General features: G+C 53.4%; 57 protein-coding genes and 1 other RNA gene (2 of these 58 running past the window's edge). 24 read left to right on the forward strand and 34 right to left on the reverse strand.

Features of this window, described 5'->3' with window-relative positions:
- The 4 genes from KP001_RS09655 to KP001_RS09670 form a co-directional block, all read left to right on the forward strand.
- Positions 1 to 260, forward strand: partial view of a PEP-CTERM sorting domain-containing protein gene (locus KP001_RS09655; protein ID WP_217289302.1) — the 3' portion only. Its footprint begins 322 nt before the window's first position; 260 of the gene's 582 nt are visible here — the last part of the coding sequence; the start codon falls outside the window, past its left edge; it ends in the stop codon at positions 258 to 260.
- Positions 261 to 392: 132 nt separating this feature from the next.
- Complete coding sequence (locus KP001_RS09660) at positions 393 to 899, forward strand: peroxiredoxin family protein (RefSeq protein WP_217289303.1); 507 nt, start codon at positions 393 to 395, stop codon at positions 897 to 899.
- 69 nt (positions 900 to 968) lie between these two features.
- Positions 969 to 1,406, forward strand: coding sequence for a phosphate-starvation-inducible PsiE family protein (locus tag KP001_RS09665; protein ID WP_217289304.1), 438 nt, complete (start codon positions 969 to 971; stop codon positions 1,404 to 1,406).
- A 21-nt stretch (positions 1,407 to 1,427) separates the two neighbouring features.
- A complete protein-coding gene (locus KP001_RS09670) occupies positions 1,428 to 1,655 on the forward strand; it encodes a DUF6504 family protein (RefSeq protein ID WP_217289305.1) in 228 nt (75 codons plus the stop codon).
- A 97-nt stretch (positions 1,656 to 1,752) separates the two neighbouring features.
- Here KP001_RS09670 and KP001_RS09675 read toward each other — a convergent pair whose 3' ends face one another.
- From KP001_RS09675 to KP001_RS09685, 3 genes are all read right to left on the reverse strand, one after another.
- Positions 1,753 to 2,616, reverse strand: coding sequence for an SDR family NAD(P)-dependent oxidoreductase (locus tag KP001_RS09675; RefSeq protein WP_217289306.1), 864 nt, complete (start codon positions 2,614 to 2,616; stop codon positions 1,753 to 1,755).
- 30 nt (positions 2,617 to 2,646) lie between these two features.
- Positions 2,647 to 2,949 carry a hypothetical protein gene (locus tag KP001_RS09680; RefSeq protein WP_217289307.1) on the reverse strand — a complete coding sequence of 101 codons (303 nt, stop codon included), beginning with the start codon at positions 2,947 to 2,949 and terminating at the stop codon, positions 2,647 to 2,649.
- A gap of 96 nt (positions 2,950 to 3,045) precedes the next feature.
- The gene (locus KP001_RS09685; RefSeq protein ID WP_217289308.1) at positions 3,046 to 3,528 is read right to left on the reverse strand and encodes a VOC family protein; all 483 of its coding nucleotides are present in this window, start codon (positions 3,526 to 3,528) and stop codon (positions 3,046 to 3,048) included.
- 346 nt (positions 3,529 to 3,874) lie between these two features.
- Here KP001_RS09685 and KP001_RS09690 point away from each other — a divergent pair, with 346 nt between their 5' ends.
- From KP001_RS09690 to KP001_RS22000, 3 genes are all read left to right on the forward strand, one after another.
- Positions 3,875 to 6,448 (forward strand): response regulator, encoded by a 2,574-nt coding sequence (locus tag KP001_RS09690; RefSeq protein WP_367620604.1) that lies wholly within the window; start codon positions 3,875 to 3,877, stop codon positions 6,446 to 6,448.
- Between the two features lie 119 nt (positions 6,449 to 6,567).
- On the forward strand, positions 6,568 to 8,217 hold the full coding sequence (locus KP001_RS21995) for a CHASE domain-containing protein (protein WP_239027959.1): 1,650 nt from the start codon (positions 6,568 to 6,570) through the stop codon (positions 8,215 to 8,217).
- A gap of 38 nt (positions 8,218 to 8,255) precedes the next feature.
- Positions 8,256 to 9,188, forward strand: a complete 933-nt coding sequence (locus tag KP001_RS22000; RefSeq protein WP_239027960.1) for a hybrid sensor histidine kinase/response regulator — start codon at positions 8,256 to 8,258, stop codon at positions 9,186 to 9,188.
- A gap of 108 nt (positions 9,189 to 9,296) precedes the next feature.
- Here KP001_RS22000 and KP001_RS09700 read toward each other — a convergent pair whose 3' ends face one another.
- From KP001_RS09700 to KP001_RS09715, 4 genes are all read right to left on the reverse strand, one after another.
- Positions 9,297 to 10,019: a YkgJ family cysteine cluster protein gene (locus KP001_RS09700; protein WP_217289310.1), complete on the reverse strand. Its 723-nt coding sequence runs from the start codon at positions 10,017 to 10,019 to the stop codon at positions 9,297 to 9,299.
- A gap of 423 nt (positions 10,020 to 10,442) precedes the next feature.
- The gene (locus KP001_RS09705) at positions 10,443 to 10,991 is read right to left on the reverse strand and encodes a flavodoxin family protein (RefSeq protein WP_217289311.1); all 549 of its coding nucleotides are present in this window, start codon (positions 10,989 to 10,991) and stop codon (positions 10,443 to 10,445) included.
- A gap of 30 nt (positions 10,992 to 11,021) precedes the next feature.
- Positions 11,022 to 11,216 (reverse strand): 4-oxalocrotonate tautomerase DmpI, encoded by a 195-nt coding sequence (dmpI, locus tag KP001_RS09710; RefSeq protein WP_217289312.1) that lies wholly within the window; start codon positions 11,214 to 11,216, stop codon positions 11,022 to 11,024.
- 83 nt (positions 11,217 to 11,299) lie between these two features.
- Entirely contained in the window at positions 11,300 to 11,860 is a 561-nt protein-coding gene (locus KP001_RS09715) for a TetR/AcrR family transcriptional regulator (protein ID WP_217289313.1), read from the reverse strand.
- A 276-nt stretch (positions 11,861 to 12,136) separates the two neighbouring features.
- Between KP001_RS09715 and KP001_RS09720 the strand changes: the two genes are divergently transcribed.
- From KP001_RS09720 to KP001_RS09730, 3 genes are all read left to right on the forward strand, one after another.
- Complete coding sequence (locus KP001_RS09720) at positions 12,137 to 12,580, forward strand: MarR family winged helix-turn-helix transcriptional regulator (RefSeq protein ID WP_217289314.1); 444 nt, start codon at positions 12,137 to 12,139, stop codon at positions 12,578 to 12,580.
- Between the two features lie 132 nt (positions 12,581 to 12,712).
- Positions 12,713 to 13,111, forward strand: coding sequence for a cupin domain-containing protein (locus KP001_RS09725; RefSeq protein WP_217289315.1), 399 nt, complete (start codon positions 12,713 to 12,715; stop codon positions 13,109 to 13,111).
- A gap of 288 nt (positions 13,112 to 13,399) precedes the next feature.
- On the forward strand, positions 13,400 to 13,720 hold the full coding sequence (locus tag KP001_RS09730; protein WP_217289316.1) for a hypothetical protein: 321 nt from the start codon (positions 13,400 to 13,402) through the stop codon (positions 13,718 to 13,720).
- Between the two features lie 23 nt (positions 13,721 to 13,743).
- Here the strand turns inward: KP001_RS09730 and KP001_RS09735 are convergent, their stop codons facing one another.
- The 3 genes from KP001_RS09735 to KP001_RS09745 all read right to left on the reverse strand — a co-directional run bounded on the left by KP001_RS09735 (position 13,744) and on the right by KP001_RS09745 (position 20,800).
- Positions 13,744 to 16,911, reverse strand: coding sequence for a PocR ligand-binding domain-containing protein (locus KP001_RS09735; protein WP_217289317.1), 3,168 nt, complete (start codon positions 16,909 to 16,911; stop codon positions 13,744 to 13,746).
- 268 nt (positions 16,912 to 17,179) lie between these two features.
- Positions 17,180 to 19,849, reverse strand: coding sequence for a putative bifunctional diguanylate cyclase/phosphodiesterase (locus KP001_RS09740; RefSeq protein ID WP_217289318.1), 2,670 nt, complete (start codon positions 19,847 to 19,849; stop codon positions 17,180 to 17,182).
- A 456-nt stretch (positions 19,850 to 20,305) separates the two neighbouring features.
- Positions 20,306 to 20,800 (reverse strand): cytochrome P460 family protein, encoded by a 495-nt coding sequence (locus tag KP001_RS09745; protein WP_217289319.1) that lies wholly within the window; start codon positions 20,798 to 20,800, stop codon positions 20,306 to 20,308.
- 365 nt (positions 20,801 to 21,165) lie between these two features.
- Here KP001_RS09745 and KP001_RS09750 point away from each other — a divergent pair, with 365 nt between their 5' ends.
- On the forward strand, positions 21,166 to 22,083 hold the full coding sequence (locus KP001_RS09750) for a YceI family protein (protein ID WP_217289320.1): 918 nt from the start codon (positions 21,166 to 21,168) through the stop codon (positions 22,081 to 22,083).
- 165 nt (positions 22,084 to 22,248) lie between these two features.
- Here the strand turns inward: KP001_RS09750 and KP001_RS09755 are convergent, their stop codons facing one another.
- Positions 22,249 to 22,845 (reverse strand): hypothetical protein, encoded by a 597-nt coding sequence (locus tag KP001_RS09755; protein ID WP_217289321.1) that lies wholly within the window; start codon positions 22,843 to 22,845, stop codon positions 22,249 to 22,251.
- 26 nt (positions 22,846 to 22,871) lie between these two features.
- A complete protein-coding gene (locus KP001_RS09760; protein WP_239027961.1) occupies positions 22,872 to 23,420 on the reverse strand; it encodes a helix-turn-helix transcriptional regulator in 549 nt (182 codons plus the stop codon).
- Between the two features lie 242 nt (positions 23,421 to 23,662).
- Here KP001_RS09760 and KP001_RS09765 point away from each other — a divergent pair, with 242 nt between their 5' ends.
- Positions 23,663 to 24,034 carry a hypothetical protein gene (locus KP001_RS09765; RefSeq protein WP_217289322.1) on the forward strand — a complete coding sequence of 124 codons (372 nt, stop codon included), beginning with the start codon at positions 23,663 to 23,665 and terminating at the stop codon, positions 24,032 to 24,034.
- Between the two features lie 244 nt (positions 24,035 to 24,278).
- Here KP001_RS09765 and KP001_RS09770 read toward each other — a convergent pair whose 3' ends face one another.
- The 3 genes from KP001_RS09770 to KP001_RS09780 form a co-directional block, all read right to left on the reverse strand.
- Entirely contained in the window at positions 24,279 to 24,953 is a 675-nt protein-coding gene (locus tag KP001_RS09770; RefSeq protein ID WP_217289323.1) for a hypothetical protein, read from the reverse strand.
- Positions 24,954 to 25,199: 246 nt separating this feature from the next.
- Positions 25,200 to 25,463 (reverse strand): hypothetical protein, encoded by a 264-nt coding sequence (locus tag KP001_RS09775; RefSeq protein WP_217289324.1) that lies wholly within the window; start codon positions 25,461 to 25,463, stop codon positions 25,200 to 25,202.
- A gap of 217 nt (positions 25,464 to 25,680) precedes the next feature.
- Positions 25,681 to 26,277, reverse strand: a complete 597-nt coding sequence (locus KP001_RS09780; protein ID WP_217289588.1) for a LysE family translocator — start codon at positions 26,275 to 26,277, stop codon at positions 25,681 to 25,683.
- A 286-nt stretch (positions 26,278 to 26,563) separates the two neighbouring features.
- Here KP001_RS09780 and KP001_RS22395 point away from each other — a divergent pair, with 286 nt between their 5' ends.
- Positions 26,564 to 26,698: a YrrC family ATP-dependent DNA helicase gene (locus tag KP001_RS22395; RefSeq protein WP_496198574.1), complete on the forward strand. Its 135-nt coding sequence runs from the start codon at positions 26,564 to 26,566 to the stop codon at positions 26,696 to 26,698.
- A gap of 80 nt (positions 26,699 to 26,778) precedes the next feature.
- The gene (locus tag KP001_RS09785) at positions 26,779 to 27,294 is read left to right on the forward strand and encodes a hypothetical protein (protein ID WP_217289325.1); all 516 of its coding nucleotides are present in this window, start codon (positions 26,779 to 26,781) and stop codon (positions 27,292 to 27,294) included.
- A gap of 170 nt (positions 27,295 to 27,464) precedes the next feature.
- Here the strand turns inward: KP001_RS09785 and KP001_RS09790 are convergent, their stop codons facing one another.
- The 8 genes from KP001_RS09790 to KP001_RS09825 form a co-directional block, all read right to left on the reverse strand.
- Positions 27,465 to 28,415 (reverse strand): hypothetical protein, encoded by a 951-nt coding sequence (locus KP001_RS09790; protein ID WP_217289326.1) that lies wholly within the window; start codon positions 28,413 to 28,415, stop codon positions 27,465 to 27,467.
- Positions 28,416 to 28,427: 12 nt separating this feature from the next.
- Positions 28,428 to 29,666 (reverse strand): MBL fold metallo-hydrolase, encoded by a 1,239-nt coding sequence (locus KP001_RS09795; RefSeq protein WP_217289327.1) that lies wholly within the window; start codon positions 29,664 to 29,666, stop codon positions 28,428 to 28,430.
- A 27-nt stretch (positions 29,667 to 29,693) separates the two neighbouring features.
- A complete protein-coding gene (locus KP001_RS09800) occupies positions 29,694 to 30,338 on the reverse strand; it encodes a hypothetical protein (protein WP_217289328.1) in 645 nt (214 codons plus the stop codon).
- Entirely contained in the window at positions 30,335 to 30,802 is a 468-nt protein-coding gene (locus tag KP001_RS09805; RefSeq protein ID WP_217289329.1) for a hypothetical protein, read from the reverse strand. Before KP001_RS09805 ends, KP001_RS09800 begins: the two co-directional genes overlap by 4 nt.
- A gap of 787 nt (positions 30,803 to 31,589) precedes the next feature.
- Positions 31,590 to 32,270 carry a DUF2461 domain-containing protein gene (locus KP001_RS09810; protein WP_217289330.1) on the reverse strand — a complete coding sequence of 227 codons (681 nt, stop codon included), beginning with the start codon at positions 32,268 to 32,270 and terminating at the stop codon, positions 31,590 to 31,592.
- A gap of 347 nt (positions 32,271 to 32,617) precedes the next feature.
- Positions 32,618 to 32,989, reverse strand: coding sequence for a hypothetical protein (locus tag KP001_RS09815; RefSeq protein WP_217289331.1), 372 nt, complete (start codon positions 32,987 to 32,989; stop codon positions 32,618 to 32,620).
- Positions 32,990 to 33,261: 272 nt separating this feature from the next.
- Positions 33,262 to 33,795 carry a DUF2939 domain-containing protein gene (locus KP001_RS09820; RefSeq protein WP_217289332.1) on the reverse strand — a complete coding sequence of 178 codons (534 nt, stop codon included), beginning with the start codon at positions 33,793 to 33,795 and terminating at the stop codon, positions 33,262 to 33,264.
- Between the two features lie 223 nt (positions 33,796 to 34,018).
- Positions 34,019 to 34,198: a hypothetical protein gene (locus KP001_RS09825; RefSeq protein ID WP_217289333.1), complete on the reverse strand. Its 180-nt coding sequence runs from the start codon at positions 34,196 to 34,198 to the stop codon at positions 34,019 to 34,021.
- 535 nt (positions 34,199 to 34,733) lie between these two features.
- Between KP001_RS09825 and KP001_RS09830 the strand changes: the two genes are divergently transcribed.
- The gene (locus KP001_RS09830) at positions 34,734 to 36,353 is read left to right on the forward strand and encodes a methyl-accepting chemotaxis protein (protein WP_217289334.1); all 1,620 of its coding nucleotides are present in this window, start codon (positions 34,734 to 34,736) and stop codon (positions 36,351 to 36,353) included.
- A 176-nt stretch (positions 36,354 to 36,529) separates the two neighbouring features.
- Here the strand turns inward: KP001_RS09830 and KP001_RS09835 are convergent, their stop codons facing one another.
- The 8 genes from KP001_RS09835 to ssrA all read right to left on the reverse strand — a co-directional run bounded on the left by KP001_RS09835 (position 36,530) and on the right by ssrA (position 41,708).
- A complete protein-coding gene (locus KP001_RS09835; RefSeq protein WP_217289335.1) occupies positions 36,530 to 36,766 on the reverse strand; it encodes a hypothetical protein in 237 nt (78 codons plus the stop codon).
- Between the two features lie 99 nt (positions 36,767 to 36,865).
- Positions 36,866 to 37,285: an HNH endonuclease gene (locus KP001_RS09840; RefSeq protein WP_217289336.1), complete on the reverse strand. Its 420-nt coding sequence runs from the start codon at positions 37,283 to 37,285 to the stop codon at positions 36,866 to 36,868.
- A 135-nt stretch (positions 37,286 to 37,420) separates the two neighbouring features.
- Entirely contained in the window at positions 37,421 to 37,726 is a 306-nt protein-coding gene (locus tag KP001_RS09845; protein WP_217289337.1) for a hypothetical protein, read from the reverse strand.
- Between the two features lie 214 nt (positions 37,727 to 37,940).
- Positions 37,941 to 39,092, reverse strand: coding sequence for a DUF3883 domain-containing protein (locus KP001_RS09850; RefSeq protein ID WP_217289338.1), 1,152 nt, complete (start codon positions 39,090 to 39,092; stop codon positions 37,941 to 37,943).
- Between the two features lie 68 nt (positions 39,093 to 39,160).
- Complete coding sequence (locus tag KP001_RS09855; RefSeq protein ID WP_239027963.1) at positions 39,161 to 39,448, reverse strand: hypothetical protein; 288 nt, start codon at positions 39,446 to 39,448, stop codon at positions 39,161 to 39,163.
- A gap of 180 nt (positions 39,449 to 39,628) precedes the next feature.
- Positions 39,629 to 40,294, reverse strand: coding sequence for a hypothetical protein (locus tag KP001_RS09860; RefSeq protein ID WP_217289340.1), 666 nt, complete (start codon positions 40,292 to 40,294; stop codon positions 39,629 to 39,631).
- 529 nt (positions 40,295 to 40,823) lie between these two features.
- Complete coding sequence (locus KP001_RS09865; RefSeq protein WP_217289341.1) at positions 40,824 to 41,066, reverse strand: GIY-YIG nuclease family protein; 243 nt, start codon at positions 41,064 to 41,066, stop codon at positions 40,824 to 40,826.
- 314 nt (positions 41,067 to 41,380) lie between these two features.
- Positions 41,381 to 41,708: a transfer-messenger RNA gene (gene ssrA, locus KP001_RS09870) on the reverse strand.
- A gap of 245 nt (positions 41,709 to 41,953) precedes the next feature.
- Here ssrA and KP001_RS09875 point away from each other — a divergent pair.
- The 3 genes from KP001_RS09875 (at position 41,954) to KP001_RS09885 (ending at position 47,374) form a co-directional block, all read left to right on the forward strand.
- A complete protein-coding gene (locus tag KP001_RS09875) occupies positions 41,954 to 45,484 on the forward strand; it encodes a Helicase associated domain protein (protein ID WP_217289342.1) in 3,531 nt (1,176 codons plus the stop codon).
- A 150-nt stretch (positions 45,485 to 45,634) separates the two neighbouring features.
- Positions 45,635 to 46,750, forward strand: coding sequence for a hypothetical protein (locus KP001_RS09880; protein WP_217289343.1), 1,116 nt, complete (start codon positions 45,635 to 45,637; stop codon positions 46,748 to 46,750).
- A 12-nt stretch (positions 46,751 to 46,762) separates the two neighbouring features.
- Positions 46,763 to 47,374, forward strand: coding sequence for a hypothetical protein (locus KP001_RS09885; protein WP_217289344.1), 612 nt, complete (start codon positions 46,763 to 46,765; stop codon positions 47,372 to 47,374).
- A gap of 33 nt (positions 47,375 to 47,407) precedes the next feature.
- On the opposite strand, the gene KP001_RS09890 is transcribed toward KP001_RS09885, so the two are convergent.
- Positions 47,408 to 48,100 (reverse strand): recombinase family protein, encoded by a 693-nt coding sequence (locus KP001_RS09890; RefSeq protein ID WP_217289345.1) that lies wholly within the window; start codon positions 48,098 to 48,100, stop codon positions 47,408 to 47,410.
- A 608-nt stretch (positions 48,101 to 48,708) separates the two neighbouring features.
- On the opposite strand from KP001_RS09890, the gene KP001_RS09895 reads away from it, so the two are divergent.
- The 5 genes from KP001_RS09895 to KP001_RS09915 all read left to right on the forward strand — a co-directional run bounded on the left by KP001_RS09895 (position 48,709) and on the right by KP001_RS09915 (position 53,966).
- The gene (locus tag KP001_RS09895; protein ID WP_496198573.1) at positions 48,709 to 50,178 is read left to right on the forward strand and encodes an HNH endonuclease; all 1,470 of its coding nucleotides are present in this window, start codon (positions 48,709 to 48,711) and stop codon (positions 50,176 to 50,178) included.
- Between the two features lie 40 nt (positions 50,179 to 50,218).
- Positions 50,219 to 51,628 carry a hypothetical protein gene (locus tag KP001_RS09900; protein ID WP_217289347.1) on the forward strand — a complete coding sequence of 470 codons (1,410 nt, stop codon included), beginning with the start codon at positions 50,219 to 50,221 and terminating at the stop codon, positions 51,626 to 51,628.
- A gap of 44 nt (positions 51,629 to 51,672) precedes the next feature.
- Entirely contained in the window at positions 51,673 to 52,029 is a 357-nt protein-coding gene (locus tag KP001_RS09905) for a nucleotide pyrophosphohydrolase (RefSeq protein ID WP_217289348.1), read from the forward strand.
- Positions 52,026 to 53,105, forward strand: coding sequence for a hypothetical protein (locus KP001_RS09910; RefSeq protein ID WP_217289349.1), 1,080 nt, complete (start codon positions 52,026 to 52,028; stop codon positions 53,103 to 53,105). Before KP001_RS09905 ends, KP001_RS09910 begins: the two co-directional genes overlap by 4 nt.
- A 387-nt stretch (positions 53,106 to 53,492) precedes the next feature.
- Positions 53,493 to 53,966 (forward strand): hypothetical protein, encoded by a 474-nt coding sequence (locus tag KP001_RS09915; protein WP_217289350.1) that lies wholly within the window; start codon positions 53,493 to 53,495, stop codon positions 53,964 to 53,966.
- Positions 53,967 to 54,068: 102 nt separating this feature from the next.
- Here KP001_RS09915 and KP001_RS09920 read toward each other — a convergent pair whose 3' ends face one another.
- Positions 54,069 to 55,454 carry a phospholipase D family protein gene (locus KP001_RS09920; RefSeq protein WP_217289351.1) on the reverse strand — a complete coding sequence of 462 codons (1,386 nt, stop codon included), beginning with the start codon at positions 55,452 to 55,454 and terminating at the stop codon, positions 54,069 to 54,071.
- 544 nt (positions 55,455 to 55,998) lie between these two features.
- Here KP001_RS09920 and KP001_RS09925 point away from each other — a divergent pair.
- Positions 55,999 to 57,006, forward strand: coding sequence for a hypothetical protein (locus KP001_RS09925; protein ID WP_217289352.1), 1,008 nt, complete (start codon positions 55,999 to 56,001; stop codon positions 57,004 to 57,006).
- A 125-nt stretch (positions 57,007 to 57,131) separates the two neighbouring features.
- Here the strand turns inward: KP001_RS09925 and KP001_RS09930 are convergent, their stop codons facing one another.
- Positions 57,132 to 57,671 carry the 3' end of a phage/plasmid primase, P4 family gene (locus tag KP001_RS09930; protein ID WP_217289353.1) on the reverse strand. 1,671 nt of this gene lie beyond the right edge of the window, so the window shows 540 of its 2,211 coding nt (coding positions 1,672–2,211); its start codon lies beyond the right edge, outside the window; the stop codon is at positions 57,132 to 57,134.

Genomic DNA, 57,671 nt, shown 5'->3' on the forward strand with positions numbered 1-57,671 from the left:
ACGGCTGGTGGATCTGGCTTGCCGATGACCCGAGGAACACCAGGTACACCGTCTACTCCGAGAACTCCCCCGACGGTTCCTATGACGTCGGCATCCACGGCCTCGATTCCGCCGGGAATTTCAACGACGGGACCTGGACCGTCTCCGTGAAGTGCGACCCGCCCCCCATCCCCGAGCCTTCCACGGCGCTGCTGATGGCCGCCGGCTGCGCCGGCATGTTCGGCGCAACCTGGTGGCGCAGAAAAAGCGCGCACCGTTAAGCGTCCTGCGCGAACGAAACATCTGACGCCAGTTTCCCCCGGGAAGCTGGTTTTTTTGTGTTTTCTGGTACACTCGCGGGGTGGCGCGCCATCACCGGCGCACCGTTTGCGCATTCAACGGGAGGGATGAAGATGAGACGATCGATTTTTGGAAGCATGGCAACCTCGGCGCTCGCCGCCATAGGGAGCATCGGATCCCGCCTGCCGCGGGTTGGTGAAAAAGCGCCGGACTTCGAGGCGGAATCGACTCACGGGACGGTGAGCCTCACCGGCTACGCGGGAAAAAGCCACGTGCTGCTCGCCTTTTACTACGCCGATTTCACCCCGGTTTGAACCAGCGAAATGCATGCTTTTCAAAAGGAGCTTTCACTTTTTGAGAAGCAGGACGCCCAGGTCCTGGGCGTGAGCAGCGACACGCTGGCGACCCACCGGGATTTCGCCAGTGAGAAACAGATCTCCTTCCCGCTCGTGGCCGACGAGAAAGGTACCGTACAGAAGCTCTACGGGTCGGGGCGCGCCACCTTCGTCATCGACAAGAGCGGCGTCGTCCGTCACATCCAGCGGGGCTTTCCCGACACCGCGAAGCTGCTGGCCCAGCTGGCCGGACTGCAAAAAGAAGGCGATGTCACGCAATTGTAAAATCGCGCCCATCACCCTGTAACCTTCCTCTGCTACGTTCGCCGCAAACGCTACGGAGGAGAAAAATCGATGTGGAGAGAAAACAGTGTCGATCTGAAGCTGAACCGGTTTTACGAGATGTCTGCACGCGCGGTGTTGTCCCTTCTGATCATCGCCATCCTGCTTGCCATCGTTGCCGGCGTCGGGTGCACGCTCTACGACCTGCGCCTTGTCTTCAACCAGGAGTTTCACGGTGCCTTCAAGCAGATCATGGTGGACCTGCTGACCGTGCTTGCCATCATCGAGGTACTGCGCACCGCGCTCGCCTATTCCACCGAAGGGCGGGTGAAAGTAACCTACATCATCGACACCGTGATCGTCACGGTGCTCACGGAGGTGATGGCTTTCTGGTACAAGGAGATCGACTGGCAGGAGGTCGCCATGACCATCTCGCTGGTCCTTTCACTGGCCCTGATCCGGATCGTCGCGGTGCGGTTCTCGCCGGCCGGTTCGCGCAAGGAATTGTGACAGATGGGAAGGAGAGACTAGATGGGAGAGCGGGTAAGGGTTACCTGTTATGCCGGTTACAAGGCCGACGAGCGTCCCACCGCTTTCATCTGGCGTGACCGGACGTTCACTGTCACCGGCGTCCTCGATCGTTGGTACGACCGGGACGGCAACTACTTCATGGTCCAGGTGGAGGACGGTGGGCGGCACCTGCTCCGGCACGATCTCAACGAAGATCTCTGGGAGTTGGTGCTGCTCCGCGAGGAATAGGTTATCAAATCCATCTCGGTTTTTGAGATTTGCCGTTCTTTGCGCCTTTGCGGCTTTGCGTTAAATACAGGGTTTGATGTCTTCGTTTCTTGTCCCACTATTGGATCCCCACGAACTGCTGTCGGCGCAGGCTGATCAATTTAAGACTCAACTCCCTGAGCCGCCGGCGCGCCTCGTCGTCATAAGCCTGTTCCGCCGCCCGTTTCGGGCTCCCCTGGTCGAAGTAGAGCCCCGTTTTCCCATGCAGTTCGTCGTCCACCGCCAGGCGCTCCAGGTAGCGCGCCCCTTCCTCCACCGTGGTCCGGGCCGTCCCGAACCATTCCCGCACCATCCTGGTATCCATGAGCGAGGCCGGATGAAGGGCGTTCACCGTGATCCCCGTTCCCGCCACCTCATGGGCGAGATCGAAGCTGAACATGATCAGCGCCAGTTTGCTTTGGGCGTAGGCGCGCATCCCGTCATATCCCTGCTCCAGCATCAGGTCGTCGAAGTCCAGTGCCTGCTGCGCGACCGAAGCCACGTTGACCACGCGCGCCTCCCCCACCTCCTCGGCCCGCCGGCGCAGCAGCGGCAACAGCCGGTAGGTCAGCAGAAACGGCGCCAGGTAGTTCACCGCGAAGCGGAGCTCGAAGCCGTCGTCGCTGAGGTCGCGCCGTTTGGGATCGGGCCCCGCCCCCACACCCGCGTTGTTGATGAGGACGTCCACCCCGCGCCAGTCGCTGGCGATGGAATCGGCCAGGGCCTCCACCTCTGCCAGCGAGGAAAGGTCGGCGTTGTAATAGTGCAGCCGGTCACTCCCGGTGGTCTCACGGATGGAGGTTGCCACACGCCGTCCCTTCCCGGGGTCCCTGCCGTGCAATAACAGCGTCGCCCCGAGGGCGGCGAAATCGGTGGCGACCTTTTCACCCAGCCCGTCGGTCGCACCGGTAATCAAGATGATGTTTCCTTCCAGCTCTTTCATAACGGACCTCCCCGTTGGGGCCTCCCGCACTCAATCCATGCCGTTCGCGCCGGCGGCCCAGACCGCCATCCATTGCTGCTGCGGCGTCAGGCTGGTGCCGTACTGGACCAGGACCCCGTCCTCCCGCTGATAGCTGCAGAACCACCCGGGCTTGTCCGCCCCGGGAAAAGTCGGGAAGTCGCCGGGATGCTCCCTGGCATCGTACGGTGCGGCATAGGTCCCATCGTCCCCGGGAGGAATGCAGCGTGCGTCCCCTGTGTACCACCCCGCCCCGGCGCTGGCGATCTGCGCTCCCATGAGCGCCGTGACGGCTATTGTCAACATGCTCTTCATCGTTGCCCACCTTTTCACCTTTCCGCCGCTTTCGGCGCCCGCGTGGGCAGGAACATCTCTCCCCCACCGCGGGCGACGGAAGCGGCACGCGTTACGTTACGATTTGATTTCCTTCGGCATCTGGGCGAAGGCGGCCTTGGCGCCGTCGCTGATCTCTTCAGGGCTCAAGTCCCTGGTATGGGTCGCGAGCATCCAGTTGTACCCGAATGGGTCCTGCAGCGAACCTGCCCGGTCTCCCCAGAACATCTCCTGCACCTCCATCTTCTCCACGGCACCCGCTTCCAGCGCACGCCGGAAGGCCGCGTCGACGTTCTCGACGTAAAGGTAGAAGCTGACCGGAGAAGCTCCAAGTGTTTCCGCGCTCTTGCAGTTTTCGCCGGGGAACTCGTCTCCCATCATGATGATGGAATCCCCCACCAGCAGTTCTGCGTGCATTATCCCCTGCCCGTCAGGTCCCGGCATCGCGTATCTCTCCACGGCCCCGAAGGCGTTTTTATAGAATTCAATCGCCTTGCGGCACTCCTTGAACATGAACATCGCTGTCACTGTGTGAAATCCTTCCGGAATGGGTCTTGTCATGATAAACCTCCTATCTGTCAGCGTTTTTCGCTCCCTGACCCACTCAGGATAGGATGTGGCCGGGACTATGTCAATAGCGGTCCCACCTCCCGCGTACTCGCCACTGATGCGCGCCGCCGCCCGGCCGCCCGCGCGCTCCTCATGCGGCAGCGGTTGAGGGCGCCTTACAGTTTCAGGCGGTGCGCCCTTATAGCGAAGTATTCCCCTTCACCTTCAAATCATTGGTAAAGGTTGCACCTGTATCTGCCGAAAAGGGATTCACTGTTACCCGGCGCAGTTGACGCATCTTCACCCGATGATGGATGGCGAAATGACTTGTATCCGATTTGCTGTAACAGCGGCCCTTGTGTTCGTGACATTCCTGTCGGCGCCTGTTTGGGGCACCGGCCAGACCGGCACCGGCGTCCAACTCACTGCCGAGGAGCGGCAATGGCTCCAGCGGCATCCCGTCATCAAACTCGCCCCCGACCCGGATTTCAAGCCCATCGAATTCTTCGACGAGAAAGGGCAGTACCAGGGCGCTGCAGCCGACATGATCCGGCTACTCGAGCAAAAACTCGGCGTCACCATCACGGCCGTCCATCTGAAGAACTGGGACGAGGTGCTTGAGAAGTTCAAGGCGCACGAGGTGGACCTCCTCGGGGCCATGGTGCGCACGCCGAACCGGGAGAAGTTCGCGCTCTTCACCGACACCCTGGTCACCGTCCCGGGCGGCATCTTCGCGCGCGGCGGGTCCCGGACCAACCTTACCCTGGCGGATCTCAAGGGGAAAAAGGTGGCCGTCGTTTCCAACTACGCCTCCCACGACATCCTCAGTACCAGGTTCCCGGAGATCAGGCTGGAAGTGGTACCCGACGTATCCACTGCACTTGCCAAGACCTCGCTCGGCATGGTGGACTACTATGTCGAGAACATGGCCAACGCCACCTTCTACGCGCAGGAGGCGGGGATAACCAACCTGCAACTGGTGGGGAAGACCGACTTCGAGTACCGGTGGGGAATGGGGGTGCGCAAGGACTGGCCGGTGCTGCAGGGGATTCTGAACAAAGGGCTTGCCTCCATCGACCGGGAAGAACGCAGCCGCGCCCTGCAGAAATGGATCTTCGTCGACGACATGCGCTGGCGCCCGACCAGGACCTTCATCACCGGCAGCGTCGCGGTACTGCTCGCCCTCCTCCTGGTTGCGGCGGCCTACGCGAATTACGCCCTGAAGAAGGTCGTGCGCAGCCGCACCGCGTCGCTCAAGGAGGAGCTAAAGGAGCGGGAAAAGGCGCAGCAGGCCCTGAAGGCCCTGTCGGTGCAGCTCGAGGATCGCGTCCGGGAGCGCACCGCCGACCTCCAGCGGGAAGTCGCGGAACGGACCAGGTCCGAGCGGGAGGTCGCGGCCAGCGAGCAGCGTTTCCGGGAACTGTTCCAGAACGTGGCCGATCCCATCTACATCGCCGACGCCACGGGGAGGATCCTTGACGCCAACGACCAGGCCTGCCACGAGCTCGGCCTCACCAGGGAGGAGCTGGTGGCCAAAAGCATCGACGAGCTCGACGCCATCAACTGCGATGGCGGCAAGGTCGCCAGCCAGATCGAGAGTTTCCCCCCCTCCTCCTCGGTCACCTTCGAAACCGTGCACCGCCGCGGGGACGGGACCACGTTCCCGGCTGAGGTGAAGGTGCGGCGCATCGATTTCGAGGGGCACCCCGCCGTCATCGGCGTGGCCAGGAACATCTCCGAGCGCAAGAAGGCCGAGGAGGAGCGCATCCGGCTGGAACAGCAGCTGCTGCACGCCCAGAAGCTGGAGAGCCTTGGGGTTTTAGCCGGCGGCATCGCCCACGATTTCAACAACATCCTCACCTCCATCATAGGAAACGCGGAGCTTGCCCAACTCCGGCTCGCCCCGGAATCTCCGGTGCTCGACAACCTGCGGCGCATCGAGACGTCCGCCCTGCGCGCCGCGGACCTGGCCCGGCAGATGCTCGCCTATTCGGGGAAGGGGAAGTTCGTCATCGAGTCCATCGACCTGAACCGGCTGCTCCAGGAAATGGGGCACATGCTTCAGGTGGCCCTCTCCAAGAAGGCCGTGCTGCGGTACAACTTTGCCGAGCGGCTCCCGGCGATCGAGGTGGATGCGACCCAGATCAGGCAGATCGTCATGAACCTGGTCATCAACGCGTCCGAGGCCATCGGCGACCAGGATGGCGTCATTACCGTCTCGACCGGTTGTCTCGACTGCAGGGAGGAGTACCTGAAGGACGCCTGGCTGGTAGATCCCATCGCCGAGGGCTCCTACGTCGCGCTCGAGGTCAGCGATACCGGTTGCGGGATGGACAAGGAAACCCTGGCCAGGATCTTCGATCCCTTTTTCACCACCAAATTCACCGGCCGCGGCCTCGGGATGGCGGCGGTGCTCGGCATCATCCGCAGCCACAAGGGAGCGATCAAGGTTTACAGCGAACCGGGGCAGGGAACCAGTTTCAAGGTGCTGCTGCCGGCAGCGGATGGGGCGGCCGCGGACGGCTCCTCCGAGTCGAAAGGCAACCTCTGGCGCGGCAAGGGGGTCGTGCTCCTGGTCGACGACGAGGAGACCATCCGGAGCACCGGCAGCGACCTGCTGCGCGAGCTCGGCTTCGAGGTCATCACCGCGACGGACGGCCGCGAAGCGCTCGAGGTCTACCGTAACCACCCGGACATCGACCTGGTGCTGCTGGATCTCACCATGCCTCACATGGACGGTGAGCAGTGTTTCCGGGAGCTCCGACAGACCGATCCGGCGGTCCGGGTCATCATGTCCAGCGGCTTCAGCGAACACGAGGTGTCGCGGAAATTCGTGGGGAAGGGACTCGCCGGTCTGATCCAAAAACCTTACACTCTCTCCTCGCTGCGCGAGGTCATCAGGGCCGCCGCCCCTGGAGGTACCACGGCGTAACGGCTACCAATTTCGGGCATCGCGACCCGAGCGGGTATTGAATTCGGGCATAACTTCTGTAAAGTTAATCATCCTGCCGCCAGGCCAGGAGAGCCACCTGCGAACCGGGGAGCGACAGAATGCCGACAGACAAAATCCAGCCAAAGGAAGGTGCCGTTTTGCCGCTTCCCGGAGTTTCCTCCTGGGGGAAAGTGGTGAACCTGCTTCCATACCTGGTCCTGACCCTGTCCCTGTCGATGACCCTCTTCTTCTGGCACCAATACGACCGCAGCCTCGCCCTCCGCTTCCAGACCGCCTTCCACGACAAGAGCATCGAAATCATGGACCGGTTCCTGAACCGGATGCTCGACGACGAGCAGATCCTGCGCGGGGCCGCTGGTCTCTTCAACGCAAGCGACAGCGTCACCCGTGACGAATGGCACCGCTACGCCTTGTCGCTCTCCCTGGACAAAAACTACCCTGGCCTGCAGGGGCTTGGCTACGCCGAGGTCGTGCTTCCCAAGGACAGGGAGCGTCATATCCGGCGTATGCGGGCGGAAGGGTTCACCGACTACCGCATCTGGCCCGGGGGAGAGCGGAGCGACTACACGGCCATCGTCTATCTCGAACCGTTCGACTGGCGCAACCAGCGGGCCCTCGGCTACGACATGTTCTCCGAGTCCAACCGTCACAACGCCATGGCGAAGGCGCGCGACACCGGGGATGCAGCACTCACCAATCCCGTGTTCCTGGTGCAGGAAACGGAAAAAGACCGCCAGAAAGGGGTGCTGATGTACCTCCCGGTCTATGACCGGACCAAGGCCATCGCCACCGCGGAACAGCGCAGGGACGCGCTCACGGGGTACACCTACAGCCCCATCCGGATGAGGGACTTCATGTCGGCGACCTTTCCCAAGGCGCCGCTCGACATCGGCTTCCGGATCTACACCGAAAACCGCGCCTCAGACTCGGCCCTTCTCTTCGACAGCGTCGCGGACTGGAAGGTGAGCCTCCCCCGGAATTACGTCCCCGAATTCAAGACCAGCCGCACCGTGAAAAGGTTCGGTCGCGACTGGCTCTTCACCTTCCAGCCGCTCCCCACCTTCGCGCGTGAGCAGGGGAAAAACCAGTCCCGCAGCTACCTCGCGGGAGGTCTCGTCGTCAGCTCGCTTTTGACCGTGATCGCCTTCATGCTGCGCCACGCCCACAGCAGCGCCGTGAGGGCCACGCAGGCGCTCAGGGAAAGCCAGGAGCGCTACCGCAAGATCTCCGAGGACAGTCCCGCCTACATCTGCACCTATCTTCCCGACGGCACGCTCACTTACGTCAATCCGGCGCTGGCGAAGGAGGCCCGCATGAGCCAGGCGGAACTGGCCGGCAGGAACCTCCTCGATTTCGTGATCCCCGAGTACCGCCCGGCGCTCCAGGACTCCCTGGCCGGGCTCGCCCCCGGCCAGCCACCCCAGACCGGTGAACTCGCCTTCTTCGCCCCCGGCGGCGGCGTCATCTGGCATCAATGGACCAACAGGGGGATCTTCGACGCGCAGGGAAGGCTCGTGGAGGTGCAGGCCGTCGGCCAGGACATCACCGAGCGCAAGAAGGCCGAAGAGGAGCGGGCCCGCTACGAACAGCAGTTGCTGCACGCCCAGAAGATGGAGAGCCTCGGCGTCCTCGCCGGCGGTATCGCCCACGATTTCAACAACATCCTCATGGCGATCATCGGCAACGTCGACCTGTCGCTGATGAAGCTCCCCAGGATTCCCCCGTCGCCGACAACCTCAAAAATATAGAAACCGCCGCCAACCGGGCCGCCTATCTCGCCAAGCAGATGCTGGCCTACTCCGGGAAGGGAAGATTTCTGGTCGAGAAGGCGGATCTGAACCAGTTGATCGAAGAGCTGCGGCACGTACTGGAGACCTCCGCCCCCAACGCACAACTGAAACTGGAACTCTCCCGTCCTCTTCCAGCGGTGGAAGCGGATGTGAACCAGATGCGCCAGATACTGATGAACCTGGTCGTGAATGCCGCCGAGGCCATAGGGGAACAAAAAGGGGCGATCACCATCCGCACCGGATCCGTCAGGCTCGACCAGGAAGCTCTCGGCAACGTGATTCTGGGGGGGGACATGGCGGAAGGGAACTACGTGTTCCTGGAAGTGGTGGACACCGGGGGCGGCATGGAAGAAGAGGTGCTGAACAAGATCTTCGATCCCTTCTTCACCACCAAGTTCACCGGCCGGGGTCTCGGGCTGGCTGCGGTGCACGGCATCACCCGGGGGCACAAGGGGGGGATCAGGATCTACAGCGAGCCGGGGCAAGGCACGACCTTCAAGGTGTTTTTGCCGGCGGCCGACGCCGCCACCGCGCCCGTCGAGGCGGAACCGGTTCAGGATGACTGGCGGGGAGAAGGGAAGATACTGCTCGTCGATGACGAAGAGACCGTGCGCAACATCGGCACCCGGATGCTCAGGGAACTGGGGTACACCCCGCTGGTGGCCTCGGGCGGCGAAGAAGCATTGACCCTTTACCGGGAAAACCCGGACGTGAGGACCATCCTCCTGGACCTCACCATGCCCGGGATGGATGGGGAGGAGTGCTTCCGTCGGTTGCAACTCCTCGACCCGGAGGTGCGGGTGATCATGTCCAGCGGCTTCAGTGAGCAGGACGTGGTGAGCAAGTTCGACGGCAAGGGGTTGACCGGCTTCATCCAGAAACCGTACACCCTGAAAGGGTTAAAGGACCTGATGCGGAAAACCTCGTAGAGAAATTCAGGGATTTCCCGTTAGATGAACGCGCCCGTCATGTCATCCAGCACCACGACAGGCGGACGGCGCCAGTTGAAGCCGCCCCGCCAGCAGCAATATCCCCGGCTACGAAACGTTCACCAGCAGCGGATGATCGAACCCCGCCTCCCGGATCGCCGAAACCGCGCCGTCGCGTCCCTGCAGAGCGGCCCCGGCCAGATCGTGATTGTGGCACAGGTGAACCAGCACCCCGAGGTTCCCGTAAAGGGCGAACCCCAACAAGCTCCGCATCAGCTGCGCCCCCGCCTCCTCCAACTCCTTCCCGCTTTCCTGCAGCGCGGCGACGTAGTGGCTCGGGAACGAAACGACCTTCCGGTCGAGGCCGGCCAGAAAGGCGTCCCGGTCCGCCGGAGCGATCTTGGAGAAATCGGCACCGCACCACGCACTTTCACGGGTTGAGATGAGCGAACGGCAGGTCAGCGGGCGGACGGGATAAACGCCGCAGGCCCCGTCGTCGTTCAGAAGAGGACAAAACCCCATGTTATCCCGGTGCAGGCGCAGGTAGTGCGGCAGCTCCGCTACCCCCTGCACCATCTCCCGCAACTTCAGAGCGTAGGCCTCCACCTCCCGCGCCTGTTCCGCCCCCATCTGCCGGGCGATGGCCAGAGCCTCGGCGAACCCGGTGTGCACCGCGAGCCTGCAGCAGTTGCTGCATCCCTTGCCGCAGTGAATGGTTCCGCCACCTAAGCGGTAGTCATCGCCCCAGGAGCGGACGAACATCTCCAGGAACATTTGTTGTTGCTTCGCCTGGTCGAGCAGTTGCTTCAAAGTCTCGCTTCCTTCAGTCATAGCGTCCCTTTGTTTTCGCCATTTCTGGCAGGTTCATTTCAGGTTGCCTTCCTCAGGCGAGCCTTCCCCGGAGGGGGTGGAGCGTGGAGGGGGCTGGACTTGGACCGTCCCTTTACCCATGTCACTGACAAAGCGTCGGCGCCGTCATGGTCCCGGGTCGGGCACCGCCGCACTGCATGTGAGCAAATAGCATATCGGGCAACATAGGGCAAGCAGGAGCTGGAGGAAAGGGTTGAAAGAAGAAAGGGCGCCCGTTGCCGGCGCCCTTCATGTTGGTTCGCATGTCCCAAAGCAATCCCCCCTTAAGCAATCCCCCCCTCCCTTGACGGGAGGGGGCCGGGGGGTGGGTGAAGCCGCAAGCTGTGGAACTGATGGCGGTGAGGCTAGCAACAACAGGGGGAGTTTCCAGGCGGCACATCTGGATCAGGCAATCCCCCTGCCCAATGCCTCAGCCTGTTTCAGCCCGTCCGTCTTCAACACATCATCCTTGTCATGCAGTCCCGGCACGATGAGCGTGCCACTGTCCTGCCATCCCAGGAACTCCGCGATCAGCTGGTACGACTTCACGATCCCGTCGAACTTCCGTAGCTCCTTGTCCCCGCCGCTCACCAGCAGCAGGCACTCCTTGATCTTCAGCGGCCTGTTGCCGACGAAGAAGGAGTAGATCTTGTCGATGGCCGGCTTCAACTGCGCCGGGAACGAGAACCAGTAAAGCGGGGTGGCCAGTACCAGGACATCGGCCTGCTCCAGAAGCGGAGCCAGTTCGGCGAAATCGTCCGGGATGGAACAGGCCGTGCCCTTGCTGAAGCAGGTCTTGCAGTCTATGCACCCCTTGATGTTTTTGTCCGCCGTCCTGAACCTCACCACGGTATGACCCGCCTGCTCCGCCCCGCAGGTAAAGGCTTCGGCCAGTTTGTCGGTGTTGCCCCCTTTCCTGGGGCTCCCGGTCAACACGAGAATGTTCTTCGACATGTACATCTCCCTCCTGAGAAAGTGAAATTTCTACTGACGCGCTTTGATGTCGGCGACGGTTTCACCGCCAAGACCGAGGTTCTGGTAGGGCTGCTCGTGAATAACCGTTACGAAAGCCGCTGCGGGAATCGCGGTGACCTCGGCAGCCGTTTCCGTCAGCCGCCGGATCAGCGTCCTTTTCATTTCCGTTTCCATGGTGCCACCTTCAAATACGATAACTGGCATGTCGCCCTCCTGATTAGTTGACCGGTTGGTCTATTCGTTGCGCAAAAAAATCCGGTGGCAGCCGCCCCGGATGACGTGGTTCGTTACTTCGCCCCGAGGAGTTGTAATGCGCCGGCCGAAAGGTCGTGCAGCAGTTCGGGGTCGTTGTGGATGCGGGAGTTGGCAAGGGTCCCTTCGAAATAGTTGAACAGCCAGCGCGCCGCCGCGGAAGGATTGCTGACGCAGATCTGCCCCTGGGCGTGCGCCTCCAGGACAGCCGATTCGAAGTAGCGGAAGTAATTTTGCAGGACGCTTCCCGCCTTTTGTGCGATGGCCGCGTCGAGGTTGGCCGCTTCGGTACCGATCTCGAAATAGGGGCAGCCGCAGACACATCCCTTTTCCTCTTTGGTCTGAAGCTGGTGCCGGTAGACCTTGTCGAAGTAGGTGGTGAGCCGCTTGAGCGGCGGGACAGTCGGGGAGAAGATGGCGTCCATCTCCGACTTGTACTCTTCCCAGTGGGACTGGAGCGCCTCCGCCGCCAGTTCGGCCTTGGACTTGAAGAAGTGGTAGAAGCTCCCCTTCTTCACCACGGCCCGTTCGCAGATGGCATCGACGCCGACCGAGCTGTAGCTCTGTTCCCAGATCAGGTCCAGCGTCGCCGCCAACAGACGTTCTCTTGCATCGCTCGTTCTTCCCATGCCGCCCAAAATAGTTGACCGATCAGTCAAAGTCAAGGTTAAAATGGCCGGTTCCGGCCGGCTGCCGGGAAATATCAGCATCGATGCCGAGTCAGTACCTGAAGATGCGACGCGGAAGTAGTGGACGCAATTTCCACAATAGGAAAACCGCGGCGACACCGCGCGAGAATCGGATCTGATCGATGGCGGAGTCGCCAAATTTTCTCTTGACAAAAAGTTCGTGGCCGAACTATTGTCTCAAACATGGCGAGAAACTACACACCACGCGACATCATCGACCTGGTTGCGAGAATCCGCGAAGCGGCCAATTTGCTGATCGAAAGAGAACTGCTGGCTCGCGGCCTGGCTGGAGTTGTTCCGGCTCACGGCCTGGTGTTTGCCTTCCTTTTTCGCCAGAACGAGCCAGTCCCCATCAAGGCGCTCGTCCAGCAGTCCGGCAGAGTCAAGTCCACGGTCACGGGAATGGTCAACACCCTGGAAAAGCACGGTTATATCTATAAACAGGATTGCAGCGGAGACGGGCGTTCCACCCTTATCGGCCTCACCGAAAAGGGAAAGGCAATTCGCAAGGACTTCGAGGAGATCTCAACCCTCTTAGGGGAACAGGTTTACGGGGACATGCCACAGGATGATCGCCAGCATGTTGTAGAGTTGCTGACGGTGATCGAGCAAAACCTGAACCGGTAAATTTTTTTGCCCAATTAGTTCGCCCACGAACTTTTTAATTCAAGGGTAGTAGCACGACCAATCGGCTAATCATTTTGGCGGTGACACCTCGTCACCCGGGTTGGACCAAACAACACGAAAAGGAGCAGAAAAATGGAAAGAATCGGAGATAACTTCAAGGTAGTTTCGGCCGGTAGCATCGAGGAACTTGGACGAGTGACGCTGCATGAGCAACTGTCGCTCACAGGTTCGGAAATATCCGTCAACGAACTGCCAGCGGGTGTCACTGTGCCGTTTGTTCACGCACACAGACAGAACGAAGAGGTCTACATCATCCTGAATGGCAAAGGTACCTTTTATGTCGATGGAGACGAGTTCGCCGTCGAAGCTGGAGACGTCGTGCGCATCGATCCGGCCGGCGCAAGATGCATCACCGCCTCCCCGGAAGACTCCATCAGGTTCATCTGCATTCAGACCGCGGCGAACAGCCTTGTGCAATTCACGCAGGATGACGGCGTTCCGGTCGAGGTCAAACCGTCCTGGTTCAAGTAGGATTTGAGCGAGTTGCACAGATGAAAAACCGGCGAGGGGATCATGCGCAACAGGATCTTCTCAGCCGTTTGCGGCATATCATTGTTCCTTCCGACCTGCTACGCGGCGGCAACGCCTGCGTGGCAGGTCCCGGGAAGGAGTACCAGTTCACCCAAAAGTAGACGCCCCGGACATGCGCGATTTTTCCGACCACTGATCGCACGGCTCCTCCCGGTTGCGGAAGTGCTGACGCCTGCTAACATTGGCCGAGGTTCACATTCGAGGTTGTTTCGCTACGGGAGAGACGCCATGAAAAAAGTAGCTCTGTCGATGTTTCTGCTGCTGATTTCGCACGGACCTGCGCGTGCCGAGGACTGCGACTGTCAGCCCTTCGAGTACCAGCAACTGATGGCCCTGCCCGTGGGGGAGATCCAGGCAAAAATCGAGCAGTATGAAAGGCTTAAGGAGAGGTATATTCACGGCGGCTCGACGTACTGTTATTACACCTGCGTCACCGCATACGAGCAGCTCCGCGACGCCAAGGTGGCGAAGGAGAGGTCAATGACAAGGGGCCGTGCCGCAGGGCGCGCAGCTGAGGAGGACGTCTTGCAAAGAGAGCCGTCCCGCTGAAGCGTCCCCCCCCTCCCCCACCCTCAGTGGTCCAGGATTTCCCTGACTTTGCGCAGAAGTTCCATCGGCTGCACCGGTTTCATGATCAGCTCGATACCCTCTTCCGACACCCCTCTGTTCTGGATGAAGTCCGCAGTGTACCCGCTCGAATACAGCACCTTCACCCCCGGCTGCAGCAGCGAGATCTCCTCGTAGGCCTCCTTGCCGTTCTTTTTCGGCATGATCATGTCCATGAGGATCATGGCCACCTCTTCCCTGTTTGCGGCAAACTGCTCGACGACATCCTGCCCGTCCACCGCCTCGATTACCCGGTAACCGTACTGGCCAAGGACCGACACCACCAGCTCGCGGACTCCGGCATCGTCCTCGGCCAGCAGGATGGTCTCGCTCCCCCCCACCGGAGCCTGCAGTTGCACGGACTTGGCATCCGCATCGCCCGGTCCGGCCTCCTGCACCGGCAGGTAGATCCTGAAGGTGGTCCCATGCCCGGGCTCGCTGTAGACGTTGATGATCCCGCTATGCTGCTTGACGATGCCGTAGACGATCGCCATGCCGAGACCGGTCCCCTTGCCGATCTCCTTCGTGGTATAGAACGGCTCGAAGATCCTATTGCGGGTCTCTTCGTCCATGCCGCTGCCGCTGTCCGACACGGTTATCACGGCGTAGCTTCCCGATTCGGCCCGCCCTGACTCGTGGTCAAAGGGGGACTCCACCGCCTGCAGCCCCGTCTCGATGGTCAGCAGTCCCCCCTTGGGCATGGAATCGCGGGCGTTGGTCGCCAGGTTGATCAGCACCTGCTCGAGTTGCCCCACGTCGGCGTGCACGATGAGCTGGTCTCCGTAGGTGACCGTCTTCAGGTGGATGTCCTCCCCGATGACCCTGAGGATGAATTTCCTGAAGTTTTCGATGACCTCGTTCAGGTCCACAGGTTCCAGGTTGATGACCTGCTTGCGGCTGAACGCCAGCAACCCCTTGGTAAGTTGCGCCGCCCGCTCGGAGGATGACAGGATGTGATCCACCCATTCCTGCTCCTTGCTGCTGAGGCTGTCGTTCATCATGAGCATGTTTCCGTAGCCGGTGATCACCTGCAGGATGTTGTTGAAGTCGTGGGCGACGCCGCCGGCCAGTTGTCCTACTGCTTCCATCTTCTGCGACTGCCGGAGCTGCTCTTCGAGATGGATGCGCTCGGCGAGCATTCTGGAGACCTTGATCGAGGTGAAACTGAGCGTGGAAACCATCTTGGTGAGCTCTGCGTAGAATTTCATCCCCGCGTCAGCCGCTTCCCTGGTGAAACGGGGCACCCGGTCCAGCGCGGCCAGGTACTGCGTCTCGTCGAACCCGTAGCGCCTGGCCTGCTCGCGGAAAAGCTCCACGTCGGGCGGATCGTCCTCGTAGAAGAACTGCCCGATGAAGACGTTGCCGACATGCCTCCCCCCCACCTCGATAGGGGTCACCATGTCCCACATGTTGTTCTTGCAGCGATACAGCCTGTAGGTCCCAATGGGCACCCCCCTGGAAAGGACAGTGTCGCTTTCCAGGCAGTTCTTGCACGCCTCGGGATGGACCCGGTGGAACTTGGTGCAGATATCCTGCCACCCGACCGCAACCAGCACCTTGCCGGAGACGTCGAGGACCGCCCCCAGCATCCCGGTGATCCTGTAGAAATCCTCCAGCATGGACTGGAGCATGTCGCAGTCTATGATATCCGAGAGTTCCAGGGTGCCGACGTCCCCTTCCGGTTCCAGGATCGCCTTCAGTTTGTGCCGGACGGTCTCCTCGCTCTGCTTGAGAGCCACCTCGGCCCTCCTGCGTTCCTCGATCTCCTCTTCCAGCATCGCGGTCTGCTCCTCGAGAAGCGCGGTCTGCTCCTGCAGCGACTCCTGGGCGATCTCCCGCTCCTCGAGCTGCTCTTCGAGCTCGACACTCTTCTTCTTCAGCTCGTCCTCGAGATGCTTCAGTTCCGTGATGTCGGTGGAAATGCCGCAAATGCCGTATATGGCGCCCTGTTCGTCCCTAAGCGGGAGCTTGACCGTCCAATAGCTGCGCGGCAGCTCGCCCTCGGCCGCCAGGTTGGTCTCTTCCCTTTTGACCGTGAGCCCCTCCTCGAGCACCGGACGGTCGCTGACGATGATCTCCCGGACCGATTCCGGAGAGAAGAACGCGGCGTCGGTCTTCCCCACGATCTGGTCTTCGGGTTGGCCGAACAGCTCGCAGACCTTGCGGTTCGCGTAACTGTAGCGGTACTGGGTGTCCTTTATGAAGATGTAGGCGCCGACGTTGTCGAGGATGGTGTCCAGGCGCAGCTTGCTTTCGCGCAAAGCGGCCTCGGACGCTTCGCGTTCGCGGCTGCGCCTGTATAAGAAGTAGATGGCGAGGCACGCCACCAGGAGCACGAAGGGAAGCAGGTACTTCAACATGTCCCGGAAGGTCGGCTCCTTGGCTTCGTAGACGCCGAACCACTTCTGGTACAGCTTGTCGTAGTCGCCGTCCGCCTTGGTCAGGGCCAGCCCCTCGTTCAGCGCGGCGAGGAGGTCCGAATCCCCCTTGTGCACGCCGAAGGTGAACTTCTGTGCGTACCCCGCCCTGGCTTCCAGGGGCCGCACGTTGTCGATGCGTAGCTCCCGCAGTGTCTGGAGTCCGGCCAGCTTGCTGAGGAGCATGGCGTCGTGCTTGCCCGAGGCAAGGAGCGTGAGCCCTTCACGGGCGTCGTTGACCAGCACCAGTTGTTTTTGCCATCCCCTGGAGATGGCGTACTCGTGGGCCAGGTCCGATTTGAACACGATGATGGACTTTCCCGCCAGGTCCGCCTCGGAGCTGATGCGGGAGTCTCCCTTGCGCACGAAGATGGCGCCGTTGACGGTAACGTGGGGGACGCTGAAATCGGTGTAGCGATGCCGCTCCTCCGAGGTGGCGATGTTGACCAGGACGTCGACCTTGCCCTCCTTGAACTCCTGGAGCAGTTCGCCCCACGGCCTGACCCTCATGGTGTATTTGAGTCCCGCCTCCTGGGCGACCTCTTTCCAGAGTTCCACGGCAAAGCCGCCGGCGGTATCGTCGGTGCTGCCGGTGGAGAAGGGAGGAAAATTCTCCTCGCTTCCTACCACGAGCGTTTTCTGAAGGTGATCGGCGGCCGGTGCCGGTGCAACGGAAGCGATGAGAAGAGAAACGATGAGGATCAGACGTTTGAGCATTCCCGGTCCCTTGGTCGATGTGAAGCTTGGGATGAACACATTCGCTGTCACAGGAACTGACATAAGCTGCAGTGCGTCAATTAATGAAAGACCAAGATAAGATAACAGAGAAAGCGAACTCGTAAAGTGAGTTCGCTTTTCCTGATGAGAAATAAGGTGGGTTTAGACAGGGATGCAGGGGATAACAGGGATACAAGGGATGAAAGGGATGGGGATGACAGGGATGTATGGATAAAGGGGATGCACGTCAAAGCAAAACGATTCTGTTTTACCCCAAAGCGCTTTGCCTTTCATCCCTCTCATCCATTTCATCCCCTTCATCCTTGTTATTGCTTTCATCCCCTTCATCCTTGTTATCCCTGTTAGTGGCTTCTATTCCCTTTCCCCCGAGGTGCGGCGAGGGGCACCCCAGGTGGAAGCCCTGGGCGTAATCGATGCCGACGCTCCTCACCGCCTCCAGGATCTCCTCCGACTCGATGTACTCGGCGATGGTGCTGATGTTGAACTCCTGTGCGAGGATGGCGAGTGTTTTCACGAAAGCCATATCCTTGTAGTCGTTCAGCATGTTCCTCACGAAGACCCCCTCGATCTTCACGAAATCGATGGGGAACTGCCGTATGTACTGGAAGGAGGAGAAGCCCGAACCGAAATCATCGATGGCGAACTTGAACCCCTGGGACTTCAGCTCGTAGACGAATTTCTCCAAAAGCGTCAGGTTTTTCACCGTTTCCCGCTCGGTAAGCTCGAACACCACCCTGCTGCGGTCGATGCGGTACCTGTCCGCGAGACCGATGATGTTGGGCAGGAACTCGTTGATGATCATCGACTTCGGGGACAGGTTCACGAAAAGGTTCCCCTGGTACCCCTGCTCCTCGACCATGGCGAAGGCCTTCTCCAGCAGTATCGCGTCCAGCCTTCCCACGATGCCAAGACTCTCGGCGGTTTCAATGAAGTCGCCGGCCGCGATCACCTCCCCGTTCATCTCGATGCGGCAGAGCACCTCGCAACACTCAGGCTTGCCCGGTCCCAGCGAGACGATGGGCTGGAAATACGGCATCACCCTGCGCGCGTCTACCGCCTCCTGCACCATCCTTGCCTTCGCCCCCACCATCCTGAACACCTCGACCACGTCCTCGGCGGTCGGGATGCTGACACGGTTTTTCCCTTCCCCTTTGGCCTTGTAGGTCATGTTGTCCGCGAACAGGAAGAGGTCCTTTTCCGTCACCGCGTGCAGCGGGAACATGGCGAGCCCGATGGATGCAGTGGCCCGCGCCTTGGCCGCGTCCGGCGTGGTGACGTGGAGGTCCTCGGTGATGTTCCGGATCCTCGCCGCCACCAGCGCGGCCTGCTCCTCGTCCGACTCGGGGAGAAGGATCACGAACTCGTCGCCGCCGTAGCGGGCGAAGATGTCCCCCTTGCGCAGGGCCTGCTGGACCGCGGTCGCGAAGGCGGCGAGATAGCGGTCGCCGGTGGCGTGCCCCCAGGTGTCGTTTATGTGCTTGAAGTTGTCCAGGTCGATCACGAGCAGCGCGAAGCTGTAGCCGTGCCGGTCGGCCCGTCCGATCTCGTATGAGATCAGCTCCCAGAACACCCGCTGGTTGAAGAGGTTCGTCAGGGGATCGCGCGTTGCGTAGTATTCGAGATCCTTCGTGTATTTGTGGATCGCCTTGATGGAGCCGATGACGTTCAAAAGCGTGGTAAGGACGCTGTCGATCACGAGGCACCGGGTCGAATTCCATGCCGACTCCGACTGGACCCCGATCCCCACCACCCCGCCGATCTGCGGGGAATCGAGGATGAGCGACTTGGTCTGCAACTCCAGGTCCCCGTGCTCCAGGGCGAGCGGTGTATGGTCGGAGGCGATGTTGTGGATCACCTGCAGGGCCGGGCTCTGCGCCAGGCGGGCGTTTTCGCTGCGAATCTTGCGCAGCACCTCCTGCTCGACCCGCTTTTTGGTCTCCTCGCTTGGGTGCGAGCGCCAGAATATCTCTATGTCGTAGAGCTCCTCGCCGACCTGGAAGATGCAGAACAGCATGTAGGCATCCACCACCTGGTTGATCTCGAGGAGGAGGCTCGCCACGTGCTCCTTCCAGTCCCGGATCACCTCCGACGTGATGATGAACTTCTCCAGCATCTGGATCTCAAGCTCCAGGATCTCCTTGTCCACCGACACAGCCCGTATCTTCTCGACGAGCTTCGAGACCTCCCCGAAGATCCGGTCCAGCTCCGTGAACCCCGGCGCCACGTTTGAGAACTCCACCCGGGTCAGGTCGCGGATGCTGTTAACCTGGATGACCTTGTCGCCGAGCTCGTTGATGGCGGGGACCACCCGCGCGTTCACCAGGCGTGCGATGAACAGGGCCATCAGTACCGGGATGGGCGAAAGCAAGAGGAAGAGGAAAAAGAGTTTCTGCCGGGCCTGCCGCAGCATCGGCGCGATGTCGTGTCTGACCTTGAGCGCCCCGAGAAGAGTTCCGGTGCGGGCGTTGCCGTGACACTGCAGGCAGTCCTGGGTGGCAAAAAGCGGGAAGATCGTTTCGATCAGTCGCCCCTCCCTGCGCTCGAGTACCGTGCCGCTTGTGAAGACCTTTTCCACCCCCCGGTCCCGGGGAAGCTCCACCCGTCCGTAAAGCGCCTCCACCACCGGGGTCCGATACAGTTCCACCGAGTGGCTCCCCAGCATCCCCGACCGGATTGGTGTGTTGTAGATACTAAGGAGTTCCTGCCGGGTGGTCCCCTTACCCATCAGCAAGGGGATCGAGTGGTGTAACTGCTGCGCCTGGTCGTAAGCGAGTCTCGTTGCCGCGTTTTTAACGGTGTCGAGGTAAACCAGCGAAGAGATGGCGAGAACGGAAGCGAAGCTGATGAAAGAAACGGTGAGGGATGATGCCAGGATGAACACTCTCAGGGAGAGCCGGAACCGGCCTGTGGCTTTCACCCGGGGCCCGGAGTTTTCCCGTGACACATGTTCCGACTTGTCTACGCTGATGCAGTTTGTATTTTCCACTTCAAATAGGACCTTTTTTGTCTTTTTAGAAAGTGAAAGGTTTATATCACGCGCATCATCTCATAGCAAGAAATTCCTATATTCATGAATCATGTTAAGGCGATATCAGTTGATTCTGAGTGATTTCATCGAACTCCGGGAGGTTTTGGACGGCATTTATATGCAAATCGCCGCACCTCCCCCGGCGTCCCCCGCTTTGCGAAGGTTCTTCCGAAGACCGGGTACGCATCGATTTGTTTGCCCGCGAAGTGCAGCAGTAGCACTCACGTCCCCCCCTTTGCGAAGGGGGACAGGGGGGATTTGCCTTGCGGCAATGCAAGCAAGGCGATGCACGACACCCCGCGCCCCCCCTGTGCGAAGGGGGGACAGGGAGGATTTGCCTTTGTTTCAAGGCACTTTCACCAACTTTGTAAAGAGATAGTCATTCCCCGCCACCGGCGTATGACACCCGAAGCACTCTGCGACGAAGCTGCTGTCCTTGCCGTAAGGCTGCAACTGGTTGCCGACGAAACGTGCGAAGCCCCATCCTCCCGTGTCCTTGTATTTCCTGGCGTCCTTCACCATGAACTCCACCTGCACGAACGCCCCCGGTTCGCTCGCCACCGGAAACGACGGGTGTTTCTCCGCCTTCCAGGCGACCTTCGCAAGAACGCTGCCGTCCGGAAGCGGTTTGGTTCCGGCACGCAAGGCCGCAACCGCAGTGTCGTTTCCGGTGATGATCCGGATCTGCCCCTTGTCCTCGCGGTAGGAGGGGGCGATCACTTTCCAGGACAGGTAGTCCGAATACAGGGCGATGCCGTTGGGAGCGACCGGCCGGTCTGCAGCGGCCACCGAACCGGCTACCGACAGTGCTGCGACACAGGCAAGAAACTTTTTCCTCATAGCGTCCTCCTTCATGCAAGATGATCTGAGTGCACCTGACACAGGAGATCAGTTGGGCCGGACCCGGCAGACACAGTCGACCTGGAAACAATAGCAAAGAGAACGAATACGTAAAGGAGCTGGGTTTCTAAATCATCGCGCATACGGCATAACGCCCACGACATATCAGGAAGCGAAGCCACGCACATGCATGAGAAATCTGGAGTTCCTTTGGGCATGTCTTTGCGCCTTTGCGTTGAGCCTTTGACTGTCACGCAGTTGTGGCCCGCTCGGAACTTGAGCGTTATTACCGGCAAAATGCTAAAATAAAAGGAAGCATTCGCACCTGAAGTCATTGCAGTTGGATTACAAGGGGGATGAAGACCATGAAGACGACCACTTGTGCACAACTGAAGGAACTGCTCGCCTCCGGCGCCCTCGTCATCGACGTCATGACGCCCGAGGATTACGCGGCCTGCCATGTGGCAGGCGCACATAACGCCTGCATCTACGAGATGGTATTCCTGGACCGCATCGCGGAACTGGTCCCCGAGCGGAACACCGAGCTGATCCTGTACGACGCGACCGGGAGCAGGCTCACCGCCGAGGTGGCGCGGGACCGCTTGATCCAGGCGGGATATCACAATGTTTCCGTGTTGGAAGGAGGACTCGCCGGTCTGAAAGCGGCCGGCCTTCCCGTCGAGACCGGCATGCAACCCCCTGCCGACGCGGCGGTCGCAGACGGCAGCTACGCCATCGACACCGAAAAGAGCACACTGGAGTGGATCGGGCGCAACCTGAACAACCGCCACCACGGTACCGTCGCCGTGCACAGTGGCGAACTGGTCATGCGTGACGGCAGACTCACTGCCGGGTTCATCGTGCTGGACATGAGCAGCATCGAAAACCGCGACCTGCAGGACCCGTACTGGCGCGATCTCCTGGTCAGGCACCTGAAGTCCGAAGACTTCTTCGCCGTCGAGCGCTTTCCCACCGCCACGTTCCGGTTCACCCGCTGGGAGCCCGAAAGTACCGAATTTTCCGAGGCGTCCGAAGGGACCGTGTTCGGCGAGCTCACCATCAGGGGCGTTACCCGTCACATCGGTTTTCCCGCCGTAGTGGCCCCCCAGCAGGACGGCAGTGTCAAGGCCCATGCCCACTTCGACATCGACCGGACCCTTTGGGACGCCGGCTACGGCTCGGGAAAGCTCTTCGAGCGCCTCGGCATGCATCTCGTGCACGACCTGGTCACGCTGGAGCTGTTCATCCTGGCGGTTAAGAATGATACGGGAGGGAAGGAATAGCGTAGAGAGCAGTCAGGACGGTTGGAAAGAATTTCAACTGTCTCCGGGACCGGAAGCCAGTATTGTTGTTGCCCGCGAAGCTATGCACGACATCTAACGTCCCCCCCTTTGCGAAGGGGGGACAGGGGGGATTTGCCTTGGCAAAATCAGCGCAATATTGACCTGTTACTGCGCGTCACTAGGATCGCTGAACGAGGCATCCGCTTCGTCCCCCCGACCCCCATTGCAGCTGCACAGCTTGCAGCCGCCCGCATCGGCGCAGGGGCGATGAACCACGTTGTACAGCACGAACAGAAGGGTCCCCATGAACACAGCGGCAAGGAGGTTGGTAACTCCCAGGAGTTCCTCTGCCTGGAACACGCGCCCCGCTATCGACACCCCGCGCACGTCCGAGGCGGCGGCGGCGAGATTTCCCAGCCCGAAGTAGACGAAAGCGCCGATGGTTACCATCGTGCAGGCGTTCAATGCCTTGGTCTTCATGTAAAGGCAGGAGAAGACGGCGCGGTGCTCGGCCAGGCAGATGAAGGCACCGGTGGCGATGGAAAAACCGGCGCTGGGAAGAACGAGGTATTGGACCAGTTCGATGGTTGACTGGTTGAGGACGGCCGCCTCGATCCTTTGGGAAGAGGTCGTGTAGATGTGGAGCAGGTAGAGAAGAGAGGCACCGCTTCCCGCCAGGATGGCAGACGAAAGCATGTGGGCCTGTTTGAGGGCCGCGCGCATGGCGGTGTACAGTGGCGTGTACAGTGGCAAAGAACGCATCATGGCATCCTTGAATGCCGTCGACCTCACTCCGCGTCTCGACGGCTGCAAAACCGCAGGCCCGATCGGGGCCCCATGGACTTCGATTCGTCGCGTACGGGAATTGCCTGGATGCGTCGGAAGGTGCAGGTTCCCTCTCGCCCTGCCGAAAGCGTATACACTATTACCTCTAATAAGTAAACAACAAAGGCTCCGAGCCGGGAGGTGCAAATCCCGGCCGGAGCCTTTGACGCTTTTGCAGCGGCCGCCCTTCCATGTCTTCTCTTCTTTAGCGTGGGCGGCGGCCGGGAGCACTCCTTCCAGGGGTGCCATTCCGGTGATTTTCTGAATTGAGAGGAAGACTGTCCGAACATCTGCTTGAAGACGCGGGAGAAGGCCTCGGGACTCTCGAAGCCAGCATCTAGGGCGATATCGATGATCCGCTCCTCGCGTCTGTAGCAGAGCCGGTACGAGGCGTGCTTCAGCCGCATCTGCCGGATGAAGGCGAAGACCCCCATCCCGGTGTAGAGCGTGAACTGCCGGTGGAAGTGGAATTTCGAGAAATGCGCCACCCGGCTCAGTCCCTCGGCCGTCAACGGCTCGTCCAGTGCCGCTCGATGTACCGAATGACCCTGTCGAAGCGTTGCGCGTATGCCTGTGCCTTGTCCATGTGCCTACCGTCCCCTCTCGATTCGCAGGTGATCCTACCCGGAGAGTCGGAGAGAAATCCTGACCGGAATTGCTCAATGCGGCGAATATAGCACTCGTCGCTTCTTTTTGGCGCGCGAACTTCAATTTCCGGGTTTCAAAAGGGAATTTGAGGAGATGTGCGCGACTTTTGGAAGATGAAACGTCGCGGCGGAGCGTTGTCGCATTTTTTTGGTGCGAGAACTTCGATTTTAATGTTCCAAAAAATATTTTTGGAAGTTGTGCACGGCTTTTTGAAGTTAAAACGCCGCAACCGAGAGCTGTCGCGTTTTTTTCGTGCGAGAACTTCGATTTTAATGTTCTAGAAAATATTTTTGGTAGTTGTGCACGATTTTTTGAAGTTGAAACGCCGCGCCCGAGCGTTGTCGCATTTTTTTTGTGCAAGAACTTCGATTTTAATGTTCTAGAAAATATTTTTGGAAGTTGTGCACGATTTTTTGAAGTTGAAACGCCACGCCCGAGAGTTGTCGCTTTTTTTTTTGTGCGAGAACTTCGATTTTAATGTCTTGAAGAATATTTTGTGAAGCTATGCACGACTTTTCGAAGTGGAAACCGGGCGATAAACTCGAGGTCCCGTCTTTGCGAAGGAGTCGGAGAACTTGGCCGCAGTTGGCCAGGAAGTGATGCAGGAGAACTCGAGTTCCTCCCTTTGCGAGGGGGGACAAGGGGGATTTGCTTTTTGGAAGGACAAGCAGCTTCGGTCTGCCGCAAGCCGGCAGACCGAAGTGGGGAATCGGGAAAGATAATTACAACACGATAATCGAAACTGCCTGTGACCACGGCCCAGGCCCCTCCGGCCCATCGGTCCTCATCCTGACGTAGTACCTGTTGGCCGGCTCGAGGTTCTTGAGGATGATCTTGGCGCAACTGGCGTGGTGTCCTCCAGGGTTGTACCAGCTCGCCTCAGAAGTCGGTTCACCTTTACAGAGATTGATCAGGTACGGCCCGCCCCCCCGAACGTGACTGCCCTGGACGAGAATCCATCCCGTTTCCCCTTTCACATGTTTCACGTCGAGACGGATCTCCACATTTTGCCGGGAGGAGTGCGCCTTGCGGGAACTCTTGTGGGCGGTTTCCTTGGGCGGCAGCTTGATGGTGTGGAGGATGCTGGGGTCCCTCCGGTGGATCGCGATGGTCTTCATGTAACTGACCGAGCCCAGGACGTCGAGCTCGCATAATTCCCGCACTCTCTGGCGCTGTTCCCTGAACAGGACGTCTCCCCTGTCGGCCCCGGCGCTCAGTTCCTTCATGGCCAGCACATGCTCCCTCAACGTCTGCCCGCAACAGACGTGTGTGGGCCGGTTTTCGTTGTAGAGCGAACTGGCATCCAGTGCATCGGCGAGATCAGTAACGGTGACGAACAACTGGGGGAAAGTCTGCTTTCGGAGATTGGTATCGACTGAATCGTACTCCTCGACCATAGTAGCCTCCTGAACAAAAAATTAGTTTTGTCCAATATAGCAAAGGCTGTAACCTCGTCAAGCGCCGAAAATTCTTTCCTCATCATCCGGCCTCCCGCGCTCCGGGCGGGAGGGGGAGGCTCATGAACATGAAAAGGCTCCAGCCGCCGTTTTTCAACGGGCGAGGCTGAAGCCTTTTTTGCAGAGGTCGTGATCGCCGGTTCCCTTCCCACCTGGGAGTACGCCCGGATCCTCATTCCGTTTAGGTCACTGGCGGTATTTATACGTACTACCGTCAACCCTTATCACGGCTGATATCTTGATATTGCAATGATTCTCAATTTCTTGAATTTGTTCGATTGCGTAGTCACCTATTGCGTCCTGCACCTCTTCAATTTTGAAAAACAGGCTCAAGCCATCATCAAATTCTTCATTAGTTACACCATTAGACCATTCTATGAACCTTGAGCGCTCGGCAGGTGATAGCTTCGTTGCCAAGATGCTAGTAAGAATTGATTTGCTACCTGCCATGTCGTCCCCCTTCAAAAGTGTATTCAACCCGCCAAGCAGGGCTTCAGCACCCTCAGAATAGTATATCTCTAGTGCGGCCAGTCGACCAGTTGCACAGCAGCCCCCGACAGCCAATCCATGAGTCATGAGGGGACATTGCTGAGGTTTGGATATTTGAGCAAAGGGGTTGTGCCTGCAGAAATGTCATTCCGAGCGCTCCCATATCGAATAGGGGCGGCTACCGCAACAGCAATACCGCCCCTAGGAGAAGCAGCACTCCTCCGGAGCATTTTTCGATCCAGGGCGCGTGGCGGTCGAGGCGGCATCTTACCTTTTCGCTCCCCGCCAACCGCGCTATCGACAGATCCCAGAAGAAGACTGCGAGAACCATCCATACGCCGTAACAGGCCTGGAACGCCTGCGGCGTATCGCGGCTCACGATCACGGTGAAGAGGCTGAGATAAAAGACTGCATTTTTCGGGTTGAGGATGGCCGAGAGAAAGCCGGCTGTGAACAGCCTGCGGCGGCAGGTAGCGGTGCGTTCCGCCTCAATCGTAAGCGGTGAGCGGACCGGGCCTTGCGACGGCTTCAGCAGCATGAGCCCCAGGTAAAGCAGGTAGAGGGCACCGGCAGTCCTGAGGGAGGTGAACAGCAGCGGGGTTTGCTTGAGGCACGCGAACCCGGTGAGGGCAAGGAAGATATAGGCGCCATTTGCCGCGGCGATGCCGGCACAGAGCCCCGCTGCCCGGGCAGCCCCCTCCCTGACCGAAGTCCCCACGATGAGGAAAAAGTCTGGCCCCGGACTGATGAGGGCAACGAAATGCGCCGTTGCCAGCGCTGCGAATTCGACAAGATATTGGACACGCTGCCTCCCGAACTTTTTGGAGCGAGGCTAGGGACCGAGGGGTACGTTGTTGTTATATTGACATTTGATAGTGTCGAAATTAGGACAAAAGTGAAGATATTAACAACGGCCCCTCGGTGCTAGGTCGGAACTGGCGGTCCAACCTTGCTTACCTACACCAATTCATGGTATCTCCTCAGGGACCATCCATCTCCAACTCCGTGGATCTAATCTGAATGAAAGGACCTTATAACAGGGAGATCAACCGACTGAGCTACTGTCCAGCTCCGTAGAACGAGTTACCTTCCACAGCGGCGAGACTGGTTTTTGCGTGCCACGTGTGAAGGTAAAGGGGGAGCGCGACCTCGTGACCGTGATCGGTGCTGCTGCGTCGATCACTGCCGGTGAATAAGTCGAAACCCATGGGATGCAGTTCAAGTCGCATCACCTGAAGGTAGTTCCACCGACTACCAGCCAGAATTAGAGGCAAATATGAATGATGATGAGCGAACAAAATTCTCTGAACTATATGCTACCAATTCAATTCCGACAGGTTTATACACAGAGCACGATGCTTGGATTCAGAAGCATCAAATGCTCCTGCAAAACATAAAAGCCCGTTTGCCTGATTTGAAGCATTTCGCAGAAGCTGATTACACAAGCATGAGAGATGATAGAGTTTACCGTTTTTACCATCACTCCTTCAAGGTCTATGGGTTGCAATCTATTACCGAGGAAATGGTTTTACTTCTCCGGAAACTAGCTCCAGAAGGCGTTGAACTTAACAATGAGGACTTCCTCAAGATAATTAATGATGGTACTTGTCTCGTATGGGAAAGGAGTCAAAATTTAGCATGGACGAAACACACTCGACCGATTCTTGAGGCATTCTTTCATGCCGAGTTTATGATACGCATTGCGATAAAATATGGCACCGAGTGTGACAAAGCCCCCACTCCTCTACCTTCAGACTGGGCCATGTTGCTTTACCTGTACGGGATACGTTGACTATTTCAAAACAATACCATGCGTTGGAAGGTCGGGTGGCTACAAAAAAACGTGAAATTCAGGAGGAACATAAACGATCTCAATCAAAATCAGACCGTGCATCTCCAGCCACTCTCAACGTCGATAGGTTGGTGATATTCTAATGTCGTCAAACGAATCCTTTGGTATTTTCAAATGGGTAGCAGTTCGACCGTTAGAGGGGCTTTTGTGTAATGGGCAACGTGCAGGTTGATCACATCGCCGCCAATTTCCAGCGAGTTTTGTTCCTTGAACTTTCGGAACTTTTCCTCAAAGAGCCTCCGATTTCGATCATTTGATATGCTGACTGCCACCACACTCTCGATAGTCAGGTGTTTTGGAACACTGCATCCAAATCCAATAACGTTCTTGTACCAAAAGTCACCAGCGGCTGGAGTGCGTAGCATCTTCAAAAGTGTCACAGCATATATATACGCTTGGTCGATTGCATGAGCGGTGGTCTTTGGACGCTTCAGTTCCCAAACCGAAATCTTGGTCCCTCCGCCAGTGCCACGCCTAGCAAGTATGTCGATGTTCCCATTGCTAAGCTTAGGAAGTCCGCTGTGCCCCGAGATCGGAAGTGGAAACTGGAAAGGGAATCCTGCCATCATCACAGGTTGAATATGCTTGAAGGTCCCGTGAAACTTGCCGCTCGTCGGATCTTCCATGTGCCGCAGGAACTCAGACTCTATGTGGTGCTCTTCGCTTTTTAGCTTGTCGAAATACCTTGTTGGATCGAGTTCTCTGAATGCCCTTCTGAACTCTCTTGCTTCTGGGCCGGCCCAGTCAACCTTGCCGCAGAAGTTTATCCCAAAACGATCAGAGTTTATACCAGCAGTTTTTGGGGAAACCTTTAAGGACGGGCCAGCATCTTCAACGGTTAAAGTAGCCACTTCTTGGCCAAGATAACGAAGGGAAAACGGGATTTTCGAAGATGTGGCGGTTGTGTATGATAGGTAAACCCTGAGTGGCTGCCACTCGCGGAATGACTTTTTGTGCTCAGTGATTTTTGGAATCGCTTGTTCGAGTTGAACAGCCCATTTTATTGCTTTTGTAGCCGCACCACGTTCCCACACTTCTTCAATCTGTTCGAGTAATGTCAAGATAGTTTCTCCTTAGATTACGAATTTAATTCCATCAGTCTGTATGTTCACGTTCTGGAAACTATGTGAGAATCTGTCATTAACTTCAGTATGCACTGGCACCAACATCTTCGGATTTAACGCCTCAGCGAACCGCTGAAGATCTTCCACCGTCGCATGTCCGCTGGTATGAGCATAAATGAAGTTGATCACCGGATCATTCTGGTATGCAGCCATCTCTTCGGCTCCATAGTACTCTCCATTCGGCGACTTCAAGTATCCGAGCCACTGGGAATAGACGACGTTGACTGGGTTTACTCCACGGTACTTGTCGATGATCCCAAATGAAGACATCTTGCCGAGGTACAAGAAGTCAGCTGGGGACGCCGCCAACTCCTCCTTTGTTATTCGATGCTGGTAGACTCGTCTGCGAAAATCCCCAAAGAAGTCTGGGCGTTCCTTCAACTTCTCATCATGGCTGTAGGATGCATACACCCGAACCTGCTCCCACTCCATGTTAGGTGTACTGCCAGACACCAGTTTGAGCTGCTCCAGAACCCACGCGGTGTAGATGTCAATCACCAAAGTCTTCTGAGCGCGGAGGCAAGCACGGTAGGCCGAGACGATGCGGTCGATGTTCTGGGATGAAGAGATGAGAAACGAGATGTTTTCCTGTTGTCGAATTGTTTCAAAAATTTTCTCTTCCACATCGGTCTCTGTCGGGAACTCACTATTGTCACGCTGCATCATGGTCCCCTCCATGAACAGTAGATCGATGTCCTTGGGATGGGTCTTCAGCATGCTATCGAACAGCTTCGACTTCCTACCGTGCGCCCTGAAATCCCCACTGTAGAAAACTTTTTTCCCTTCAGCCGCGATAAGGAAGCCGTAGGCATCGACTGCTGAATGATCGACCAGATATGGGGTGATGGTAAAGTCGCCGACGTGGAAAGGTTGCCAGCTTTTGAAATGCCGGAAGTCGTTTGTGTGGAGATCCCTCCCTAGCAGCACGCGAGTGGCGTCAATCAACTTCTTTCCTAGTTCCCCGATATACACTGGAATGCCCGGTGACAGGAGGTCGATCAGGCCGAAATGGTCCTGATGGGGGTGACTGAGCAGGACAGCATCGGGATTCATGCTTGATACATCAATGGTCTTGCTAAGATTGGAGAGAGGTTGGCCAAGATCGAGAAGGATGGTTGTCTTTTCTGTAGAAAGCTGGATACAGGTTCCACCGATTTCGTTACTACCTCTGTGAATCAAGACTTTCATAGCAGTCCCTGTCAAAGAAAATGTGGTCTAAATGTATACAGCTTTCGCTCGACTGAATTTAATTGGACTCAGGAACGTTGAGTCAGGTTCTTCCTCCATACACTTGATCCTGTTTCGCAGTTTTCGTCTGGCACTTGGGCCACCCATTGAGAAGTATCTGGCCAGTTCCCTTATGAACCCGGGGGGCTTGGTATTAAAAATGAGATCAATGTACGTTAATTTACCTTTGTCGGAAACATAAATCTGACACATCGATTGGGTTGTCTGGAGCACAAAGTCATCAGGGTAGAAGCCGTCCTTCTTCTTGGGAATGCTTACTTTCAAAGAAAGGCATTGGGTGGAGGCATCACATGAGTCTATTCTGTATGCACCAACTCTCTCCAGCCAGAAGCCAGCATCCACCTGTTGGTACGTATTCGGCGCGGCGAGTATCCAAGGCTGCCCGAGTGTCAGCTTTACGGTTACCCCTTGCAAAAGCTGCTTTTGGGCTTCGCGAAAGACCTTGGAAAGGTATGCATGAAGAACGGGATAATCTGCTATCGTCTTCCTGAGGTATGGTCCGCGTTCAAAGCGTCTGTTCAGGTTTCTGATCTGTTTTTTATTTAAAGCCGAGATTGTGTTCTCTAATGGCTTCGATCCCGTGTATTTGGGCTGGCTTGTCTTGACGTTCAAGATGGGCACTCCTTCAGACTGAGTACTGATCGTATTTCTAATAGCAACGATATAACCCGATCATAATCTCGGAATCGGAAGTTGCCCGACAAATGGTAACTTATCCACGGACAAGCAAAATCATAATCGTCCCCTTCGCTCTCCCAATTGAGGTCAAAATGGTCAGAGACCTTTTTGAAGGCTTGTTCCAAGTCAGGGAACCAGCTAGAGCAGCAGAGGTCTCGCATACTACTGACGGTTTCAACATCATTTCCGAACTTGAGGAGGGTCTGGTGATGTTCAAAGGATAGTTGGACGGCGACGGTTGCATCATCGAGGAAAGTCAGTGTTACATCTGTGTGGTCCGCGTTCACCCAAAACGGCTGCGTTAACGGTATGGTGCATGTGGCAGGGGTGACCTCAAAATCTGCAGCCATAAGCATTTTGATCAACCGGCTCGATGATGTCATTTGCGCTGCTTCCACAGTCGTCGACCTCCCTTGGAATTGCCCTGCGATGCTTTCGATCATTCTATCGGTTTTGCGCCAATGGCATTGGCACAGTGGGGCATGCAGATCAGACAGAGACCATCGTTACTTGCACGAACATATTAATTCAGTTAAACACTGTTTGAAGTTCATTTTTTAATGTTATATTGCTTAAATTATATAGCCCATATTTGTTGGTATGTTTGAGGCACACCACGCTCGGCTAATATTAGAGCCTGTGTTTTCCTTGCCGACGGCTCCGGGCCATCTAAACGTCCGATTACTGCTACCACATCATCGCGACAGAGTAAGTCGCAGTGTTGCAATGTATGCCAAGGTGGCCGCTTCTGACCGCCGCTGCCTTGGAATCCCCTAGTCACAGCCACATTGCGGTAGGGGGCGTCACATCCTGTAGACGATCACGCATTACCGCATTAACAGCGTCATGCTTCTGACAATGCGATAATGGCCGAGTGGAAAATTATGGGATGCTGTGATATGCGGCCAATGGAGGGAAACTCGAGTGACATGGCATTCGAAATACTGGGACATATTCACCCAAAAAATACCTATCACAACAGATACTACCTTAAAGTTCTTTGGAACCAGCATAGGGCCCAACGACGGCATAGCTAAAGAAAAAGTAAAACACTGAAACATACGTCATTTTGCCTTAAACAGCTTTTAGTCACATTTCTTGTCCATCTAACGGCTGAGGGTGAGGACAACTGGTGCCAGAATTGCGAACAAAATCAAAATCTCAACAATGTCCCCTCATATCCATTTAAGTAGCCACCTTGCCCAGGTAATGATAGAAAGGGGCTAACATCTCAAATCCGTGCTGCACATCAAAGATCAGTTTTCTATCAACGCGGTCCGCATCTATCCGATGATTGCTGACGAGGTACAGACTTTTTCTGTTGTACCACTCCTGCAATTCCGTGGAGATCCCTGCCTTCAATGGCCGCTTGTACTGCTCCCCTTCTATCGTGAAGGTTCTGTTGTTCGGATAGAACGAAGTCGCGGCAAGAAATGCCTTCGGATTCCTGTCGACGGCAGTACGGAATTTGTCCATGGTCTGACGGCTGGCGCTGTAGAATCCCATGCCGTACCGGTACGAGTCTGGTGATATCTCAAAGAAAAACGCCGGGTAATCCTTCCATTCCTGCCGGAGTCGCTTGAATGTAATCCAGTGACTGGTCTTGTAGGGGGACTTGTCCCTGGAAAACCGGGTATCCCGATAGATGCGGGAGATGGTTTTGTTTATTGCGGGGGTGACTGTAAAGTCCGGGTCAATGCTCAACATCAAGGGTCCGAGTCCCGCAGCCAAAGCCTGTAATGGTTTCAAAAGGTTATTCTGGTAATCCTGCTTATGCAGCTCAAACCACCCCTTGCTGTTGTTCTCACGCAGCGTTCTCAGGAACTGAACTGCAGCAGGCGGAAAACCGTCAAATATGTCACTCATGTCTGTCCTTTCACAGAGCACCGTCCCCTTAACTCCCGTGAAAATATGGGGGGACGCATGGTGCTTATCTTTGGCAACGTCACTGCCGACCAACAGATGCTGTTTCGAACCACGTACCGAGGACTTTGTTTCTCTGAACAACTCCAGTCGATCAGCATAAAAAGGACAACAGGGGTCAGGCTTGAGTTGCAAAGTAAACAGTGATGATACCAGTGTGCCACCCCGCAAGCCTGCCCCAGACTCCCCATAATCACCAAGAACTAACTCGAATTGTTTTTTAATGCTAGAAAGTCCTTAATTATTCATGCCATCAACATTGAACTCCAAATCATTCAGTTGAGATTTTGTCACCAGCAATTTATCTCGTATGAGTAAAGAATCATATAAACGTTATCAAGAGGCTTATCTAACTCAATTTTTACATTGGAAGCCGCACTGATGCTGTACCCTTTGTCCTGACAGGATTTGCTTACATGCTCTTGAATTTTGCCAATTGCGGCGAATTTCTCATCATACACCCATTCCAAGATATTTTTTCCTGTCTTGTTAACACCCATGATATTGTTACCCGAATACCCCATTGCCATATCATGATATTTGGGTTGTGAAAAATATGACGGCACATCTCCATAATACAGTTGGCCATCTTTTGGAATTTTTACGTCGACTAATTTTGATTCAGTAGCTTTGCTTGCTGCATAGCAAGGTTGATAATTCAAAAGGCATTAGAAAGATATCACAGCTGTAAATTTGCTAATTTTTCACATAAATCCCCCCTATTGATCAATTAATTTCGTAAAAATGTTCCCGTGAGCTTCCCAGGAAATACGCTTGAAAAGTAGAACTTTCGAGCATGGGGGAGATGTTGTTACGATTTTGATATTTGAAAAGAGTTATGCCTGCAGAAATTGGTTCAACATTCTCACCGACAACTGGCAAAACAAAAATTAAACATCAACAACATCCTTCCATATTGCTTTGAAGTGTAGCGTTATTTTGTATGGGGGATAATAATTTTAATGATTTTCCAATATCCCTCTGAGCTCTTGACCATTTTGAATTTTAAGGCTTCATCCTGCTTATTGGTCACAATCGCCATCTTCCCTTCCACCTTGACATCGAAATCAGACCAACTGCCCTTGTTCAAACCTTTGATAGTATTCGTGCCCTTATCGTTTTCGCTTTTCTCCGAGTCAGCAGTCGTGATAGCGGTCTTGATCTGCCCCTTCATTGCCTCCTTGATGCTAGGGAGCATAACCGTCATAAGTCCCTTGGCCATGGTTTGTCCGGCTTCTTCCCAAGGGTTGCTGGCGGGTTTGTTCATCTCTTTTGAGTTGATGAGGTCTAAGGCTAGATTATCGACAACTGAATCAACATCGAGGTATTTGAAAGCTGTATCCGGATCATGGTTCTGCACAGCTTTCTTGAATTGATATAGGGAATATTGTGGCGTCCCTTTGACGAAGACGAATCCTGCTACAAGTACAGCAATAAGAGCAGCAACAACGATTAAGACCTTTTTCAAGGTGAACCTCCAGACAATCCTTTTCTAGTGCGAGTTGGCGCCAGGGGGGGAGGGACGGTTGTAACTAATATCCGCAGGCATTCTCGTTAGTTTTCCTATCTGAATGGGACTAAGAACAAAATATTATTCATGTCCTTTACACGAACCTGCCCTTGACCGTACTCTACCACTTTGCCATCTTTCATAATTACGTTGTAGTCGGCCCTATCCCATGCCCAGCCAGTTACAAGCCGGTGATTGTATTCAATGCCTCATATTCACCCGACCGTTGAAAACCATCAGGATCTCCCAATACCTCAATGACGTCTGATTTTGCCATTCCTTCTTTCAGTCGTGACATTTTCTCTCCAGTTGCACACCCCATGAGACTGAAGAGAACGACGATAAGCACAAAGCTTCTCATTGAAATCCTCCTGTTTTTTCTTTCAAAGGGCAACTGGGGTCGGCTTTCAAAGTTGCTAAGTTACCAGTCCAGCCACCAGAGTGTGCAACTTCGCAAGCCTGTCCCCAGACTCCCCTTTCCTTCCGCAACGATCATCCAGCGCCCCGAGGAATTGACGGCCCTGCCCAGTTAAAAGGACGTCGCGGATTATAAGCCGCGAAGTAAATGACATTCAATATAAATTAACTAAGGAAGCAAAAAAACGGGACGGCGCACAGCGACCGCAACCGGTGGACCGACCCCAGAATGAGCAGCGCTTCTCATGAGCATTTGCTCGATCCAGTGCGCGCAGGGAGTTGGTACAAACGTGGAAGTACCTACAACCTCTGCCGTTGCTGGAATCGCACGAAAGCTGTGCCGTGTCTGTGGCAGGAAAACAGGTATGAGACCGAAAAAAGACACGGCCGTGGTCTAAAGTACCCACCAAAACTGTCGATATTTATTTGAGGTGTCTACGAGCAGATATTTCCGTTGTGGTGCAACTTGAGGAGGACTTATGGCAAATTTTACAATCGCAAAACGTTTGCTGCTGGGCTTTGGAGCCGTGTCATTGCTGCTGTTCATCGTTGTGGGGGCCGGCATGAAAGGGCTCTACAGCAGTGCGGACCAGTTGAGTAACGTAAACCGCATCAGCGGGCTCACGGCAAATGCCGGGAAAGTACTTCTGAACCTGCAGGGAATCGATGAGGAAATTAAGGGACTCATGCTGGCCGAGACACAGGCGGACCGGGACAAGATGCTCGGGCATATCGAGGAGCACCGCAAAGGGTACTCTCAGGCACTCGACGCGCTGAAAAAGAACACGAAGACGCCCGACGGCAAAAAGCTGGTGGCGGAACTGGACAGCGCGCTCGCAGTCGGCGTAACGGTCAATGACAAACTGAAGGCCATTGCAGCCTCGGGTGACACAGCCGGATTCAAGGCGGCAGTTGCCCGCGAGGGGGAGCCGGCCAGGCAGAAATACGTAGCCGCGGCCGAGGCACTGATGGACTACTACGCGAAGCGGACGGATCTGAGGGTCAAGACGGCTCAAGAAGCAGGTACAGCTGCGATTACCACCATGTTGGTCACGGGGATCATTGCACTTTTGCTAAGCGTCGGCATCTGTGCCTTTCTAGCCTCAGGGATAAAGAGAGCCCTGAAGGAGATGGGCAGTGCCATTGCCATCATCGCCGAGGGGGATCTCACCCGGCGTGTCAACTACCACGCCAAGGATGAGTTGGGCCAGCTCAGCGAGCATATGAACGGTTTTGTAGGGAAGATCCAGTCGATCATGCAGGAACTGTCCGGCGATGCCAACCGGGTGGCCACGGCATCCACGCAGTTGAAGGCAACGGCGCAGCAGATGGTGCAGGGGACCGAAGAGATCGTCGCACAGGCAAATACCGTTGCCACCGCCGGAGAAGAGATGGCGGCAACCTCCAACGACATAGCCCAAAACTGTCACCTAGCCGCTCAAGGCGCTCAATGCGCCAACCAGGCGGCAGTTGACGGCGCAGAGGTCGTCGAGGCCACAGTGGCCGTGATGGGAGTGATTGCGGAGCGGGTGCAAGGAGCAGCGAGGACCGTAGAGTCGCTCGGCGAGCGCTCCGACCAGATCGGCGCCATCGTTGGGACCATAGAAGACATCGCCGACCAGACCAACCTGCTCGCTCTCAACGCAGCCATCGAGGCGGCAAGAGCGGGCGAGCAGGGGCGTGGATTTGCCGTCGTCGCAGACGAAGTGAGGGCTCTGGCCGAGCGCACCACGCGTGCGACCAGGGAGATCTCCGAGATGATCCGCACCATCCAGGGGGAAACCCAAAGTGCGGTTCAGGCCATGGAGGAAGGGAGCAAGGAAGTCGAACGCGGGACGCAGCAGGCATCCCGTTCCGGCCAAGCACTGGAAGCGATCCTCGAAGAGATACATGCCGTCATGATGCAGGCAAACCAGATAGCCACCGCCGCCGAAGAGCAGACCGCGACCACCAGCGAAATCAGTACCAACATGGTGCACATCACCGACATCGTGCGGTCAACAGCAAAGGGTGCCGACGAGACCGCCGCCGCCGCGACAGCCCTTGCCTCCATGTCCGTGAGGCTTCAGGAGATGGTCCGCCAGTTTAAAGTCGCCTAGGGACAACCGGGGTCAGGCTCGCAATGTTGCACAGTTAACAGTCATGACATCAGAGATTGGAACTTTGCAAGCCTGACCTCAAACGCCTCCTGGTGCCGACGACTAGCAAGGCAAAAGTCAAAATCTCAACAAAGTGGCCATGCTTGCTTTCAATTCATACACCGGGTAGCTTTTGATTATTTGTGCTGTTTTGTTAATAATGATTTTATTTCATCTAATTGACGTTGGACAGATTCGAAGGCAGTTCCATTTTTATATGCCATGATTATCAGTTTTACAGAAACGAGAAAGACCCCCGCCTCAAGCAAAAGGTCATGTGTAACACCTTTAAAAAACACAGCTGCAACAAACAATATGAATGTAATTATTATTACGACTATTGATCCAGGATCATTTTTTCTCATTTGCGTCACTATGTTAAACCTCCTCAGCGAACTTCCTTTTGTAGAAAAAGAAAAAGGGGACAGGCTACTTTTCTATTTTTCTGCGGCCGGAACTCATAAAACAACCTGTCACCTTTCCCCTTTTGCCCCATTGCCAGCTTTTTGATCACAGTTAATAATGGATTTCATAGTTTCTATTTCTTGTTGAGTTTTTTCTTTTCTCTGAGAAATATACACTTTAACCGCATCAATCAGTTCTGACCTCGTAGCAACTTCACCTGCAATATCTCTTGGGTTCCATCTGTTTTTAAAATCTACGTTACAGGTTTTGCAGGCTACCGCCAGATTTTCGAATGAACTATCGCCACCTTTTGATTCTGGCACGATGTGATCTCTTTGCCATTGCTTGTAATTCTCAGGAGATGCCAGGAAATCCAGTCCACAATATTCACATTTATGGCCGGCTCTCTCGCTAAGCCGCGCATTTTCGACGCACCATTTCCCAGTTTCGACCAGGCCAGTGATGACATGATCCCTGCGGGTATCCATACCCCCCCTCCGTAGTTTATTCACCCAATATGTAATTGACTAGTTAGATAAGTTACATATATGACAGCTGAGGTCAGGCTTGCAATGATGCAAGGTCAACATTCATGACACTGGCTCTTAAAGCATCTAAAGCCGCTATTTGCAATAGATTTGCCTGCTGAAACGAGCCTTGAATTCTGGAATGCCATAAATGCATTCGTTGAATAGCCCGTAACCAAGGAAATTCGAGCTAGCTATCCTGACATCAACACCATTGACTCCCTCGATGTGATCAAGGGCCTTTGCAAGCTTGCCACACTCAGGGTCATAATTCGCGATCATCAATATAAGTTCAAGATTGTCATCCAGTTTAGTTACCGGATTGGAATTATTGCCACTTCCAAAATTCACTAGTACCAGATCCCGTTTCAGCCGAAATGGGATCGCAAGAAGGTTGGTCAACAGCACATCGTAATGTGTTTTCACGTCTTAAATTTAGAAACACATCATCGCAACTTTGATACAATTTCTCTGCAGTCTGAAATATAGCTTCATCAGTTTCAATACGTACGACCTTATTTTCCGCCGCATGAAGTTGGTTTGATAGTAGCATAAACAGCAAAAGAATAAAAAACCTGGGCACTTCCTTACCTCCAAACTGACGTGGGAGACTCACTCACTTCTCTGAATCATCATCACCTTTGCTCAGGGAGCGTAGCTTGAACTTGAGAGGGATGAGTTCGTAGCTTTGCCTCAACTGCTCCAGTGTCAACTCCACAAAAGGCATTCTCGGTTTGTTGTACGAATCGAAGTTTACAAAGATGAAGGTAGACGCGTCCGGATGCCGCTCAAAATATTCGATCTGATTCGAGGAGATGTAGACGTTGCAACCCGTGTCCATCCTGCTCGATTTGACCTCAAGAAAATGATCACTGTATCCCTTCTTGGAAGGCCTCACTGTTTTTATGTCATAAGGAGAGGTCGGCACTGCTTGGGAGATCCACTCAACACACGCGGGCTCCAGCCCCAGCTTCTTCACGTAGTCGATTTCCCGCTCATAAACGAGCCGCTCGCCGAGCAGTCCAAGTTCACGGTCAGGCGGTGGCGGCACGGCACCGCCTGTTTGGGCGGTTCGCCGATCTTTTCCTCCCCCCTCCCCCGCACCTTCTTCTAACAGCAGCGGGAAATAACGTACCGCTATCGTCCGTAAGACTGTAATCTCGCGCTCGATGGCCAGCCGTTCAGTATCAGAGGCTGCTTCTATCCTCTTGGCCGCGGCGTCCATTGCTGCACGGATGATGTTCTTCGCATGTTCCTCGTTGATGTAGCGTAGGCCGTAACCCCACCTCTCAAATTCAGGCGTGTAGATGCCGGCATCTCTGACATATGGAAGCGGCGGCGTGAAAAGGGTGACGTACTCCTCCGGGGCAGTCGCATGATAGATGAACCACTCTATGCCATCGAGCCGATCGACATCGTCACGCTCCACACCGTCCAGATCCTCAAAATGGACATTGGCATGTACGCCGATGACATGATCCGGCATTTCCATGTCTTCTTTGTACGTGAAGGAGAATATTACGAACTCATCCTCGATTTTGCTCGCGGCGGGAAGTGACGTCGGCGGCAGGTAAATTTCGACGTCTTCCCCTTCGCGAATCCTGAAGTTGAGGCATTCGTGAAACCCTTCACCGCCGATTCCGCTCTTTTGGAAAAGCTTGAGATACTCTTCATACTCTTCATGTGTGGGAAGTTTGGAATACTTCAGGTAGGGCGGAAGGGACTTCCGGTGATCGTAATGGATTTTTATCGCCATGAACCTTGGCATTTGGTCACCTCGCGTCTAAGAAGGAAACAGGAGCCCCGGGGGCGGGCCTTAGGTCTTACCAGTTACAACTACGGCACAGTCCAATCGAAACTCTGCATCCAGTTCACGCCGCCGTCACCGCCGTCGGAACCGTTGTACTTGTAGGTGAACTTCAGTTGCATGCCTGAGTCCACGGGAATCGGAAGCTTGACGCTGAAGGGAAAAATCTCATCCTGTCTGACTTGACGCGGTATGACGAAGCAGACGTTGCGCCCCCTCGTCTTCCCTGCGGCATCGACTGCAGCGACCCAGATCTCGATCCCTTCCATGAAGGCGTAGCGGAGATTTTTGGCCACACCCTCGACTACCGTTTCCATTCCCGCCTGTTTGACCTCCCAGGCCACGTCCATGTCAAACTGCGAATAATGATATGGCAGTGACTTCAAGCGTTCACTGTTCACATCGCTGTGGGGTGTGCAACCGCTGCAAAAGATGGTCAACAGAAACAGCCAAAGCCTTCGCATTCTACCTGTACCTCCACCTTCTATGGCGCAACTTCACTTGACTCCGAGTATCCACCCTTCAACCTGTGCTATCCCGTACTCCCCCGGCAGCAGATGCGGCTTCAGATATCCTGCGATGGTACCATCCCGATCGACGTCCTGCAGCCAGGAGGCGGCGGCATAGGCATCCTGCTGGTCGCGGGTGCGCTCTTCACGCGGATAGCTCTTACTCCAGAGGGAGGGATAAATCTCGACCAGGGCAGATTTGCCATGAGGTATCTCCCAGCCGTCAAAGGGCCAGAAGTGGACGCGCGCTCCCAGGTGCTGCCGTATAAACCGCAGCCAGGGAAGTCCGGCGTGGGTCGATTTGGCGGCCGATCCAGGCACGTCGAAATGAAAAACGGATTTGGCCCCGGCCCGCTCCTCGGCAAGCCGCCGCCAACGGCTGTTGCCGCCACGTGCATCGCCATTGCCGTATAAGCCATCGCGGATGAAGTCCACGTACATGTCGGTGGCGTCGGTCGGCCAGTGGTGGTGAAAGTCATCGAGAAAGGAGGGCCAGTACGGCTCGAGGTGGTGCACTTCGAAATACCGTAGCGGGAATGAGAAGCTGTGGTCGATGCCGACGATGGTGGGGACGTCCTCGGACAGGCGGGAGACGAGCCATTGGGCAATGCAGCGCCGGCTCCAGTACTTGCGCGGCCCCGGGGGCGGCTTCACCTCGACGGGCAGGCAATCCAGATCCGCCTGGTACATGCGAAGTCCGCTCAGGCTGTCATCAGGGGTTTGCGCACCTGAATAGTCGATGCCGATGTAGCGTTGGAATGCGGGGTTCACTGTGATGCTGCCTCGGGAAAGGCCATGATCCTGGGGTTCAGGCCCTGTGGTAGAAGACTACGCCGACACGCTGAATATTGGGAAGAAGTCTCCCTTAGCAATGAACTTGGTCAACTGAAACAAGACCTTCTTGTAATTGGCAATTCGCTGTTGCCAGCGGATATCAGAAGTGTCCATTTTGCCCTTCAAAGATCATGTCAGTCAGATTCCGTACAATCGTCACAGTTTAAAGAATCGGCTATAATCTACTTTTCTTTACAACGTTTTGCAGAGACGTGGACCGCACGAAATCTAGCAGATTTCTAATCCAGGAGCAACCACTTATGTCCTGTCTGGAACCTTTGGCGCGATGGCCGTTGCCCAGGACGGGCGGGGCTGGTTATCACGGCGGAGGTCAGGCGCACGTTGTCAGCTAGTGGAAATGCTTTTTCCTGAAGGCAAGGCCGGAACAGGATTTCAGATACTTTTCGAAGGCTGCCGCTTTGGCGTCATCGGCGAAGGCATGGTAGGTGAGGATTCTCCAGGGGCGGTATTTGGAGGTGTGGGGGGATTGACCGGCGTTGTGGGAGGCAAGCCTTGAGTTGACGTCGGTGGTGAGGCCGACGTAGTGCTGGTCGGGATGGGGGATGCTTTGGAGGTAGTAGACATATTTCATGGGGGAGCCTCCTTGGGGGGGCGGGATAAAGGAATTTTACTTGGATTATGGGGGAGGGCAAGGAGGCTTTTTTGATGTTTGGTACGGGTGGGTAACTATAAATCAAAAGTCGGGGGCGTAAGGACACGCCCCGAATGTAATATTCAAAAAAACAGGGGCGTAAGGACACGCCCCTGTGTAATGGAAAGTTGGTTAAGAGCTGAGGCCCACCTTCGTTAAACGCCTGGCACGGCCAGGCAACTACGGTGGGCAACCTCCGCAAAAGACAAGGCTCCGGTCGGCTCGTTTGAGCCAACCGGAGCCTTGGCGGAGGTTGGTGGAGGTGGCGGGAATCGAACCCGCGTCCGAGAATCGTACACAAAAGGCGTCTACATGCTTGTACCTGTTTTTGGGTTTAGCCCTTCAAGACTCCACAGGGCGGGATTCTTGAGTCGCGATTCCGCTTGATTTCGCCGCAGGGCCACGGACTCTCCCTGAAACTATCCCACTGAATGACGTTCTATCCTCCCACGTGGGAGATGGTAGGTAGAACGTTAGCAGGTTATTAAGCTGCTAAAGCGTAATCGTAATTGTCGGCGCTTAATGCGTCCCGGATTGTTTAACGAGCCACCCGGACCTCGGCATGCAACCTTCCGCCCCTCCGAGAGCTATGGTTTTACTGTGTAGCATTTTGTGTAGCAAAACGTTCTGCCAACTTATCAGGATTGCACTTTCGAGTCAACTCCTGCTCCTGCAATGTGGTTTCTGTTCGTACTTTCATGATGCTTACAAAAATCCTAATTATGGCTGCTCGACAACAACCGAAAGATGCCCTATAGTGAATTCCGCATGTCGTTAATCTACCAAGGGCTCAAATGAAATAGGGTTCTTCAGTCACCTCGCCTCATATGCCTACTTACCGCACACAACTTCCAGACACCATTGTCACCTTACTTGGCAAGCGTGATACGCAGGGCCTACGGGCTTTTCTGCGCACATGTGTAGATAATAAAGGCAAGGTCTTCGAGCTTTTGCTGGCGGAACTTTACGAGGGGAACGGTTGGCATGTTGCCCTAAAAGGAGGCCGTGGTGATGCAGGGGCTGATATTCTGCTTTTTCACCCCAATACGCCGTCCACGGTCTCTCTTATCATACAAGCAAAAAACCGTGCCCTACCCCTAAACTTCGATCAGACCAAAATTGAACTCATGAAGTTCGAGGAGCAGGGTGCTTCACTCTACAACTGCCAGAATTTTCGTCTGGTGTCAGTCAGCGGATTCGTCCGGCGAACGAAAAAACTCACTGCTTTTAATATGCTCTTGGGCGGATGGGAGCATGTCGAGGAACTTGTGAGTACATATGCCCCGCAATCTGAGCTCCTGCCTAAAATTGAGCTTTATGCCCACAATCGCAATACGTACGAGCGGATCAATGAACTGTGGACGGCTTCACGTCATGTTGCGGTAGTCCAAGCAACTGGAACGGGCAAGGGCTATTTGATCGCAAAAGTCCTTGCGGATCATATCGACAAACCGAAGGTTGTCCTTGCTCCATCAACATACATTCTTGACGAGCAGAAAAGTAAGATACCTTGGCTCTCTTCAAGCACTGGCTACTTGACCTATAAAAGGCTTTTGCGTATGAAAGCCAAAGAAATAGCAATCCTTGACTATAGCTTGATTGTCCTTGACGAATTTCACAGGTGCGGAGCCAAGGAGTGGAGTAAAGGAGTTCAGAAACTTCTGGATTGCCATCCGGAGGCAAAGGTTCTTGGAACCACCGCGACTCCGATCCGATATCTTGACAACAGTCGCGACATGGTTGAGGAACTCTTTGAAGGGGTCATTGCCGAAAACTTGTCATTGGCTTCAGCAATAGTCAGGCGTATTCTTCCCCCTCCCACCTACATCAGTGCGTTGTATACCCTGAACGATGAGTGCACTGTTTTACGCGATGCCGTTAGTAAAAGCAGGCATACGAAAGATGAGAAGGCTGAACTTGTTCGAAAAATCAATTCCGTCCAAATTGAGTGGCAAAAGACTTCCGGCGTCCCTCAGATTCTGAAGAAGTATCTTCCGCCTAGCATTAACAAACTTATTGTCTTCTGCAAGGATGAGCAACACCTTGATGAGATGGAAGTTGAGGTCCAACGCTGGTTCCAAAAAGCTGGCACCCATAAACGGCGAAAGACTTACCGTGTTCTTGCGTCTGATCCAGACAGTGATCGCGAGTTGGCAGATTTTAGAAAAGCAGATCGGAAGGACACAGCACATCTCCTCTTTGCTGTCGAAAAGCTTAACGAGGGCCTTCATATCCCTGAAGTGGGTGCTGTCATCCTGCTTCGTCCAACGGAGAGTCCAATCCTTTTTTATCAACAAATCGGGCGTTGCATGCAAGTGGGAATGGATCACTCCCCCATCATTTTCGACCTAGTCAATAACTTCCGGAGCATTCGGGCAAGTGACTTCCTTGCAGACCTCGCGGAAGCAAAAGGTGCCGAGGCACGTCGTCGCGCTGAAGTTGGGTTGTCTGAATATGCCCCGTCCGTCATAGTTGAAGACGTTTCTAAGCCCATACGGGAGGTAATAGAGGAAATCGGTAAACAACTGGTTTCATGGGAAGTGATGTATGAAGTGTTCGCTGAATACGTCCGGACGCAGGGAAATGCCAAGGTCCCTTCAAATGCGACAGTTGATGGGTATCAGTTGGGGATATGGGTTGTCAAGCAGAGGGCGAGCAGAGGTTGCATCTCACAAGAACGCCGTGAGCGTCTTGAAGCCTTGCCAGGGTGGAGTTGGGATCCATTTAGTGACCAGTGGGAAGAAGGGTTCTGCATTTTGAAAGAATATGTCGAAGAAAAGGGCCATGCGAGAGTGCCTCAATCCCATAAGACAACGGGCGGATTTAAATTAGGAGTTTGGGTTAACTCTCAACGGACAAAAAGAAAAAAACTTACTACTGATCGCATACAGCGCCTCGAAGAATTGCCGGGCTGGTGCTGGAACGCACGCTCATATCGGTGGGAAGAAGGGTTCAGCTATCTCCAACAATACGTACGACGAGAAGGTCATGCTAGGGTCCCGACATCACACAAAGAATCAAACTTTAACTTGGGAGGTTGGGCGAACCAACAGAGATCGAGAAAAAATAGATTAACCAATGAGCGTAGACAACGCCTTGAAGCGTTACCTGGATGGACATGGGAGTCAAGATCATTTCAATGGGAGGACGGTTTCAGCCACCTCGAACAGTATGTAGAGGTAAAAGGCGATGCTAAAGTTCCACAATCCCACAAATCGGATGATGGTTTCAGCCTTGGGTTATGGGTAACCACGCAAAGAAGGAATAAACGGAATTTATCTGAGGAACAGATCCAACGTCTTCAACTTTTACCTGGATGGTCTTGGAATACACGGTCCTCCAAATGGGAGGAAGGCGTCAGCCGCCTCATAGCCTATGTTGATGAAAAAGGAGATGCCAATGTTCCTCAGTCCTACATAACAGCAGATGGATTTTCACTAGGAAATTGGGTAACCACTCAAAGGTGCAACAGAGAGACAATGTCGCGTCAGCGTAAGGAGCGTCTCGAGGCTTTGCCAGGATGGTCTTGGAATGCTGTCGTTGATCAGTGGACAAGCGGCTTCAGCCATTTACTAGAATTCGTTCGCAGAAAAGGTCATGCCAGGGTGCCTAGTGGTTACAAGGCTGCCGATGGATTCAACCTAGGGGCTTGGATAAGAACCCAAAGAGCGAACGAAGAGAAAATGCCTCTCGATCGGAGAGAGCTTTTGGAAAGGTTACCGGGATGGTGCTGGAATTCACGCTCATACAAGTGGGAGGAAGGCTTCAGCCATTTGAAAAAATTCGTCGAGGAATTTGGACATGCGAAAGTTTCGCAGACGGCCACGGGCGCAGGCGGATTTAAGTTAGGGGCTTGGGTTAATAATCAGCGGACCCGGAAGAACACCCTATCGCAAGATCGAATAGAAAGGCTAGAAGCATTGCCTGGTTGGTGCTGGGATACCCTTATCGACCAGTGGGATGAGGGATTCCGACACCTGCAAGAATACGTCAGCAGGGAACACCATGCCAAGGTTCCTAAAACACATATCGAAGCTGGATTCAGGCTCGGGGCGTGGGTTGCGTGGCAAAGGTCGAGCAAGAAAAAATTGTCGCCGGAACGAGTAAAACGGCTGGAAAGTGTGCCCGGCTGGATATGGAATGTCCGTTCAGACCAGTGGGAGGAAGGATTCCGGCACCTTGAGGAGTACTTAAAGAATGAAGGTCATTCTAGAGTTCCACAGTCGCACAAATCAACGGATGGTTTTAAATTAGGCTCATGGGTATCAGTCCAAAGGGGCAACAGAGAGAAAATGTCTCAGCAAAGAAGAAACCGTCTTGAGGCTTTACGCGGCTGGGAATGGAGAATTGGCAGTTAACTTTCTGGTAAGAGCAAGGGGCACGAATTGAACTAGGCACTGTCCTAGCAGGTACGGCTATCAGTGGTCACAATTTTGTCTCGCATTTCAATTCATTAGATGTTAAAGTCTTAATCCTTTCACGCTAATAAGCACACTAAAGGAGAGGAAATGCTTTTTGACGATACAGGCTGGGGAGCTGGTGACTCTTTATCTCTAGAAAAGATAGTGGCGGACATCACATTAGATCGCGCAAACGAGAGACGTGGCGATTTTATTGAAAGACCGACCCTACAGCGGTATTGGGTCGTTCGGGCACAAGGTGGCCATTATTACGACATGTTTATCAACCATTCACTTATATCAATAAGTCACATTAACGGACTTAACTTTAGTGATGCTCACCCATTTTTGCCAGAAGTTGATGTGTTACAATCTAGGATGAAAACTAATTATGTGAGAGACGCAAAAACAAAAGCCGCTTTCACATCACACTTCCATCAAGTTATAAGTTTTATATTCGATATGAAAGTTGGAGATTTGGTGTTGACAGTATCAGACACCGAAATAAGAATAGGTCGAATAATTGGTAATCCTAAAATAGTCAACACATCAATTGTTCATTACTACGACGAAACAAACCAAAAGACTCTTAATCACAAGTTAAGAAGGGGAGTTGCATGGGGACCGGCTTTTAAAAGAAAAGATTTGCCTTTTGCTGTGACCAAAAGTCTACGTGCTAATCAAGCTGTTTTCAATATAGACGAACATTGGGAACTAATATACCACTTGTTATATCCGGTTTTCAGATTTGACAATAAGCTATATATTTCATGCAATATAACTCAGCGAAAAGCAATTAACAACTATGCAATGAGCATCTTTTTGCAGACTCTTTCGGAGTTAGAACTGGCAGCTAAAAGCAGGATCAACAATATATCAAACGAGTTGATAATAGAAAGAATAATTTCCAACAAGATAAATGACCAAGATTTAACACTTACAACTAAAGCTCAGTTTTTCTCTCCAGGCACCGTTTGGGGAGTGTTACATTTTGCCCCGGAACACGCCTCTGCAATGACTGATTTTGCAGCAGCCTACTTATCGCTCATGTCAAGTGGAGCGAAGGATACGAACTATCACATCGCATTAACTGCTGGAGCATTGGGGCTTGTAGGGATGGCCAAATATTGGCCATATGTACGAGAAAGCCTACAACCTCAAATTCCTCATTGTAAGACTGACATCCTTGAAGACGACTCCAACGATGAAGGTCCATTCGTTTAAAGGATCTTTTAAATGCCAGATATAATAACTGATTTCATTGCTAAAAACCCCACCGCGCTTACAGCTTTAGGTGCTATCTCTGCCGCATTGCTCACTGGGGCGTTTTCATTCATTTTCATGATCATTTCAAAGGAAAATGAAACCTCAAAATTCAGGCAGGCTTGGATTGATGAACTACGGAGGGAGCTTTCTACATTTATCTCTGCAACTGAGACATTAGCTAATATCACATACAACTACAATAAAGAAAACGCTAAAAGGAGACTGAGTGAACGGAAAGGTTTTCATAAATTTACTGCCGAAAATGCTGATTTGCTTTCAAAACTTCTGAGCAACTACAGGAGCATAGTCCTGAGACTTAATAATAGTGATCATGGTGAGTTAGAAATCAAATTGGCAGCAGTCTACAAAGAATTCAGGAAACACCCTGTTGATCCTCGGGCTTTAAGAAGGCTAAACGAAGAAGTTACAGCGTTGTCACGATCGCTGTTAAAATCTGAATGGACGCGAGTAAAAGAAGGTGAACCTGCTTTTTATTGGACAAAACGCATACTAGTATTTATGACTTCCTGCGCTGTTATTACCGGAATCTACTTGATTTTGCAAATTAAGCTTGTGGGGTAGCAGTAATGTCACCACCATTGAGCACCCTTGGTGTCAAACTGATCCTTGTTGTGCACCAGAGCCATTTACTTGCCTTGCAAGCACATTCTTCACAGCCGTTGCCGTCCACCTTCCGCCTCTGGCTGTTTTAACACCTGCCCTGTCCAAATGTATGGCTATCTCCCTGAGTGTGGCTCCTTGCGCTCTCAGTGCCGTGACCATGGGCTTTACCTTGGAGGCGAAATCATCGGCCATTGCCTTAACCGACTCCACGCCCTTCGCCCTTGCAGCGTCCATGTCCGCATACTTCAAATTGTCTGATCCTAGCTTTACTCCTCTCGCCTTTGCTGCTGCAAGACCGGCCTTTGTTCTCGCTGATATCAGTTCTCTTTCCCGCTGAGCCAAGGCTCCATAGATATGGATCGTGAAGCTGTCGCAGTTTGGCAAATCACATACAACGAAATCCACCTTCGTCTTTTGTAGGTGCGTGATGAAGTGGAGGTCTCTGCTTAAGCGATCTAGCTTCCCGACCAGGACTCGGCCACCTACAAGTTCTGCCGTCCGTATTGCTCTCTGAAGTTCCGGTCTTTCGTCTATTTTTCCACTCTCCACTTCTACAAAGGTTTCTACCAATTCCCCACCTGTAGCAGTAACGTAATCTGTAATCATCTTCTGCTGCGCCGCAAGCCCCAGACCACTTTTACCCTGTTTTTTACTGCTGACCCTGCAATACCCAACCCATTTCATACTCACCTCCTGTGTGTATAAAACCTCGTTGATGGATTAAAGGTATTATACATGATAAAAGGTTTTCTCGTCTAGCCCGGATTTGAAAATCAACTAGAATATTGCTAGTTTTACAGGCTGTTTAGCCTCAAGTTCCATTTCATATATGAGTACCATGATATTAGAACTTTGATGAGGTACCTGTGATCGGACATGTCGGAAAAGTGGAATAGTGGGACCTTAAGGCAGAGGGGACATACCCCTTTGATTCCGAGGAGGTGGGGGCGGGGGCAAAACTGAAATCGTTACCTTGTATGTCGAACCCGCACAGCTCCAGGCGAGGAGAAAAATAGATTCCTATATAAAAGGGGTAGTACACAGGCACCCGCGCCTATCTTGAAACATTATAGAAGCTGGTAGGGGCCAATGGTGTAGGGTGTGTAGGGGCATTCGGAACTTATTCAATGTCTCTTATCTATCCAGAAGTTCGTAATTACCCTACACACCCTACACCTCGGCTACCCCTGACATTTGTGCTGGATTGTGATTCGCTCATGTGAGATATTGCAGAAGATTCGTAACCTCATAAAGGATATGCCATAAAGCGTGATAGTGCACGGAAGTGGAAGTTGTTAAGGGCCGCATTTATGGTAGAGGGCAGTCAAGGCACTTTTTCTGTCTTCTTAGAGTCACGTGGTGGAAGCCGCAATAGTGGGACAGAACGAAATCCCGATTATTCGGCAGGTTTAGGTGAGATCCTCCGAAGGCTTAAAGGATGTGATGCAGTTATCACTGATGTATTGGTTGAATCAACGTTGGCAAAAAAGCATCTGTCGCCTGATGAGCGGTCACTCAAACTGTCTATGCCGTACCCAGTCTTACTAAATCAGCTGAAGGACTTGGGCTCTCTCAGATCCGAGCTGCAGTCGAAACAGTTGCACGTTGGCAGCGTACCGCCTCAGAAGACATCTTCCAACTCTACAAGGCGGTTACGGATGGATATATTACTCCATGACAAAACTTTAGCGGCGGAAAATCTCGCAGAGTTGTTAGCGGGGACAGCCCTTAAAGGAAGTGGAATATCCGACACTTCAAGAGAAGGCCAAGTCTTTACGGTTGCAAAGCTGCATTACGTAAATGGCGTCGTCTATTATGCTGCTGAGCATCCTCAGAGTGAGTTGGAACATTTGGCTCTCCACTGCACTGATACGACTAAGAGCGGAAACGTTAAACATCCTCTAGTCAGGGTTCGCACTTTGGTCCGATTGGCAGTTGGCCTCGGTCTTTTAAACCTAGAGAAGCAGAAGGTAAAGATCACTGATTTAGGGCAAGCGTACTATGAGGCCAGGGGAGATGACAAGTGGGCCTTGACAGAAAAACAGCAAAAAATTCTCTGCAGCCATATCCTCTCCGACCCCTATCGATCAGACACCGTTTACGCCATCACGGCCCTATTTAAACTATACAAAGATGGTTATCGGGGAGAAGAGCTTTCCGGCCAATATGCGAACGAGATTGGAAAAGGTGATGTTTGGAAATCGCCCGTCACCTACGAAGGCTTCACAAAATTTGGCCTGTCGTATATTGCGGAACTTGGCTTGATGGATGTGCACGAAGATGAGTTGCTCATAAAAAGTTTGGTTGTCGAACGGCATTATCAAGATAAAGTAAATATCGTCAAACCAATTAATCTGCCTAGCGGCAAACTTCCGAAACCAAAAGCTAAAGCTGCAAGCATAACGGAAAGATATCCAAGCAATCCCAGGGTGTCAAAAAGCGCCCTTGTTTCTGCGGCCTTCAAATGCGAACTAGACCCCTCTCATACAACCTTCTTAAACCATGTCAGTAAACAACAGCACATGGAAGCTCACCATCTCATTCCAATGAAATGTCAGGATGATTTTGAAAATGCTTTGGATGTTCCAGAAAACATTTTATCTTTATGCCCTAATTGCCACCGTAAAATTCATCTGGCTGACAATTACGAGAGAGTTATAGCAATAGAACAAGCGTATGATCTTAAAAAAGAGGCCCTTCCAAGCCGGGGTCTGTCGGTGTCAATAGCCAAATTACTGACTTTTTACGGGGGGCCAGACTAACCCAAATAGTCTTCCCACCGATCAGGAGCAAGGGGTTATCATGGAAAAGAAAGTTGTAAGGTTCGAACGTGAGACCACCACAAAGGATGATATCTGCTATGGCGAGGGTTTTTCCCTCCTGACCGATGGCAGCAGTTGCAAAAATTGCCGTGTTCATATGGTTACTGACCGCTTTCTGAGCAGCGAATTCCAGCAGGGTGTGATGCGCGACAGTCGGCCATTCCCCAACGGCACCTACCCTTACGTCATGATACTCGACACTGCCCATTGCAATATTCGCTGCAGGGCGTGTTATGCGTGGACCTATTGGGATCCCCAGCCTGGGGCAAAGCCGGTCATGGTCGACGAGAAGACGTTGGCCAACCAGTTCCGTTGCAAAATTGAAAAATTGCACGATCCAGTGTTGGTGGCAAACAAACGAAGAGTGGCGGAGAAGACGAAGAGGCCATTCTCACGGCTAAGGATTTCAGGAGGGGAGCCTCTTTACAACCCAGAAGGCGACTCCGTTGAATTCTGGCTGTCCTTCTGCAAAGCCCTGGACGGGCAGTTCGAATGGTTGATCGAGAATGACAAGCTCACTCTTAAAAGTGAATCAGAATGGAAGTCGATGGACGTCGAGCAGCGAAAGGCCGCGTTCCCCGTCTTCCTCAAGGCCGATAACGGCAAGGTCAGGGTCCGGTTCGACACCAATGGCCGCCTTTTCAAGTCCGAGGAGCTGACATCGAGGTTCATAGGCGGGATATATGCTCTGAAGCTGAGGTGGGTTAAAATCGATCTCACCTTCTCATTGAAAGGAGCGACTTCCTACGAGGTCGATTGGTTCTTCCGTCGGAATTCCGCATTTGACCCGACGAAATTGGAAAAAAGCGAAGATCTGCATTCGCACCCCCAGTGGCTACCTATCGCTCACCTAAGGGACCAGATCATCCATAATGAGGAAGCGAAGACTTTGGTCGGGAAAAGTGAAGCCCTCATAAGTAGGACCTATTTCAACCCCTGTGGAGAGGTCTCACTGACTCTTGAAAGGGGTATCATGCACAACCCCGCCGAGAGGCTTTATCTATACAGCAAAGATTCACTGAATTGGACCGAATTCGGTGTGCAACTGGCGGAGGAGGGGCTGCAGCTCTCAACCACTGAAAATTGCATTTACCTGGGCCAGCGACCACAGGCGATAGCTTGGCGCTACATAAAGCACGGTAAGTACGAGCTTCGTTTAAGGTGTTGGAAGCACCGCGAGACCGCATTTCTTTCATACAGCATGCATCCAGCCAGCATCCGGCCCTCGTTGAAGCACCTACAGCTAACCGACTACAAAAGTTCGGCGCTTGAGCATTTGGCCAAAAGGCTGAGTATTCAAAATCATCACGCCGGGAAACCGTGCCGTTTCGACACGAAGAGGTGCGATTTTTGGATTGAGCTGCTACCAATAAAAGGGAACTCTTTCTAAGCCGACGACCAGCACCGCACCACACTTTCAACCCGAGGACCTTCATGGACATTAAACAGCTGCAATACGATCTCGAGGCATTTGCTGAAGCACGGGATTGGAACAAATATCATACGCCCAAAAATCTAGCTATTGCCCTTTCTGTCGAAGCCTCCGAGTTGCTAGAAATTTTTCAGTGGCTGACGGATGACGAATCGCGAGGGATTACCAACTCTGAACAGGATATGAGGCTTATTACTGAAGAGTTGGCAGATATTCAGATCTATCTACTTAGACTGTCAGATAAACTCAAAGTCGATCTGGAGGCCGCAGTCAAAGCGAAGGTCGTGAAAAACAGCAAAAAATATCCAGTCGAGTTGGCGAAGGGAAATGCGACCAAGTATAACAGGAGGGGCAAATGAGACAGCTTATACTGCAGCCTGCGGGGAGCGTGGAGTCCAGAGGCCACTATGATGACACGATTTTCCATCCAGTAGCTCTAGACAGAATCTCGAAGTTCGTCACCGCTGCGGAATTTGATCATCTCAAAAACCTCTATCCTGCAGGGAAGGCTCACGTCTGGGGAGTTACCTCCGGGAGAAATACCGTCAAGTGGCAAAAGATTAACAAGAACGATGTAGCTGTCTTTGCGGGGGGGATGAAAATTTTCTCGTCTGGGGAAGTCAAGTACAAGGTCCGAAACAAGTCCTTGGCGCTCAACCTTTGGGGAGAAGATGACGAGGGTCGCACTTGGGAATTCATCTACTTCCTCGACCACATACGGCAGCGAGACATCCCCTACTCGGCTCTCAACAAACATCTGGGTTATGAGCACAATGCCGTCATTCAAGGTTTTAACGTCATACCATGGGAAAAGTGTACCACCTTCCTTGCCTATCTTGATTCAGGAAAAGTAGCGACAGCCGCGTCTTCGCACACCTTGGCCCCTACAATAGAGACGTCGACAAGTGCGGGAATACCAGACAGTCCCTTAGAGGACGATGGTGAATGTACGTTACAAACAGAAGTTTCCAGTGAATACTCTGGATGTGAAGATTTTGAAAGGTTGATAAAAGATCTCGACCCAGCTAAACCACTTGATGCAACAGCCGTCGTACAGATAAGAAAAGAACAAGTATTTTTACGAAAATTCCTCTTTGGAAGTAGGGGGACGGGCATCTGTGGTATCTGTGGGAAAGAATTCCCTGTAGATTTCCTTGTTGCTGCCCATATTAAAAGGCGCGCGGACTGTTCAATTGAGGAAAAACTTGATTATAAAAACAATGTCATGCCAATCTGCAAAATGGGTTGTGATGACCTTTTTGAAAAAGGGTACATTTCCATACTCAACGGCAAGATAATTCGTTGCCCCGACAAGCTCTTGACCCTGGCAATGAAGGCATACGTTGATATCCTTCACAATGGTTCCTGTCTCTATGCCACTCCAAGCAATAAAGGGTACTTTCAATGGCACGCCGACAACAGACTACGCAGGTAGGCAGAGAGATTTCTGAACCAAGTTGGCTGCCATGTCACAAGTCGGTTTTACCGAATTTGGCCTCTACCTGCCCAAACGACTTGCCGACCTTTTTGCTTTTATGGTGGTTTTGAGGAACTAAAACGGCCATGATTTCATTTTCTACTAGAAAAAGGTAGGTCAGTGAAGCTAAGCCCTTCTTTGCCCTCGGCTATTTATCCTCCGACCTCATCCCATTGCACTAACTCTCCTAGAGGTTGAAGGTGCCGTCATCTGGGAGGGCTGACATGACTATTTATGCCATAGGAGAGGTGGGGGCGGACGTTATATAAGCAACCACTCCCCTTACCTGGAACCCAATCCGTTCCACCCGCATAGCATTCTCAAACCTTATATAGGAAGACCGACATGAGCCAACAGTTAGCCGATTCCATTAAAGCTGAATTCGAGGGTCTCACCGGCCTTGCGGTCTCGGCCGTCTACATGCCAAAGGGGAAAAGCCATTCGCCAACAAGCCTGCAACGTGGAACCTGCGGAGTCTACGTCTTCCTAACCGATACCCAATGCTTGAAGGTGGGCAAGGCTGGTGGGAAGAGCAAGGCCAGATGGAATTCCCATCACTATTGCCTTGATGAGACCACCCCAAGCACGCTGCCTAAATCCATCTTGAGACACAAGAACGTCATTAAGAAGTTCTTCCCACCTGAGGCCCATAGAGAGATTGACGTCTTAAGCAAAATCAGTATACAGGATTGGATCAAAAATAACCTCTCCCTTATAGAGTTTGTCATCGAGGACAGCGGCGACAAGTTTGCCCTGAGCCTTCTGGAGGCGCTGGCTCAATACAGCCTGAAACCTGTTTATGAAGGCAAAATCGAATAAATGCGACTTACAATCCCCTTTCTCTTGCTGTGCCTTCCAACAAATTTTGCTTGCAGCTGAGGACTGAATTCCGCAGTCACGGCCCATCCGCACAGCGACGCCCTAGAAATGATCAACCTCAAAGCCTAAGGCATACAGCACACGAGATATCCTATTGTTTCTGATGGGATATTTGTCGGGTCGTGCCAATCCTATCAGCTCACCTAAGGTACTGCGGTCAATGCCCGGATATTTCCATTTTGAATTTGAGTCCGTGCACTCCCATATTTTTTCCCAAGGAGGAGACGACTCATCCCAAATGAAATAATTAAGCACCTCGAGGAAAGACTTGCCATGCTTGTTGGGATCACATAAAAACAGTTTTGCATATTGTTCTGCTTTTATTTCCTTTGAAACTTTTCCATTCTCACTGTCTAAGCCCAGTTTTTCATAAGATTTGAACTGATTTATATGATCAATTAAGGCCCAACAATTTACTACTACTTCAGAAATGTCTTTTACGCTTAGACTAAGTATGTTTTTCTTGGAAAGAAGCTTGCGAACTATAGGCGTCCTTGTTGCAAACGATTCGGAAATTTCCGCATATGGCACTTCTTTTAAAGCCGTCCACATTGAAAAAAGTTCTCGCATCTTCTTGTCGGGATTGCTTTTATTCTGCTCATGATGCTCTTCTATTAATATCTCTACTTTTTTATCACCCTTTATGTAGTCTCCATAATACCAATCAAACATTTTATCTATTTCAGAAAAGCAATCTATCTGCCCCACCCATGCTGGCCGCTTGTACTCTGCCATGTAGATATCAGCATACTCAGTAAGAATCTTCTGACAATATTTCCATTCCTCGATGCATCTTTTCTGGTGTTTACTTCCCTTGCTTATCTTATGTAATGGCGTTTTTTGATTAGCAAAAATTCGCCCTTTTAACTTATTCCACTCGTCGAGAAACTTTTTCTTATGCTGCCTGAGTTGGTATTCAATGTTCTCTATGTCTCTACTGTTACCCATTTCAATAAATATTTTTTGTATTCTATTTAGATCATCAGGCAGTATTGTGGAGGTATAATCTTGTAGGTTTGCAATAAAGGTCTTTATCTCGCCAAAGAAGTTCGCAAACTCGAGGCCTTCTTCGTAAAACACACCAAGTTCTATGTTGTCATAAAGGGCCTTTCCTGATAAATTGGCTGATCCGATGTAACAACCTACTCCATGAAGCCAGATTACTTTCGCGTGTAGATAATCGTATGTAGCTCTAATTTTACATTTCGGATGACGTACACACTTTTGCAGAACACTAAGTGTATCTAAACTTACACCCTCATCTATTCTGCACCAGATATTGAGAGGCTTATCGTGTTTGATAGCTAGATCGAATAGAGTGTTGTCGGTTATATAAGCAACCGCAACGTCAATGCTTGCTGCAGAGGGGACAAGTTCAAGGATTTCTCTGAAATAGTTGTTATTAACCTCATTCGCAATAAGTTTCACAAAGCACCTCCATAAACTAATCCTAGGCGTCCACAAAATATCACATTAAAAACAATTATTCAACAACAGCTCCGAGCGACCAGCTTGCATATACCGAAACAAAATTATTGGTGGTAAAATACCCATCTGAGGACGTAAAGGGCCCTTTTTTTACAAAAAAGGGCCCTTTACGCGAGGATTCATACGGCATCCATTCCACAACCGAACTCCTTGAGGAGAGGTGGGGGCGGAGGTTGAATGAGCAACCGCTCCCCTTACTCGGACCCCCTCCACTCCCCCCGCCTGGTATTACCAGACCTTATATAATTCCCAGTTGTCCCCACGACCAGCCATGGCACCCGGATGTAGTCGGATGACCCTGAGTGGTTGGTGGGAGAGCCTCTTCGCGGCGACGCGAAGAGGCAAACCTTTCCCGTCCGTGGCCCTAGATTTTCACGTGGACCATGGTAGTATCCCTACTTAGTGTCAGGCGAACCTCACGGCACAGTTAGACTGCCCTCATCGGGCAGAATACTACTAAGGGGGACGAGAGATGCGGAGAGGAATGTCGGCAGTTGTCATTACCCTATTGTCAGCTGGTTGTGCAAGTAATCCCGACGTCACATTCAAGTACTACCCCGCCACATGGAAGGCATCCGCTACAGTTGTTCAGACAATTGCTTGCAGCAAAGACCAAAAACGTATCGTCATTTCAAACGTCCCGTCTGTCGCAACAACCTACTACAGCGACCTCAAAGGGCAACCTAAGTTTTTAAAAATTAAAGATCTGGATACTTTTTGGGCAGATAGCAGCCTGACGATGAGCTTTACAGACGATGGTCGTCTTAAAAGTATCAACCAGAACACAACAGGGCAAGGAGAGACAATAATAAAGTCAGCTGTTGCTGTTTCTGCAACTCTTGCAGCACTGGCTGCAATCGAAAAAGACGTTATCCCCGAGTGTAAAGTGGTAGCGCAATTCGCAAACGACAAGCCAGTCACAATTATCTATAGGAAGGAAGACATTGGTCCTAGTTTCATTGGCAAGACCGCAGAGATGACAGCTTCCCCCGAGAGTAAGGACCTTTACGAAGCTTTTCAGGGGAAAAAGATGGATCGAATATCTAGGCCTTATATTATGCTGATATCAAGTGACGCTATAACTACTGGTGTTGAGCCCCCGTCTGTTACATCAAACAACGTAGTCCTCCTTGAGCTTCAGAAAATTTTACCTGTAACTTTTACGTTTAAAACTTCAAAGGGTGCAGACATAGGCACTAGTAGCCTAGTGGTACCAGATACAACACCAAAAAATGCATTAGAATTACCCATTCCCAAAGCTGCACTTTTTGGTGGGCAATCGCTTGCACTCACCCTTACAGAAGCTGGTGCCATTAGTTCGATTACCTACTCCAAGACTACTGGTGCAGCTGGCTCATTGAATGCGCTCGGTGCGATTGCAACTACACAAACCCCTACTACAAAAGCTGCTGAGCTGAAGGCAGAAGCAGATTTAATAGCCGCCCAGCAACGATTGACCCAATGTGCGGCGAACCCAGAAATTTGCGAATAAACCTTAAAATCATGTATTGGCCGGAGGTGTAGGTGGTGTAGACAAATTCTGTAACTTTTCCTAGCGTTTTCTAGTTCAGAAGTTATAGATTTACCCTACACCACCTACACCCTTACGGCTCCTCCCTATACCGCTGCGGGTACTCTCCCACCATCAAGTAACTGCAATCCCGTCCAGATCACTCCACGCTTCGTTCGGTGGTTGGCGTATTTTCGCCTCTCTAGATACCGTTTAACCTGCGCTGCCGTCTTTTTGGGCTCCCCGTTATGCTCTGACCATTGAGAGTACGCATCATATAGATCGCAGCTGCGGACTTCTCCGCCTTCGCAGCAGGAGTCAGCCAAGAAACGCCCAATGACATCATTCTCGGCTTCGTATTCTCTCGCCGCCATTTCTACGGCTGCAGGGACATCACTCAGCCCCTCTTCCTGCCATCGTAAGCAACCTTCGTAGGCCCAATTGAGGATCCCAGAGGCTTCCTGGCAAAGCTTCTTCATCAGGTGCGGGTCCCTTTGTCCTTCAGGTATGCAGAGATTGAAGGGGATGACCCTGATCCTACGCCAGATTCCATAGTCTATTCCTGTAATCATGGGTTTATGGTTGCTCCCGAAGAAGAGCTTGAACTTTGGCTTGTACTCAATCTGGTTCTTCTGATACAGCCCCCT

Origin of the sequence: Geomonas subterranea (assembly GCF_019063845.1) — a bacterium.
GTDB classification, from domain to species: domain Bacteria; phylum Desulfobacterota; class Desulfuromonadia; order Geobacterales; family Geobacteraceae; genus Geomonas; species Geomonas subterranea.

Coding starts and splice junctions, on each gene's coding strand:
- KP001_RS09665 (WP_217289304.1), top strand. CDS start 969: ATGTGGAGAGAAAACAGTGTCGATCTGAAGCTGAACCGGTTTTACGAG.
- KP001_RS09670 (WP_217289305.1), top strand. CDS start 1,428: ATGGGAGAGCGGGTAAGGGTTACCTGTTATGCCGGTTACAAGGCCGAC.
- KP001_RS09675 (WP_217289306.1), bottom strand. CDS start 2,616: ATGAAAGAGCTGGAAGGAAACATCATCTTGATTACCGGTGCGACCGAC.
- KP001_RS09680 (WP_217289307.1), bottom strand. CDS start 2,949: ATGAAGAGCATGTTGACAATAGCCGTCACGGCGCTCATGGGAGCGCAG.
- KP001_RS09685 (WP_217289308.1), bottom strand. CDS start 3,528: ATGACAAGACCCATTCCGGAAGGATTTCACACAGTGACAGCGATGTTC.
- KP001_RS21995 (WP_239027959.1), top strand. CDS start 6,568: ATGCCGACAGACAAAATCCAGCCAAAGGAAGGTGCCGTTTTGCCGCTT.
- KP001_RS22000 (WP_239027960.1), top strand. CDS start 8,256: ATGCTGGCCTACTCCGGGAAGGGAAGATTTCTGGTCGAGAAGGCGGAT.
- KP001_RS09700 (WP_217289310.1), bottom strand. CDS start 10,019: ATGACTGAAGGAAGCGAGACTTTGAAGCAACTGCTCGACCAGGCGAAG.
- KP001_RS09705 (WP_217289311.1), bottom strand. CDS start 10,991: ATGTCGAAGAACATTCTCGTGTTGACCGGGAGCCCCAGGAAAGGGGGC.
- dmpI (WP_217289312.1), bottom strand. CDS start 11,216: ATGCCAGTTATCGTATTTGAAGGTGGCACCATGGAAACGGAAATGAAA.
- KP001_RS09720 (WP_217289314.1), top strand. CDS start 12,137: ATGGCGAGAAACTACACACCACGCGACATCATCGACCTGGTTGCGAGA.
- KP001_RS09725 (WP_217289315.1), top strand. CDS start 12,713: ATGGAAAGAATCGGAGATAACTTCAAGGTAGTTTCGGCCGGTAGCATC.
- KP001_RS09730 (WP_217289316.1), top strand. CDS start 13,400: ATGAAAAAAGTAGCTCTGTCGATGTTTCTGCTGCTGATTTCGCACGGA.
- KP001_RS09735 (WP_217289317.1), bottom strand. CDS start 16,911: ATGCTCAAACGTCTGATCCTCATCGTTTCTCTTCTCATCGCTTCCGTT.
- KP001_RS09745 (WP_217289319.1), bottom strand. CDS start 20,800: ATGAGGAAAAAGTTTCTTGCCTGTGTCGCAGCACTGTCGGTAGCCGGT.
- KP001_RS09750 (WP_217289320.1), top strand. CDS start 21,166: ATGAAGACGACCACTTGTGCACAACTGAAGGAACTGCTCGCCTCCGGC.
- KP001_RS09755 (WP_217289321.1), bottom strand. CDS start 22,845: ATGCGTTCTTTGCCACTGTACACGCCACTGTACACCGCCATGCGCGCG.
- KP001_RS09770 (WP_217289323.1), bottom strand. CDS start 24,953: ATGGTCGAGGAGTACGATTCAGTCGATACCAATCTCCGAAAGCAGACT.
- KP001_RS09775 (WP_217289324.1), bottom strand. CDS start 25,463: ATGGCAGGTAGCAAATCAATTCTTACTAGCATCTTGGCAACGAAGCTA.
- KP001_RS09785 (WP_217289325.1), top strand. CDS start 26,779: ATGAATGATGATGAGCGAACAAAATTCTCTGAACTATATGCTACCAAT.
- KP001_RS09795 (WP_217289327.1), bottom strand. CDS start 29,666: ATGAAAGTCTTGATTCACAGAGGTAGTAACGAAATCGGTGGAACCTGT.
- KP001_RS09810 (WP_217289330.1), bottom strand. CDS start 32,270: ATGAGTGACATATTTGACGGTTTTCCGCCTGCTGCAGTTCAGTTCCTG.
- KP001_RS09825 (WP_217289333.1), bottom strand. CDS start 34,198: ATGAGAAGCTTTGTGCTTATCGTCGTTCTCTTCAGTCTCATGGGGTGT.
- KP001_RS09830 (WP_217289334.1), top strand. CDS start 34,734: ATGGCAAATTTTACAATCGCAAAACGTTTGCTGCTGGGCTTTGGAGCC.
- KP001_RS09840 (WP_217289336.1), bottom strand. CDS start 37,285: ATGGATACCCGCAGGGATCATGTCATCACTGGCCTGGTCGAAACTGGG.
- KP001_RS09850 (WP_217289338.1), bottom strand. CDS start 39,092: ATGCCAAGGTTCATGGCGATAAAAATCCATTACGATCACCGGAAGTCC.
- KP001_RS09855 (WP_239027963.1), bottom strand. CDS start 39,448: ATGGAAACGGTAGTCGAGGGTGTGGCCAAAAATCTCCGCTACGCCTTC.
- KP001_RS09865 (WP_217289341.1), bottom strand. CDS start 41,066: ATGAAATATGTCTACTACCTCCAAAGCATCCCCCATCCCGACCAGCAC.
- KP001_RS09875 (WP_217289342.1), top strand. CDS start 41,954: ATGCCTACTTACCGCACACAACTTCCAGACACCATTGTCACCTTACTT.
- KP001_RS09880 (WP_217289343.1), top strand. CDS start 45,635: ATGCTTTTTGACGATACAGGCTGGGGAGCTGGTGACTCTTTATCTCTA.
- KP001_RS09885 (WP_217289344.1), top strand. CDS start 46,763: ATGCCAGATATAATAACTGATTTCATTGCTAAAAACCCCACCGCGCTT.
- KP001_RS09890 (WP_217289345.1), bottom strand. CDS start 48,100: ATGAAATGGGTTGGGTATTGCAGGGTCAGCAGTAAAAAACAGGGTAAA.
- KP001_RS09900 (WP_217289347.1), top strand. CDS start 50,219: ATGGAAAAGAAAGTTGTAAGGTTCGAACGTGAGACCACCACAAAGGAT.
- KP001_RS09905 (WP_217289348.1), top strand. CDS start 51,673: ATGGACATTAAACAGCTGCAATACGATCTCGAGGCATTTGCTGAAGCA.
- KP001_RS09910 (WP_217289349.1), top strand. CDS start 52,026: ATGAGACAGCTTATACTGCAGCCTGCGGGGAGCGTGGAGTCCAGAGGC.
- KP001_RS09915 (WP_217289350.1), top strand. CDS start 53,493: ATGAGCCAACAGTTAGCCGATTCCATTAAAGCTGAATTCGAGGGTCTC.
- KP001_RS09925 (WP_217289352.1), top strand. CDS start 55,999: ATGTCGGCAGTTGTCATTACCCTATTGTCAGCTGGTTGTGCAAGTAAT.